The sequence below is a fragment of the Amphritea sp. genome, from assembly GCF_016744155.1.
In the GTDB taxonomy this organism is placed as follows: Bacteria; Pseudomonadota; Gammaproteobacteria; order Pseudomonadales; family Balneatricaceae; genus Amphritea.
Genome location: NZ_JADGEW010000006.1, coordinates 114,691 through 172,361 on the forward strand (window position 1 = coordinate 114,691; position 57,671 = coordinate 172,361).

Below are 57,671 nucleotides of genomic sequence, written 5' to 3' on the forward strand. Positions count from 1 at the left end.
ATTTCAAGCTGGCGCTGTTCGCCATAACTGACTTCTGCAGCTTTGGTATCTGCCCGTCCGTTTAAGCCTACTTGTTTAAGTGCAGAGTTTGCGATCTCTGTGATACTTTTGTTGGTAGAACGATTTCTGAATAGGTTAAAACTACCTCCTATTCGTTGTTGTGCAGCGATGCAGCAGTTTTCCAGGCAAGTCGCATCATGGAAAATATTGGTTTTTTGAAAACTTCTACCAATACCAGCGCGACAAAACTCGTAAGCCTTAAGATTGGTAATCGACTTACCTTGATACAGAATAACACCGCTGGTCGCTGGGTAGGCCCCACACAGAGTGTTGAGCAGGGTGCTTTTACCCGCGCCATTAGGACCAACAATACTGTGTAATTGCTTATCAGCGAATTTGATATTCAGCTCGTTTAACGCTTTGAGACCGCCCCAGAATTTACAGAGGTTCTCGGCTTCAAGAATTGTATTACTCATTGCCTTTACCTCCGCTCAGGTCGTTTAGGAATCCGGCAAAACCTTTTTTCAAGGTTAAAACCAGGATAATAATCAGTGAGCCCATAAAGAACATCCAATACTCCGTCAGGTGTTCGATGTAGTAGTGCAAACCTTCATAAACGAAACTACCAATAATGGCGCCATAAATAGACCCCAAGCCACCCATAAGAGCCATCACCAGAGCGGTAGCCGATATGTCCCAGGACATCATGCCAGGGTTAACAAAGCCGAACTGCAGGGCAAACAGATAGCCTGCATAGGCTGCTAGAGATGAGGCCAGAACATAGGCGATTAAGCGAAAATGGAATATGTTGTAACCCAGTGCAGTCGCCCGATCTGGGTTTTCTTTAAGTGCATCAACAACCCGCCCAAATGATGAGTTCATGATGACTTTAAAGAACGCGAAGCAATTAAAGAGTGACAGCAGACAGAGGTAGTAAAAATGTGTTTCATTTTCCAGATCCAGAAAGCTCAGTCCGAAAATACTGGTTTCCGGTTTGACGTAAATAAACAAACCATCCTGGCCTCCGTACTCAACTGAATCGGCAAAGAAATAAAAGGTCATTTGCGCCAGAGCCAAGGTGATCATAATCATATAGATGCCACTGGTTCGCAGGACAATCAGACCGACGATAAGCGCAATAAAGCCACTGATTAGCATGACGTAGAAAGTATAAATCCAGAAGTTAACCGCTTCATATTCAGGGGCGAGAATGGTGAATATATAACCTCCTAGTCCATAAAACATAGCATGGCCTAAGGTGATCAGTCCCGTACGTCCGACCAGGTAATCAAGCGACATTACGAAAATCGCCAAGATAATAATGGTTGATAATTTGTTTATATAAAAGGTGTTCCCCTCCAAGAATAGAGGTATAAACAATCCGATTACGAAAAACAGATATATAAAAATCTTTTCAGATTTATTTGAGAAAATTGACATAGTTAAATCCTCAGTTTTTGAACAAGCCCTGAGGCTTGACTAGAAGGATCAGTGCCATAAGCAGGTAGATCGACATACTGGAAATCTGAGGCAGAAGAACCGAAGAATAGGTATCTACGATCCCCACAATTAACGCTGCGACAAAAGCTCCCTTTATCGAACCAAGACCACCGATAACAACCACAACAAAGCATGAGATCAGTACGTGTTCACCCATGCCTGGAACCAGGCTGACGATGGGAGCGGAGACAATCCCAGCCAGTGAAGCGAGAAATACGCCTATCGCAAAAACGATGGTGAATAGTTTGCTGATATCAACACCGAGATTTTCTACCATTGCACGATCAGATTCGCCAGCACGTATCATCATGCCTAGTTTGGTCTTGTTGATGGTCAAATACATGGATACAGCAACAACAATACAGAGGGCCGATATAAACAAACGATAAATAGGATATTCAATAATATCTGTGAGTTTTATTGAGCCGGAGAGAAGGGCTGGTACTTCGACACCGAGCGGATCATTACCCCACACGAAGCTTTGAATCGAGTTGAATATAAAGATTAGTCCCACTGTCAGAAGTACTTGGTCTAGATGATCTCGTTTGTATAGGTGAATAATCAAAAATCGCTCTATGACGATACCGATCAGTAGGGCAATTGAGCCACTAATAATGAACGCCAGAAAAAAACTACCGGTGAGCGTTGTGAAGTAATAAGCCAGGTATGCTCCAATCATGTACATGGAGCCATGAGCCAGATTAAGAATACCCATTACACCAAACACCAGTGTGAGTCCTGACGCTATCAGAAATAACAGCAGCCCGTACTGTACTCCGTTGAGGAGCTGTACGAGGAAAAGAGAAGTGTCCATAGTATTACCTTAAAAGTAATCCTGAGAAGGACCTCCGCAGAGGTCCTGATAAAAAAATTACAGCTTGCAGCCGCGAGCAGGGTCTTCCAGATTTTCGAGCGCTGTTTTAATTACAGTGTTTTGACCGTTCACAACTTTACGAAGATAGATTGTTTGAATCGGGTTGTGAGCTTTTGAAAAGTGAAATGCACCACGTGGGCTATCAATTTCAAGTTGCTCCATCTGCTTGATCAGAGCTGCTTTGTCAGAGGTGTTTCCCTCAGTTGCAGTTACGGCTGCAGCGATTAGTTGGCCAGCGTCATAACCCTGTACCGCAAACAGATCAGCTGGTTTACCGTAGAGAGCTTCGTATTGCTGGCGGAAGCTTGTGTTTTTTTCGATATCAAGAGTATCAGCGTAGTGCAGAGTGGTTATGACCCCTTCGGATGCCGGGCCTTGCGCTTTGGTGGTCCCCTCTGTCAGGAAACCGGACCCCAATAGAGGGATCTTGCCTTTCAGACCCATCGCATCGTAATCTTTAACGAATTTGACGGCACCACCTCCCGCAAAAAAGACGAATACCGCATCGGGTTTAATGGAAGCAATTTCGGTCAGATATGACTGGAACTCTGTTTTGGGAAAAGGAACCAGCATCTTCTTAACCACTTCTCCGCCGGCAGCGGTAAAGGATTCGTTAAACGCAGCCAGTGACTCTTTACCAAAGCCGTAGTTCCAACTCATGGTTACAATCTTTTTATACCCCATATCATAGGCTTCTTTACCCATAGGGAAGGCGGTTTGCCACGAGGAGAAAGATGTACGGAATACATTTGGCTGACAGAATGCTCCAGTCGCAGCGTTAGCGCCTGCGTTTGGAATGATCATGATCGAGTCTTTACCTTTGATGCTTTTGATCATACCCATTGCAACACCCGAATGTACCGGGCCAACCACAAAGTCGGCATGCTGATTATCGACCAGTGATGATGTAATTTCAGGGGCTCTTGCTGGTTTAGCTTCGGTATCCATCTCAATAAATTCAACTGGCCGGCCAGCGATGGTATTGCCCTGTTCTTTGAGTGCTTGCTTTAGACCGTTGCGGGTTGATTCACCCAGTCCGGCATAAACGCCACTGAATGGGAGCATGACACCGACTTTAATTGGATCACTATTATCGGCGGCATAGGCACTGCTGCTCATTGAGATAAGGCATGCAGCAACGGTGGCAGGTAGAACTGATTGAAAGGCTTTCTTTTTATTGTTCATCACTAATTTCTCGTTATTAGAAGATTAAGACAGATTTAGCCTATGTCCGAACAGGCAATCCTAATAGCCGTTGATTGCAAGCTTTGTCCATCTAGCGCAGTCCGTTCAGTCCACTGCAGTAAACGGATAGAAAGATTCGTTAAGCGGATTTTTTTTATAGTGACAGACAGAGATAGTGAATCTGCTGTGACGCTCATGGTCTATTTTCTGATCTGTATGATCAGGTTTTTTTAGTCTGGCATCACAGCTTATTAAGGGTGAGAGCGGATGTTGAGTGTCGACTATTTGGGATAGGGTGATATGAATAAAAAACTTAAAGCGGTGATTATTGGCCCGGGTAATATCGGTACCGATCTGCTGATGAAAATGAAACGTTCAGAGTGGATTGAACCAGTCTGGATGGTGGGTATCGACTCTGCATCCGATGGCCTTACGCGGGCCCGTGAGATGGGTATTAAAACCACCGCTGAAGGCGTTGATGGTTTGCTACCCCACATCATTGAAGATGATATCCGTATCGCTTTTGATGCGACCTCGGCTTATGTTCATGCGGAGAACAGCCGCAAGCTGAATGAACTGGGCGTCATTATGATCGACCTGACGCCAGCGGCGATCGGTCCTTTCTGTGTACCGCCGGTTAATCTGGTGCAGCATGCGAAAGAGCTGGAGATGAACGTCAACATGGTGACTTGCGGTGGTCAGGCGACTATCCCGATGGTTGCTGCTGTCTCCAGTGTTCAACCGGTAGAGTATGGTGAGATTATCGCTACCGTTTCTTCTAAATCTGCGGGCCCAGGTACTCGTAAGAATATCGATGAGTTTACCCGCACCACTGCCAGCGCAGTCGAAAAAGTAGGCGGCGCTGAGAAAGGTAAAGCGATCATCATTATTAACCCTGCTGAGCCACCACTGTTGATGCGTGACACGGTTCACTGCCTGACTAAAGGTCAGCCGGATCAGGCAGCCATTACTGCCTCTGTTCTTGCGATGGTAAAAGAGGTGCAAAAATATGTGCCCGGTTACCGTCTGGTAAACGGCCCTGTGTTTGATGGCAACCGGGTTTCCATGTTTATGGAAGTGGAAGGTCTGGGTGATTACCTGCCTAAGTACTCTGGCAACCTAGACATCATGACAGCGGCTGGTCTGCGTACCGCTGAGATGTTTGCTGAAGAAGCTAACAACGGCAACATCACTCTGCCAGCGCGCGGATCAGTGGAGGAAATATAGATGAATATTAAAGGTAAAAAAGTAGTACTCCACGACATGAGCCTGCGTGATGGTATGCATGCGAAGCGTCACCAGATCTCTCTGGATCAGATGGTTGCTGTGGCAACAGGCCTTGATGAAGCGGGAATGCCACTGATCGAAGTCACCCACGGTGATGGCTTAGGTGGCACCTCGGTTAACTACGGTTTTCCTGCGCATAGCGATGAAGAATATCTCAGTGCTGTGATTCCGAAGATGAAAAATGCCAAGGTCTCTGCACTATTGCTGCCGGGGATCGGAACGGTTGATCATCTGCGTATGGCGAAAGATCTGGGTGTGAACACTATTCGTGTTGCTGCTCACTGTACCGAAGCGGATGTCACTGAACAGCATATCGGTTTGGCTGCAAAGCTAGAGATGGATACCGTTGGCTTCCTGATGATGTCGCATATGGCCACCCCGGAAAAGATTGTCGAGCAAGCTAGGCTGATGGAATCTTACGGAGCGAACTGCATCTACTGCACAGATTCCGCCGGTTACATGCTACCGGATGAAGTGACTGAAAAGATCGGTCTGTTGCGGGCAGAGCTGAACCCCAACACGGAGATCGGTTTCCATGGTCACCACAATATGGGAATGGCGGTTGCCAACTCTCTGGCCGCGATTGATGCCGGTGCAATCCGTATTGATGGTTCGGTTGCGGGCTTAGGTGCCGGTGCGGGTAATACGCCTCTTGAAGTGCTGGTTGCCACACTGGTACGACTGGAAGCGGACCACGGTATTGATCTGTACAAGATTATGGATGTTGCTGAAGATCTTGTGGTACCGATGATGGATCAGCCGATCCGTGTCGACCGTGATGCGCTGACACTGGGCTACGCCGGTGTGTACTCGTCATTCCTTCTGTTTGCGAAACGGGCGGAAGCGAAGTATGGCATTCAGGCACGTGACATTTTAGTAGAACTGGGCCACCGCGGAACCGTGGGTGGGCAAGAAGATATGATAGAAGATCTGGCGCTGACAATGGCCAAAGAAAAGGGGCTAATCTAATGGCTGAATTACAAGGTAATAAGTTAACACAGTCACAGATCGAAGAGCTGGCAATTCATCTGGAAACGGCTGAACTTGAAGCGTATGAAGTGACTAAAATTACCAATGATTTTCCGGAGATGACTTATAAAGACGCCTTCGATATCCAGTGGGAAATTCGTCGTCGTAAAGAAGAGCGTGGTCATAAAATCGTTGGCATGAAGATGGGGCTGACCTCCTGGGCAAAAATGGCACAGATGGGTGTAGAGCATCCTTGCTACGGTTTTCTGGCAGACTATTTTTCAGTGCCGGATGGCGGTGAGATTAAGCATGATGAGCTGATCCATCCGAAGATTGAAGCGGAGCTGGCATTCGTCACTAAAGCACCGCTAAAAGGTCCTGGAATCCATATTGGAGATGTTCTGCGAGCTACCGATTTTGTAATGCCAGCGGTCGAGGTAATCGATTCTCGCTATAAAGATTTCAAATTTGATCTGAAATCCGTGATTGCTGATAACTCCTCTTCTACCCGCTTTATCGCCGGCGGCACTATGGCTAAACCGGAAGACCTGGATCTTAAGACTCTGGGGGTGGTGATGGAGATCAACGGTGAAGTGGTACAGACCGGTGCTGGTGCTGCCGTTCTGGGTCATCCTGCGGCATCGGTTGCGATGCTGGCTAATATGCTGGGTGAGCGTGGTGAAGAACTGCCAGCAGGCTCCTTTATTATGATCGGCGCGATCACTGCTGCGGTACAGGTTAATAAGGGTGATTCCTTCTGTGTTCGCTATCAGGATTTGGGCACCATCAGCGGCCGCTTTGTATAAATGATACGAATGAGGAAAAAGCGATGCCAATTATTCAAGTTAACTTGATGGAAGGTCGTACGGATGAACAGAAAGAACTGCTGATTCATGAGATCACAGAAGCCGTGCATCGCGCTATTAGCGCGCCCCGGGAATCAGTGCGGGTACTGCTGAATGATATGCCATCACAGAACTGGGGGATCGGCGGGCAGTCAGCAAAGTCTCGCGGACGTTAAGGCTATGACTCAGGATTAAGTTGATGTTCACCATTACTGTAGAGAGCAGCCCGACGCGGCAGAGCTTTCAGATCTCCACCGGTGATAGCGTGCTGGTAGGCTCTGAAAAATGTCTGAGTAATCTGATACCCGTTGGCTGCCGTGGTGGTGGTTGCGGTGTATGTAAAGTAAGAGTTGTCGAAGGTGACTATAGCAGTAAGTGTATGAGTAAAGCGCATATCTGCGATGCTCAGGCAGCAGATGGTTATGTGCTGGCTTGCCGGGTTTATCCGCTCAGTGATATGTGTATCGAGCTTGTTAAGCGGTAGGTAAAGTCTAATTAAAAATAACAATAGAGGATTACCAAAATGAAAAAAGGTGTAATGCGTCCCGGTCATGTACAGATTCGGGTGTTGGATCTGGAGGAAGCTCTAGAGCACTATCGCGATTTGCTAGGTCTGATTGAGATGGACCGTGATACGCAGGGGCGGGTATATCTGAAAGGCTGGACTGAAGTTGATAAGTTTTCAGTTGTACTGCGCAAAGCCGACGAGCCGGGCATGGACTTTATGGGCTTTAAAGTGCTGAATAATGAGGTTTTGTCTCAACTAGAAAGTGATTTGACAGCTTATGGTTGTGATGTTGAACAGATCTCATCTGGAGAACTTAAGGGATGTGGGCGACGTATTCGTTTTGTCGCGCCTACCGGCCACAGCTTTGAGCTTTATGCTGAAAAGGAACAGACCGGTAAATGGGGGCTTTCTAATGTTAACCCTGAAGCTTGGCCGCGGGGGTTGAAGGGGATGAAAGCCACCCGTTTTGATCACTGTTTGCTGTATGGCCCCAATGTGGAAGCAACCTATCAGCTGTTCCGGGATGTACTTGGCTTTGATCTGGCAGAACAGGTTGTTGATCCGGAAGGCAACCGCATAGCAGCGTTTCTCACCGCCAGTATGAAAGCCCATGATGTCGCTTTCATCGACTGTCCGGAACCGGGTAAATTCCACCATGCCTCATTTTTCCTTGATAGCTGGGAGCAGGTATTGCGGGCGGGGGATCTTATCTCGATGACGGACACCTCTATCGATATCGGACCGACTCGTCATGGTCTGACCCATGGACAGACGATCTACTTCTTCGATCCATCCGGTAACCGCAATGAAGTGTTCTGTGGTGGTGATTATCACTATCCGGACCACCCACCGGTGACCTGGAAAGCAGAAGACCTGGGCAAAGCGATTTTCTACCATGATCGGGTGCTTAACGAGCGTTTTCTGAGTGTTCTGACCTGATTAGGAATGCTGCCTGATGTACGCATCGGGCGGTACTCTCATGTGGTAATTGTTATCTCCCTTGAGGCTTTAGAATGAAAGAATTTAAGAATTTTATTAACGGCAAATTTGTTGCAACCGAGAGTGGTAACCGGTTTGAGAACCGAAATCCGGTAGATAATAGTCTGCTGGGTATGGTGCATGAAGCCGGTGAGCCTGAAGTGGCGGCAGCGGTTGCCGCAGCTAAAGCCGCAATGAAAGGTCCCTGGGGCAAGATGACTCAGGTGCAGCGTATTGTGCTGCTGGATAAAGTAGCCAATCGTATAAATGAGCGATTTGATGAGTTTTTGGATGCAGAGTGTAAAGATACCGGTAAGCCACACAAAATAGCCTCTCATATCGATATTCCCCGTGGAGCTGCAAACTTTAAAGCGTTTTCAGAAACGTTAGCGAATCACCCGACCGAAGCATTTAAACTGGATACCCCCGATGGTCGTGGGGCATTTAATTATGGTCATCGTACACCGAAAGGGGTAATCGCTGTGATCAGCCCCTGGAACCTGCCATTGTTGCTAATGACCTGGAAAGTCGGTCCTGCACTGGCCTGTGGTAATACCGTAGTAGTTAAACCTTCTGAAGAGACACCTGCCACTGCGACTCTGCTGGGTGAAGTGATGAATGAATGTGGTGTGCCAGAAGGTGTGTATAACGTGGTTCACGGCTTTGGTGCAGATTCTGCCGGGGCTTTCCTGACCGCTCATCCGGATGTAAACGCCATTACTTTTACCGGTGAGACTAGTACGGGCGAAGTGATTATGCGGGCAGCCTCTGTTGGTCTGCGAAATATCTCCCTGGAATGTGGTGGTAAAAACCCGAGTATCGTTTTTGCTGATTGTGATATAGAGAAAGCGATCGAAGGTACTATGCGTTCCGCGTTTGTGAACTGTGGTCAGGTCTGTTTGGGAACCGAACGTGTTTATGTTGAACGACCAATATTTGAAGCTTTTGTTGAGCGCCTGAAAACGGAAGTTGAAAAGCTGAAGTTAGGAGAGCCTGAAGACCCCAGTGTGGATTTTGGTCCACTGGTGAGTCAGGAGCATAAAGAGAAAGTCCTCTCATACTACCGTCTGGCAGTAGAGGAGGGTGCCAGAGTAGTGACCGGTGGCGGAGTCCCGGAGATGGGTGCAGCGTTGAATGCGGGTGCCTGGGTTGAACCTACTATCTGGACCGGTTTGTCAGATGATGCTCGGGTAGTGAAGGAAGAGATCTTTGGCCCCTGTTGTCACATCCGTCCGTTTGATAGCGAGGACGAAGTAATTGAGCTGGCTAACGATACTAAGTACGGTCTGGCTGCGGCTATCTGGACTGAGAACTCTGCCCGGGCTTCCCGTGTTGCCGAAGCGATGGAGGTAGGTATCGCCTGGGTAAATAGCTGGTTCCTGCGCGATCTGCGAACCGCTTTTGGTGGTGCTAAAGAGTCGGGTATAGGCCGAGAAGGTGGAGTGCACGGACTGGAGTTTTATACGGAACTTAAAAATGTCTGCATTAAGTTATAAGGCCTGACTGAATAGAGAAAAGTGATGAAAAAAGAACAGATAAAACTATTGGGTGATGAACTCTACCAGGCGCTGTGTCAGCGGCAACAGGTACCGCCGCTGACGTCACGCTTTGACGACATTAGTATTGAAGATTCCTATCATATATCACTGCAGCTGTTGCAACGTCGAATTGATGCCGGTGAGCGAATCATCGGTAAAAAGATCGGCCTGACGTCTAAAGCGGTGCAGAATATGCTTAAAGTTAATCAGCCAGACTTTGGTTATCTGACCGACGGTATGGTGTTCAGTCAGGGTCAGGAGGTACCGATCTCCGAGAGATTGATACAGCCGAAAGCAGAAGGTGAGATCGCTTTTATTCTGAAAAAAGACCTGTTGGGCCCTGGGATCACTGCTGCAGATGTATTGGCTGCTACCGATTGTGTGATGCCTTGTTTTGAAGTGGTGGATTCCAGAATTGATAACTGGCAGATTAAAATCGAAGACACAGTGGCAGACAATGCCTCCTGCGGCCTATTTGTTCTGGGAGACCAAGCGGTAGATCCACGTAAGGTAGATCTGAGCACCTGCGGCATGGTGGTTGAAAAAAACGGTGAGATCATCTCCACCGGCGCAGGTGCTGCAGCCTTAGGTAGTCCGGTTAACTGTGTTGTCTGGTTGGCGAATAAGCTGGGTGAATTTGGTATCCCTCTTAAAGCGGGAGAAGTGATTCTGTCTGGCTCGTTAGTGCCGCTGGAACCAGTTCAGGCTGGAGATTTTATGAGAGTGTCTATTGGTGGCATCGGTTCAGCATCAGTACTCTTTACTTAGGATATATTACGTGATGTTCTGAGTACCATTTTCACTACATCTTTGCTCGATGTGTTGGCCTCCAATTGGAGGCCTTTTTTGTTTATAGGGGTTTAATAGCCAGTTTCTGAATCAACATGCATAAAAAGGATATAGGTCGGCATAAACCGGATATTGGGTAAGCTCTATGTTGGTTATCTTTTAATAAAACAATAGAGGTGTGCCCCATGAACCAGGAACTATTTAATAAAGTTGATTCGATGATGGAAGAGGATCACGAAAAGGGTATCTATCGTTGCAGACGGGATATGTTTACTGATCCAGAGCTATTCGAACATGAAATGAAACATATCTTTGAGGGTAATTGGATCTATCTTGCCCATGAGAGCCAGATTCCGAATAAGAATGATTTCTTCACCTATACCATGGGGCGTCAGCCGATCTTCATTACCCGCAACAAAGACAACGAGCTTCAAGCATTTATCAATGCCTGTAGTCACCGTGGTGCAATGTTGTGTCGAACTAAAAAAGGCAACCGCGCTGCCCATACCTGCCCATTCCATGGTTGGGTTTTCAACAATGATGGAAAGCTGCTGAAAGTTAAAGATCCTGATGATGCTGGTTATCCGGATTCATTCAACTGCGAAGGCTCGCATAATCTGAAACAGGTGCCGCGTTTTGCTAATTATAAGGGCTTTCTATTTGGCAGCCTGAGTGATGATGTATTGCCGTTGGAAGAGCATCTTGGGGAAGCGGCCAATATTATCGACATGATTGTTGATCAGTCACCGGAAGGTCTGGAAGTGCTGCGCGGAAGTTCTACTTACGTATATGACGGCAACTGGAAACTTCAGGCTGAGAACGGAGCTGATGGTTACCACGTGAGTGCAGTTCACTGGAACTATGTTGCAACAACGGGTCGTCGGGATAAAGAAACAGACAAAACCAAAGCGATGGATGCTAGCACTTGGGCGAAGCAGAAAGGTGGTTTTTACGCCTTTGATCATGGTCATATCTGTTTATGGATGGAATGGCCAAACCCTAAAGATCGTCCAATCTATCAGCGCCGAGAAGAGCTTGTCGCGAGTAGCGGAGAAGCGAGAGCTGACTGGATGATCGGCAATCTGCGTAATCTATGCCTCTATCCGAATGTGTTTTTGATGGATCAATTCAGTTCTCAGATTCGTCAGTTCCGTCCTATCGATGTTAATACAACTGAAGTTACCATCTACTGCATCGCCCCTAAGGGTGAAGGTGCCGAAGCACGTGCTCAACGTATTCGTCAGTATGAAGATTTCTTCAATGCCAGTGGTATGGCAACCCCGGATGATCTGGAAGAGTTTCGCTCATGCCAGAAAGGCTTTATGGCGTCAAATCTTGAATGGAATGATATGTGTCGTGGTTCAGAGCACTGGATTAAGGGGCCTGATGAAGAGGCGAAAAAACTCGGTATGAATCCAATTATGAGTGGTGCTAAAACCGAAGATGAGGGTTTATATACCGTTCAGCATCGCTACTGGGTTGATGTGATGAAAAAGGCTGCTGAACAGGAGGAGAAATAATCATGGCTATTTCAATTGAGCGCGTAAATCAGTTTTTGTTTGAAGAGACACGGTATCTCGATGATAAGGATTGGGATAGCTGGCTGGAGATGTATGCAGAGGATGCAAGCTACTGGGTGCCAGCCTGGGATGACACAGGTGAGCTGACTGACGATCCACAGACAGAGATTTCACTTATGTATTATGCGTCACGCAGTGGTCTGGAAGATCGAGTATTCAGGATAAATACAGATAAATCCAGTGCTTCCAGCCTGCCTCAACCGCGGACCTCTCACAACTTGAATAACATTGAAATTATCGAAGCCTCTGATGAACAGTGTAAAATTCGATTCAATTGGGTTAATTACGCATATCGTTATGAGCATGTCTACACTTACTTCGGTACCAGCTTTTATACCCTGGATACATCTAGTGATCGTCCGAAGATCAAAGCGAAAAAAGTCGTACTGAAAAATGACTATATCCATCATGTGGTCGATATCTATCATCTTTAATAATAACAATAAGGTCCCCAGAATTTCGGGGACTGGGATCGATTATGTCTTATAAAATAGCATTAAACTTTGAAGACGGTGTGACTCGTTTTATTGAGTGCAACGAGGGTGAACTGATTGCTGATGCGGCGTATCGTCAGCGTGTAAATATTCCTTTGGACTGCCGGGATGGAGCTTGTGGCACATGTAAGTGCCACGCTGAATCCGGTAAATATACTCTGGAAGATTTCATTGAAGATGCACTGTCTCCGGAAGAGGAGCAACAGGGACAGGTACTCACCTGTCGCATGGTGCCAACCTCGGATTGTGTTGTTTCAATACCGGTGTCTTCTAAGTTATGTAAGACGGGTAACGAGACCTACGCTGTAGAATTGTCATCTCTTAACCGCCACTCTGATACCGCTATCGGCTTTTCGGTTAAAGATAAAAAGCTGGCCAAACTGCATTTTTTGCCGGGTCAGTACGTAAATATAAAAGTACCGGGTAGCGATGAAACCCGTGCGTACTCTTTCAGTTCATTAGTGAGTGCAGAGAATGAAGTCTCCTTTCTGATCAGGGTTATTCCCGATGGCAAAATGAGCAGCTATATACGTGATATTGCTCAGGTCGGCGAACCTTTGGAGATTACCGGTCCATTTGGGAGCTTCTATCTGCGTGATATGAATCGCCCTGTTCTATTCTTGGCTGGAGGTACCGGTCTTGCACCATTTACGGCGATGCTAGAAAAGCTTGAGTGTGAAGGTCTCAAACATCCGGTGCATCTTATTTATGGCGTTACCAATGATATTGATCTGGTTGAGATCGATCGCCTGGACCGCTTAGCTAATGCACTGCCATTGTTCAGCTATGCAACCTGTGTTGCTAGTGAAGAAAGTACACATCCCACTAAAGGGTATGTCACACACTACATCGACGCCGTGCACCTAAACGATGGGGATGTAGATATCTATCTCTGTGGTCCTCCGCCGATGGTTGATGCGGTTAACCATTACTTCACAGATAAAGGGATCATCCCAGCTAGCTTTCACTACGAAAAATTTTCCTGAGGTCATGCATATGTCTACTCGTCGTTTTGATGAAAAGGTTGTTGTTGTCACCGGTGCTGCGCAGGGAATTGGAAAGGAAGTAGCGTTAAGAGTCGCCGATGAAGGGGGTCAACTTGTACTCGTCGATTTTTCACCACTGGTGGAAGAGGTCGCCAGTGAGATTGTTAAACAAGGCTTTTTAGAACCGCTGGTAGTTTTAGCTAATCTTGAGCTGTATGCGGATTGTTGCAAAGTAATGGATGCTGCAGCGGCTAAGTTTGGTCGTATCGATACATTGATAAATAATGTGGGCGGTACTATCTGGGCTAAGCCATATGAACATTATGAAGAGGAACAGGTGGAAACTGAGATCCGACGGTCACTGTTTCCAACGCTTTGGTGTTGTCATGCTGTGTTGCCCTTTATGCAGAAGGCAAGCGCTGGCTCGATCGTTAATGTTTCGTCAATAGCGACTAAAGGGCTCAATCGTGTCCCTTATGCTGCTGCCAAAGGTGGCGTGAATGCCCTGACGGCTTGTCTTGCTTGGGAAAATGGTGAACGCGGCATCCGTGTAAACGCTGTGGCGCCAGGAGGAACAAATGTTGGCGAGCGAAAAATCCCAAGAAATAGCCAGCCGATGACCGATGACGAAAAAGTGTGGTACCAGCAGATTGTTGATCAGACCATTGATTCAACCGTTTTAGGCCGTTACAGCGAACCCAGCGAACAGGCTAACGCGATTCTTTTTCTAGCGTCTGATCAGGCTTCTTACATCACCGGAACTATTTTGCCTGTGGGAGGCGGTGACCAGGGTTGATAGTAAAGAGTACGGTATTTATATCCGTACTTAATTTCTAAATTATCTTCTATTGATATTGTCAGACGGTCTAGAAAAAGCGGTCAAGTTGTTTAACGAGAGGCTTCCTTCCCAACCCATAGGGTTTGATCCCTTTGTGTATCACTGAACCTGACGTATCACTACGCTTTGTAAAGCTAAATTAAAAATAGCTCCCGAATCGATTGATTTATAAGTGAGTATTTCTTGAATAAACCGACGACTAACGGGGCTTTTTTTGCGGTAACTGCTTACTTTATTTGGGGCGTGTTACCGGTTTATTTTAAACAGTTACAAAGTATTCCTGCAACTGAAATATTGTCACATCGCATTATCTGGTCCTTCCTGCTGACCATCATAATTATCCTGCTATTAAATAAACGTGAAGCGCTGATGATAGCGTTAAGGTCAAAGGCGACCCGTTGGGCGTTGCTGCTTTCAACCACGCTGATTGGTTTTAATTGGGGGTTGTATATCTGGTCCGTCAACAGTAACCATATACTCGATGCGAGCTTAGGTTATTACATTAATCCACTGATCAATATCCTGCTGGGCATGTTGTTCTTTCGTGAACGTTTGGATCGGGTGAGGGCCGTTGCTACCGCTCTTTGCATCTTTGCCGTTATATTGGAGGTCGTTCAGTTTGGCCGTCTTCCCTGGATCGCATTGCTGCTTGCCAGCAGCTTTGCGATCTATGGTTTGGTTCGTAAAAAACTTGGCGTTGATAGCTTCAGCGGTATGGCGATGGAGACAGGTCTGATGTTGCCTGTGGCTATCGGATACCTACTGTGGAGCACTACCCCGTCCAGTAATCTCTTGGATAATAATCTTTGGACTAACTCTCTATTGCTGGCGGCAGGTCCAGTGACAATGATTCCTCTCATCTGTTTTGCGACTGCGGCGAATCGAATAAGTCTTTCGTCTCTGGGCTTTTTTCAGTACATATCTCCCAGTTGCATGTTTCTTCTGGCCGTTCTGGTATATGACGAACCAATACAGCCTGAAAAGATGGCCACTTTTGGCTTAATCTGGCTTGCTCTTTTAATACTCAGTATCGATTCGGTGAGAAAGTATCGGCAATCCAGAATCAGCTGATTGAGGCTATCAGAACTTAAACCATTGCTTCATATCTGGTTTCTGGTATAGAACGAAGTAGCTTATCAGGCCGATGATAACGCCCCAGAAAGCGGCCCCTATTCCGAGATAACTCATCCCTGACGCCGTTACTACGAAGGTTATCAGAGAGGCTTCGAAGTGAGAAGTTTCCTGTGCTGCACCAAGAAGATTACTGGAGATTGCACCAAGCAATGCCAGCCCAGCTAATACCGCAACAAAATGCTCTGGCAACGCAGCTAACAGCGCAATGATGGTGCCTGAAAAAGTGGCACCGATAAGATAGAACGCACCGTTAGATATACCAGCAATATATCGTTTGGATGGATCAGGGTGGGCATCTTTTCCGGTACAGAGTGCCGCAGTAATGGCTGCAATCACGGTAGTAATGCCCCCGAAGAGTGCTGTTATCAGAGATATGGCGCCGGTACAGAGGAAAATAGGTCGGGCAGGAGTATTGAATCCGGAGGCTTTCAGGATAGCAAAACCGGGCAGGAACTGGCCACTTAGGCTGACAATTACCAGTGGCACGGCAAGGCTGAGGGTGGCGCTGAAACTGAACTCTGGAGATATAAATATCGGTGTTGTAAAGCTTAACTGAACAGATTGCAGGTTGGTTTCTCCCAAGATAATAGCACCTAAAAGGCCGGATATAAGCAGTAGAAGAAGGCAGTATTTTGGCAGCAAACGTCTGAAAATTAGATAGCTGCTTATCATCAGGATACTGAGCTCAGGCATAAACTGAATTGCCAGAAACGCTTTAATCCCGAATTGAAAAAGAATTCCGGCCAGCATTGCATGTGCAATCCCCTTGGGGATGGCGCTCATGATGCGGTCGAAGTAACCAGAAAAACCGATGAATATGAGAATAGCCGCCGCAGTGATGTAGGCCCCCACGGCTTCATTCAAAGAGAGCTCAGGAAATAGTGTGATTAGCAGTGCTGTGCCGGGGGCTGACCAGGCAGTAATAATGGGGGCTTTGAACCAGATACTTAGGAATATACCAGAGAGTGCTGCGCCGATGGAGATGGCCCAGACCCAGGATGCCATCATATCATTGCTGACATTTGCGCTCTGTGCCGCCTGATAAAAAATCACCAGTGGGCCTGAGTAAGAGATAAGTACAGCCAGTAAGCCTGCAGTGATCGCTGATAATGAGAGGTCTTTGTGCATGAGACTAGCTATCCCGATTCAATTCATTATTGTTTAGGATATCTATTATATATCGTTGCTATATTGAGATAATTAACGTTTTTGAAGATAGACTGTTTATGAATACTAAATAATGGGTGGGTTGTGGACAGACTTTTTGCTATGCAGGTTTTTACCCGTATTGTCGATAGCGGCAGTTTTACCCAGGCAGCTAAGGAGATGAAGATCTCCAGAGCTTCAGCAACATCGATGCTAAAGCAGTTGGAAAAAAGCCTCGGGGTCAGACTGCTGCACCGCACCACCCGTAGCGTAAACCCTACAGCCGATGGCCGGTTCTATTATCATCGCTGTCAGAATATTCTTTCAGAGGTCAGTGAAACAGAAGATATCTTGTCACAAGTTGCAGCTATGCCCCGTGGGCAATTGAGAGTAGACCTGCCTAATACCTTTTCTCGAATGGAAGTGATACCCCGGCTAACTGGGTTTTGTGAGACTTATCCCGATGTTGAGTTGGTGCTGAGTGCTGGTGATCGGGTGATTAACCTTGTTGAGGAATCCGTCGATTGTGCAATACGTATTGGTAAACTGTTGGATACCTCTCTTGTGTCCAGATCTCTACGTTCGCTGCCGCAGGTAACCTGTGTAAGTCGACTCTATCTGGATCAATACGGTAACCCTGAGGGGGTAGATGACCTTGAAGGGCACCAATGCATCGAATACCGATCGTCATCTTCCGGTGAGGTGGAGCCGTTAGAATTCAGTATTCGCGGTGAGTTACAGAAAGTGCATCTGCCAGTAACGATTTCAGTCAGTAATGGTGACTCTTATGTTGCCGCATGTGCAGCGGGGATGGGGATTATCCAGATACCTGAGTACCATATTCACCAACAACTGGACGAAGGCTCTCTGGTTGAAATTCTTCCGAATATTCGACCATCACCGCTTAGCCTTTCAGTACTTTATAGTCACCATTCTCATATGAAACCGTCACTACGAGTTTTTATTGACTGGGTTGTTAATCGCTTCGGTTAACTGCTCGGTTTAGTGACTAAAGATCTTAGCATCGACCAGCTTTTCGTAGATGCTTTGTTGCCTGTTGCCTGTTGCCTGTTGCCTGTTGCTATCAAGATTAGTGTTCACTAAAGCGGGGTTAATCCAAATCTAGATAAAGAAGTGAAGCGCTATTTTGCTAGATTAGGAGAGCTTGATCAGAGACTCCCTAAAGGAAATCTTAACGCCGCGGGAGAATGTCAGGTAACCGCAGATGTCGTGCTTGACTCTCTTTTTCTTCTTCGGGTAAGTCAATAGGCGTCTTATTTTGTATTGAGTTACCTCTGATACAACGTACCTAGTTCATAAAAACGCCAGTTAGTTCTTGGTTTCAAACTGTCCCAATACGGGACGGTTGTAGGTTTTAATCTGTCCCGATATGGGACGAATGAACTGACTGTATTAGGAATTATTTGTTACTACGTATTGAAAGTTATGCGTTTTTTATTTTTGGCGCAGTATTTGCTATTTAATTCATACCAACCACAAAAAATAATATGGTATTACAATGTGTAAGAAACGTTTATCAGTTCTCGCTGCTACGGCACTTGTTACAGGTGTTTCACTGGTTCCGTCAATTGCCCCAGCTGCACAAGTTGCTACCGACCCTGGTGATTATAGTCCTTTGCCTGCTGGGTTTGATCTGGGGATTTTGTATATTCAACACACTACACATCAGGATTTTTACTCTTCGGGAAAGGAAATCTCAGATCTTGCTGGTATCAAAGAGTTGAAGACGGATATCGGCCTGCTTCGTTGGGTACATTATATTGAGGCGGGTGGCTATGTTCTTGATCCACAGATTATTATACCTTTTGGTAAAGTTTCTCTGGAGACTACCGGAGGAACAACCAGTAGTTCCGGTGTGGGTGACCCGATCGTCGGGGGGACTATCTGGGTGTACAACAATGCCGAGACAAAGCGGGCTTTCGGCTTAACCGCGCTCGCATCTCTGCCTCTGGGTGATTATGACGGTGCTAAAGGCCCGGTTAATCTTGGTGAAAATCGCTGGAAAATGATTACTCAGGCGGGCTATGTCACCCCGCTCAGTGAAACGATATCTCTTGACCTGATCGCAGAGTATACGTTCTTTGGTGAGAACGATGATTTTGGCGGAGCACGAAAAGAGCAGCAGGATCAGTACGGCATTCAGGCTCACCTGTCGCGGGGCTTTGGCCCGGCGACTAAAGCGACTCTGAGTTACTATCATGACTTTGGCGGTGAAACGAATCTGAATGGTGTTGATCAAGACGATGAGCTTAACAACAGTAGCTGGAACGCCACTGTCAGCCATTTTGTCGAGCCGGATCTGCAAGTGATGGTTGAATATGGTCGCAGCCTGGAAGTTGAAAATGGTTTCTTTGAGGAAGATCGTCTTAACCTCCGTTTCGTCAAAGTATTCTGAGCAGGTGTAATTCTATGAAAGATCTTATGATTAGCCGAAGACGTTTTATTAAAAATGTTGCCATGGTTGCCGCATCAATCAGCGCTTTACCCGTAGTTAATGCAATTGCTGGTGTGCTGACTGATGAATCGCGCATGGATGATCTTGAGCAGGCGGTGTTTGCTAAAATGCTGAAAATTGCGCTTCCCACTGAGAGCAGTTCTCTGGTTGATTCGGCCTCTCTGCCGGTGCTGTCAACCATTGAAGGCGCTCTTTTAGCCGGTATGGCCCCTAATATTCGCCAGGGGCTCCGAGGGGGGATTAGCTACTTTAACGAGGGATCTGTTAAGTCGTTTGGTGATCGTTTTGTGAACCTGAGTGATGCAGATGCAACCCGCTTCGTAGATCAGTGGAGTGCTTCGGCCGAGCCACCTGAAAGGGCTCTGTCCATGGGGATTAAGAAACTAACTGTGCTTGCTTACTGGGCTATTCCAAGTACTTGGGGGCCGCTTGGCTATGATGGTCCGGTTTCAGATAAGTGGAATCTTTCCTCTCTCGGCAATACACCCGAGCCTACGATATAAAGATGACAGGTAATGACTTATGTCTATACACAATAATAAATTGAATATTAAAACGGCGCAGGATATTCAGCGTCCTAAACTAACGATTGATGCTGACGTGGTTGTCATCGGGTCTGGTGCGGGTGGTGCTATCAGCGCCTATGAATTGGCTAAACAGGGTAAGAAGGTCGTTGTTCTCGAAGCAGGCCCCTATGTTCCGTCATCTGAGTTTAAAGAGATGCTGGCGATAGCCATGGGAACAATGTATCAGGATGAAGGTGGACAGTCTAATACGCATGGCGATGTGACCGTGCTGCAGGGCGCCTGTGTCGGAGGTTCAACGGTTGTTAATGCTGCTCTGTGTTTCAGAACACCGGATTACTTTCTTAACTTGTGGCGGGATGAACATGGTTTAGGCAACCTGACATCAGAACGGATGTCAGTTTACTTCGATAAGATTGAAAAGAATCTGAGTATTGAACCAAATGTGAAACATGAGACGAGTATTGGCGCTGATCTGATTCTTAAAGGTTTGACTAAACTGGATATTGAGCCCGGTATTGCGAAACGTAATATTCGTGACTGCGCGATGACAGGCTTCTGTTTTGCTGGCTGTAAAACAGACCGTAAACAGTCGATGCTGGTGACCTATCTGCCATGGGCCTGCAACCACGGTGCCGAGATCTATGCTGATACCCGGGTTACCCGGATTATGACTAGCAATGGCCAGGCGTCCGGGGTTGAAGCCGAAGTGGTCGATCCGAAAACTAAAGTGGTGAAAAGTCAGGTGACCGTGAACGCCCCGATTGTTGTGCTTGCGGCAGGGCCGGTGCAAAGCCCCATTGTTCTTCAGCGTTCAGGTATTGCTAACTCCAGCGGACAGGTAGGTAAAAACTTTGCCTGTCACCCCAGTCTGTCTGTGACCGCTATGTTTGAAGAGGAAGTTGATGATTTCCACGGGGCGACACACTCACTTTATGTTGATACCCACACGCTGCCTGAAGAGGGCGGCTATATCCTGCTAAATGCTTTGCAGGAACCTGTTGAGGCCAGCTTTCAGGCAGAGCCTGGGACTGGTGAAAACTATGTTGCGTATATGGAAAAATATCGTAATAGCATCCGTCTGATAACCCTGATTCACGATAAAAATGTGGGCGAAGTCAGATATACAGATGGCGTCAAAGAGATTATCTATGAAGTTGATGACCATGATTTTGAATCGATGAAAGAGGGGCTTAAGTTCAATGCGAAGATTCTTTTCGCTGCTGGTGCAAAATATCTCTACCTGCCGACTTCAGATCGTACCGTCATTAATAGCGTGGAGGAGATCGATAGTGTGATTGATAGCCTTAAAAATGAACCTGCCCGCTACCGTTACACATCATTCCACCCACAGGGTACTTGCAGAATGGGGGGGGATCCAAAGAATTCGGTGGTCAATCCTTACGGTGAAACTCACGATGTGAAAAAACTCTACATTTCAGATGCCAGTCTCCTGCCAACCTCCATTGGTTATAACCCATCGGAAACAGTGTATGCGCTTTCGCACTATATCGCTGATGAGATTATTAAAGCTAACTTTAGCTGAGAGTGGAGATGAACATGAATTTTTCAGAAATCTATAATGATAGCTTCGCCTTTTTACCGGATGACTTATTTTCCGGTGAGCTGATCAATGTTATAGAACCCGCTACCGGTAACAGTCTTGGCGCGATTGCATCAGCAACGATAACTGAACTTGATGCCTTGATTGAGGTAACCAAAGGCGCTCAACCAGCCTGGGCAGAGATGGACTTTGATTCTAGAGCGAAAGTGATTCGTCGGTTTGCGGCTTTATTAGAAGAAAATGCCATGCTGATTAATACCTGGAACACCCGTGAATGTGGCTCTATTGAAGGCAAAGCACAATGGGAACTGCAGGCATGTATCGATCAGGCCTATATGTCCGCGGGGCTGCCTTTGACCTCCTATGGTGATATATATCCTTCAAACATTCCTGGACGTGAAAATCATTGTATTCGTGTTCCAGTCGGGCTTGTCGGGGTGATATCCCCTTGGAATTTCCCATTGCTCCTGAGTCTGCGGGCCGTTTTACCCGCATTGGCAATGGGTAACAGTGTCATTATTAAACCGGATATCAATAGCTCTGTCGTAGGTGGGTACATCATTGTCGAACTGCTCAAGCAAGCAGGGCTTCCTGAAGGTGTTTGTACCCTGGCGCTGGGAGGTGTAGCTATCGGCCAGCGACTGGTTGAACATCCTCAAGTAGATATGATCGCCTTTACTGGATCCACCGTAGCCGGGCAACAAATAGGGCAGGTGTGCGGGGGAATGTTCAAGAAAGTGGCGCTGGAGTTAGGCGGTAACAACGCATTTATTGTACTGGACGATGCTAATTTGGAGGGGGCATCCTCTTGTGCTGCTTGGGGAAGTTTTCTGCATCAGGGGCAGATCTGCATGCAGGCTGGCCGGCATATCGTGCATGAATCTGTCGCCGCTGCCTATGTTGAAGCGCTTTGTGTCCGGGCAAACAAACTTACGGTTGGTAATCCAAATAAAGAACCGGTTCATCTGGGGCCTGTTATCAATGAACGTCAGGCCGATCGGATTATGCGTCTGATTGATGAGTCTGTTGTGATGGGGGCTAAAGTTGTATGTGGTGGCAAACGGAAGGGTTCTTTTATCTATCCTACTGTACTGACACAGGTCACAACGAATATGCCGGTTTATAAGGAAGAAATTTTTGGTCCGGTCGCCCCGGTTCTGACTTTCTCATCAGATGATGAGGCGGTAGCACTGGCCAATAATACTCAGTATGGGCTTGCCGCTTCAATACAGGGGGCTGATATCTCCCGGGCTAAACGAATCGCGAATCGTATTGATGCGGGTATGGTACATATCAACGATCAGACGGTTAATAATGAGTATCAGGTGCCGTTTGGGGGGATGAAGTCATCAGGTAATAGTGGTCGTTTCGGAGGGCCTGCCAACCTGGAGGAGTTCTCTGAAAGAAAGTGGATCAGCACACGGGATGAAGCACTTATATATCCGTTCTGATAATTATCTCAAAGAGTAATTTGCTGGCTTTTACCTCACTTCGGTGGGGTTTTTTTTGTACTATTTTTCCATCCGCATAGAGTAACTTCTTTGATTTTATTTAATCAAAGAGCTACCCCCTCCCCGCTCTTTTTTTCGTGAAGTACGTCTACAGAACGTTGTAGTTTGCAGAAACTGCATAATATTTGCAGAAACTGTATAGCGATATTAGATGTGCTCTGAGATGATACTTCTGTCTGCTCATTGTATAGGTGTTCTGTGATCTATTTGGTTAAGATAAGTTTTTAACCGGATGATTTTTTTCACCCAGCACAGCATAGTACAGATAGTTCGGTACCCATAATAAGAATCAGAGGAGGGTATATGGTTCCTAATATGTCTGTGGTTCGTAGAGACTTTGAGCGCGGAAACCATGATGTGGCGCGTTTGCTCGATATATCTATATTTGATTCCTGGCAGCGATGCTATTCGAATAGCCTGCAGATGTTGGGTCATGTAGATTATGCTTTTTTAGCTCCGGATCAGTTTAAAGATATCTACCACTTTCAGAAACCTCTGCTTGACTCATCACGTAAACACCTTGATACACTCTACGGCTCTCTGAGCAGGGCTGGCTGGTCAGTTTTGCTAACCGATAACTATTGCCAGGTGCTGGATGTCCGTCGTTTCAAAAATATTGCTGAGCCTAAAATTATAGATGCTTTCAGGCAGGGGGCAGTCCTGTCTGAAGAGCTGATCGGTACCTCTGCGATGTCTTGTGCACTCATATCTGAAACCCTCGTAAGCGTGTTTGGTCCGGAACATTATAAAGAGTTTCACAAAAGTTTTAATTGTGCAGCAGTCCCTGTGTTTGACTCTTTAGGTTCTGTTTGTGCCACAGTGAATATTACCAATGAAGCCCCCAACCGGGACGTGGCTGCTTTTTATCTTCTAGAAGCCTGCGCCAGAAATATCCAAAACGAACTGATTATGTCGATACCCAATGCTATCGTTATTGAACTTCTGTCAGGAACGGGGCAGTTTGGTGCCAATAATATTGTGCTGGCGTTTTCGTACGAGCAGACAGTGATCGGTGCAAATATCGTTGCGGAACGCTTTTTTAAGCTCGATATGAAACGTCATAGCATACATTTTGAGGGGCTGTTTGATGAAACATTCTCTGTTTTGTTCGATCAGGGTTTATTAAAAAGACAGACTTTCAATCTGAATCTGACGGGTGGCATCTCCCTGCATGGAAGAGTACTTAATGTGCCCCGCAGTGAACAGGGACGACTGTTTCAGAGTGGTGAGCTGAATTCGTCTGAGTTTAGTTTTGACCAGAAAGGTTTTGAAGAGAATAGCCTTGAAGATAAAAACCACGGGTTTAAAAAAACAGGAGTTGAAAAAAAAGATTCCTCTGCAGCTAAACCGTATTTTGGTGATCAGCGAATTCATGCAGCGATAGATAACGGACTGAAAGCGATTGGCCGCTTACCGGTATTGATTCTTGGGGAGTCTGGTGTAGGAAAAGAGGTGGTTGCCCGATACCTGCATCAGTTCAGCCCTGCTAGAAAAGGACAGCTAGTTACTCTCAATTGTGCTTCTATTCCTGAATCACTTATCGAGAGTGAGCTTTTTGGTTATGAAGCTGGCTCGTTTACCGGTGCAAGCCGGGAAGGGCGTGCTGGTAAAATACAGCAAGCGAATGGTGGAACACTGTTACTTGATGAGATTGGCGACATGCCTGTTGCGTTGCAAACACGATTGTTACGTGTACTTGAAACCCGCGAGGTCGTGCGTCTGGGATCAGCAAAATCTGAATCGGTACAGTTTCAGCTGATCTGTGCTACCCACAAAAACATTTCAGATGCCATAGAAAATAGTGAATTTCGGAGGGATCTGTTCTATCGGATCAGTGGTTTTGAAATTACTATTCCGCCCCTGAGAGAGCGAGCTGATATCAGGGGGGTGAGCAAACTGATATTAGCGGATCAATCAGATGGCCAACGTCAGTTAAGTGATGAGGCATTACACTGCATCAACCGTTATTCATGGCCAGGTAATGTTCGTGAGTTACGAAATGCGCTGATCTATGCCGATACTCTGGCGGAACCTGGTCGGCTGATCGAACCGAGTGATCTACCTGATATTGTTTGCCTTTATCGCTCTGATAGCGATGAGCAGATAGAAAATTTCAAATCCAGTACGATCAAAGTCAGCTGTGATGAGATGATTCTTGAAGCGATCGAAAGGTTCGATGGTAATCTTTCCCAGGCGGCGAAGTATCTTGGAATTGCTAGGTCAACGTTGTATAGAAAGATAGAAAAGATCGGTTTTGTTGAAGATAAGACATACCGTAAACTTCGTTAAAGTAGATTACGGCTCTTAACTAGGGAGCCTACGATTAAGTCCCATCTTTTAGATATGGGGGTACTGATAAGTTAACGTGTAATGGGTAACAACGCTCTTCTGAACAAACTAACTTGCCAATACAAACGTCACCGATGCCCAGTTGAAATTATCCAATACGCAGTATAGTTTTACTACCGGCTCAACCTCAGTCATCGAGACATTGAAAATTTTCTTGCCGAGTTTGATATTGATGTCAGCTATGAGTCCATACGCTTGCAGTGCATTAAATTCGGCCCAAATACGCTAGGGAAGATGCGAATAAGTCCCTGCTGTGAAAGAATTGAAGCATGATTATCGATGAGGCATAGATATGGAACTTCAGCTGGGATTTTCGGACTTCGAGAAGAGAAAAAGCAACCATCAAACACGTAAAGAGAAATTCCTTGCCCGAATGGAAGTCTTAGTTCCCTGGACAATCCTTGAGGTGCTTATCGAGCCTTATTATCCGAAGCGGGGCAATGGTCGCCCACCTTATCCTTTAAGCTCAATGCTCCGTATTCATTGTCTTCAACAATGGTACAGCCTCAGTGATTTAGCGGCTGAAGATGCTCTTTATGAAACGACGCCAATGCGTCGCTTTTCCCAGCTCTCCTTAGATCACGCCATTCCAGACCATACAACCATTATGAACTTTCGCCATTTATTAGAACGCTATGAGCTAGGGCGTCAGATATTTGAAGCCGTAAATGGCTGGCTGGAAGAAGCGGGTATATTGCTCAAAGAAGGTAGCGAAATTGATGCGACAATCATCGATGCGCCCTGTTCGATTAAGAATAAATTGGGCACACGAGATCCAGAAATGCATCAAACTAAGAAAGGTAATCAGTGGTACTTTGGACTGAAAGCTTATATCGGGATAGATGTAAACTCGGGGCTGACACATAGCTTTACGACCACTTCAGCCAATCAGCACGATCTTAACGAAGCGCATCAGGTTCTTCATGGAGAAGAAAAATATGTATTTGCTGATTCAGGATACCGAGGCGCTGAGAAACGTGAAGAGCTGGCGGATAAGGAGCTTGATTGGTTTATTGCTGAACAACCCAGCAAAGTTAAACAGTTGAAAGAACATCCTCGAAAGAACAAAAAGCCCATAAAATTAGAGTATCTAAAAGCCAGTGTGCGGGCCTTTGTTGAACATCCTTTTCGGATTATAAAATGTCAGTTTGGCTTTAAGAAAGCTCGTTACAAGGGGCTTGAGAAAAATGACAATAAGCTGGCGGTGCTATTTGCTTTATCGAACATTGTAAAAATGAGTCAATTGATAAAAACCTAGGGAAAAATCCGTCTTTCAGACGGGTTTAGCGGCTAAAAAGCACTAAAACATGATGATACTATGCTTAGACTGCGGCTTATGCGTTGCAGATAAAGATTTAATCGGATAGGTTTGAAATAAGGACTTATTCGCACTTTCCTTAGTCTGTCGGTGTCAGCAAAAGGAAAGCATTCAGGCATAGTAAAACGGAGTGGCTTGTTGCAGAACGCCCAGGACGCCTTGATGGGAATGTGCTCTTCAATAAATTGAATTTATGCGATTGTTTGCTTCTTGATGATGCTTGCTATTACTGCTATAGCGTTTTAAGCAGTGATACATGCTGTTAGTTTAATCGACGCCCAGTTTCTGCAATAGAATGACTGAGTTCCGTACTTTAAAAGTCACTTATATGGCCATTTTCTCCGTTTTAAAACTTCGTAGGCGACGGCTATTTTACTCCAGGATTTCTCTTCCAGTTTTTTCATTAGGTTGTGTCTGTGCACCTTTACCGTGTCTTCAGAGATGGATAAATCATAAGCGATCTGCTTGTTGAGCTTACCGTCCAGTATTAATTCTAAGAGTGATTTCTCTCTTTTAGTCAGGGTCTGGAAGCCTTTAATAAATTTTTCCAATTTTGCTTCTTTCTGCCTGCGTTTTGTATCCTGCTTGAGTGCCCGATCGATAACATCGATAAGTTCGTCAGTTTGAAATGGCTTGGTTATAAATTCGAAAGCACCCCTCTGGATGGCATTGACTGCCATACGAATATCACCATGACCTGTTATGAAGATGACCGGTATAGGGTTTGACTTTTCCAGGAGAATATCATGTAACTGGAGTCCTGTTATTTCAGGCATTCTGATATCCAGCAGCAAGCAGTGTGCGGTTACATGCTCATCTTTTTCATGCTCAAGAAACTCTTTACTACTGTTGAAGGCGATGATGTTCATCCCGTGAGAACTTAGCAGATTGGAAATACTGTTCACGATTGAAAGGTCATCATCAACCAAATAGATTCTGCAATTATTATCATTATTCATAAGCATAGGGATCTATTCTGAATTTAAATGAAATGTGAAAATTGCTCCCTTGGGGCTGTTTTCACTGTAGCTTAAGGTACTACTATGTTCTTCCAATATTCCTCGGCATATCGAAAGGCCTAAACCAAGACCGCTCTTTTTGGTTGAACTGAAGGGCTGAAACAGATTCTTTAGCTTATCAGGTGAAACCCCAGGACCATTGTCGATAATGGAAATCTCAATCTTATTGTTTATGTTGTTAATGCTTATTGATATCTGTTTTGAGTCTGATGTTTGGCTTTGTAATGCCTGAATAGCATTTAATACGATATTAATAAATACCTGCTTTATTGCTGTGGTGTCAATATAGGTTTTTAACTTCTCAGAAATATGTGGGAGGATGAAACTTATGCCATGAAGCCTCAGTTCGGGTGTAATTATCTTTATCACATCGCCCAAAATCTCGCTAAGCGAGCAATAACTATATTCGGGCTTAGATTTTTTTATATAATTCCTAATGGAAACAATGATGTCAGATGATCGGATCGCATCATATTTGATCAGATCGAGTGAGTGAATAACCTCCGGGCTATCGATATCCGATCTGATAAGCCAGTTTTCGCATGCCTTACTATTAATCACTATCGCAGATAGTGGCTGATTAAGCTCGTGGACAATTGAGCTTGCAAACTCACTGACGGTGCTGACTCTGGAAAAGTGCTCCATATCTCGCCTTGATTCTTCAAGGGATTGCTGCATCGCCACTTTATCTGAAATATCTTGTATGATGCCGATGAGCAATGATGACTCATTTTCATTTGAAGGAATTGCGAAAGCACTGGCGGTCGTCCATATTATTTTACCGTCCTTACTGACGAAGCGTTTCTCATGATTATAGTTATTGATAGTGTCGTCAGTGAGGCCTTCCAGACGGTTTTTAGTGATCTCTCTATCTTTATCGTAAGTCACATCAAAAATATTTTTTCTAATGAGCTCTCCATAACTGTATCCAAGTAAATCGCATAGAAAGGGGTTTATATCTACGAAATTATAAGATTGATCAATCACCGCAATGCCAATCGATGAGCTTTTATAAATAGCATTCATCCTGTATTGCATGTTCTTTTGCGTGTTATTTGCCACCTGTAATTCATTTCTGGCATCGATTAGTTGTTTTATCAATACGGAGAGATCGCTGTTGTGGCTGGAAAGCTCTTTTTGAATAATCTTCTTCGACTTATACAGCTCTACCGTGTTTCTGACTCGGGAGATAAGTTCAGGGATGAAAAATGGTTTTGTTATATAGTCATCGACGTATCCCGAGAGGAGGTTCATTCGCGCTTCTTCATCTTTTTTAGCTGACAATACGATGATTGGTATCTCTTTAAGATGGCTATCCGATTTAATTCTATTGATCAGGGATAAACCATCTTCAACCGGCATCATAAGGTCTGTAAGAATAAGCAGGGGTTGTTCCTGATTGATGATTTCCCAGGCTTCCTGTCCGTTGTAACAGATAGAAATGTTGTAATGTTTGTTGATTGATCGTGCAATCAGGTCCGCGACCTCGACGTTATCGTCAACGATCAGAATATATTCGCTGTCGACTCGGTATGGGGTAGCTGCTTTTACTGGTGTACCAGCGAGTATGTCACTTTTGAAGGGAGAAGGCGGCGGAGAATACTTTTCGGCTTCACCCATGTTTATACCGGAGGATAGCGTGTTAACCTCTCTGAAAGGCAGGGTTATTGTAAATACGGTGCCATATGGCTTTCTGTCATGCAGTTCTATATCTCCGCCATGGATGTCGCAATACTCTTTTACGATAGCTAAGCCTAGCCCTGTGCTTGAATGATATGTCTTGAAGCTACTGCTGCCTGTCTGGAATCTATCGAATATCTTTTCTTTATAGCTATCGGGAATGCCTGGACCGTCATCGCTAATCTTAATCGTGAACTGGCTATGTTCTGTTATCTTCGTTTCAAAATTTATGCTTCCTCCATCAGGGATCATTTTGAATGAATTACTTAACAGATTTGTAACGATGGTTATCAGTTTATTTTTATCGACGCTGGCGATAATAGTGTCTTTAAAACTAGTTGTTATGCTGATTTTTCTATGGCATGCAAGACTGTAGAATCCCGAGATAACTTTCTGAATTATCTCTGAGATATCTGTTTCATTAAAGTTTGTGGTTATCCGTCCATCATCAATTTTCGACAGCTCAAGCATCTCTTCCACAAGCGACAATACAGAAAGTGCATTCTGTCTTATAGAGGATATTTCTGATGGAATTTCATGGTTAAAGTTTGATGATATATACAGATCAATATTGCCAATAATTAATGATAAGGGTGTTTTGAATTCATGACTGATGTTTGAGAAAAAGTCTCTTTGTTGTTCTGAAAGCATTTTGTTTTTTTTAATAAGTGACTCAAGATTTTTGTTTTTTTCTTCCAGCTCTTTTTCAAGGTTCTTTTTGTCTGTTATGTCGCGGCCTTCTGCCAATAAAAATATAACTTCTTTATCTTTATTGAATATAGGCGTCAAACTATAATCGGTGATTATTTTATCTTTGCCGTTATTCTTTCCATATACTTCAATATCTGCCCGGATGAAATTTCCTTCAAGTGCCGATTTTATATAGATTTTTTGCAGATTTACATTTTCTTTGCTGGTTTGGAACCAGTTGGATTCCCAGAAGTTAATCCCCATTAGATTATCAAGTTCCATACCGACAGCTTCTAAGGCAGGCTTGTTAATGAATTTAATTCGCCCCTCTAAGTCCAATAATCCAGCAAAATGAAACATATTATCTAATACGATGCGTGCGTAGCCTTCTATTTCTTTTTTTTCTTCGTTATTCATTTTTGATAAGGCTCATTCGAGTATTTTTATAAACATTAGTTTATTTTTAGGTGTTTTGCCGCATAAATAAACTAATGTTTATTGTCTCTAAAAGTACGCGTAGCTAATGTGATTATCAATTAATAAAAACAAAAAGGTGATAAACATGTCAAAACGTATTGCTATCGTTGGTGCAGGTGCTGCGGGACTGCATCTTGGTATCTATCTGAGAAAACATAATGTTGACGTTACTTTGTTTACTGATCGGCGACCTGACGAGTATGCCGACTGTAAACTTCTGAATACGGTGGCACACCACTCTCAGACGATTGAACGCGAGGAGATGCTGGGGATTAATCACTGGCCTGAAAGTTGTTACTTTGGACACTACTATTACGTTGGCGGTCCACAACCTCTGCGTTTCTATGGTGATCTTAAGAAGCCGAGCCGGGCTGTGGATTACCGGGTGTATCTGCCAACGCTGATGAAAGACTTTGTCAGTATGGGCGGCCAGATTGAGTATGGCACTGTTAGCACCGACGACCTTGAATCACTGTCTGAAAACTATGATCTGGTCTCCGTTTGCGTAGGCAAATATGAGATGAAGAACCTGTTTGAAACTGTTGACGAGCTATCCCCCTTTGATAAACCGCAACGCGCTTTGTGCGTGGGTTTGTTTAAGGGGATTACTGAAGATGAGACCCGTGCTGTGACGATGTCTTTCTCGCCTATGAATGGCGAGTTGATTGAAATTCCCACACTCTCTTTTGACGGTATGTGCACTGCGCTGGTGTTTGAAAACCATATAGGTGGTGATCTTGAAATACTGGCCAACATCAATTACGACGAAGACCCCCGTGCATTCCTGGATCTGATGCTTGATCGACTGGAAAAACATCATACATCAGTTTATGAGCGTATCGACCGGGATGCGTTTGATCTGGTTAACGGATCAAAGGATCTTCTTCAGGGGGCTGTTACACCGGTTCTCAGAGAGGGTGTCGCGACCCTGAAAAATGGTAAACAGATTATCGGTCTGGGCGATATTCAGGCCACTGTCGATCCGGTGCTGGGGCAGGGTGCGAATATGGCCACCTATTCTTCCTGGATCATCGGTGAAGAGATTGTCAAAAATCCGGTTTTCGATCAGCGTTTCTTTGAGCATGTGGAAAATCGTCGTCATGATCGTGTTCAGTGTGCAACGCGCTGGACCAATTACAAGCTGTCGAGTCTGGCTTCGTTACCACAGGAGTTTATGCAGTTCATTGGCACGATGAGTCAGAACCGGGCGATGGCCGATGAATTTACGGACAACTTCAACTATCCCGAGCGTCAGATGGATTATTTTTCCAGCCCTGATCGCATCATGCACTGGTGTGCTACTTACGCTTAATGTGTAGGTAGAACTTCCCTAAAGATTCCATTTCTTAAATGCCTGATTGCTCTGTGAGTGATCAGGCACGAGGTACCTGTCATGACTGATTTAAATGTACATCCAGATCTCTCTCTTGAATTCAGAAGCTCCGTATCGATGTTTGCGACAGGCGTCGCGATAGTTAGCAATACACTTGATGATGCTCAGGTGTATGGCATGACGATCAATAGTTTGACATCTATATGTCTGACTCCGCCAACCTTAATGATCTCCCTTAAAGAGGGGGTGATGCTGGATCAGGTTTTAAAAACTAGGCAATTTGGTGTCAGCATTCTGTCTAAAAATCAGAAGGATGTTTCCAATAATTATTCACGTAAAGAGAAAGACTCAGCCTACGAAAAACACTTCATCGTCCGGGAAAAAATACCCACGCTACAGGACTGTTTGTCCTGGTTTGAGTGTGAAGTCGTCAAGGTTGATCAATATGAAGACCACACACTTGTCTTTGGCGAAGTAAAAGCCTGCGGTGTTGATAATAGTGCTATCTCGCCACTTCTGTTCTTTTCAAGTAACTACCATTTTGATCCACGCCCATTAAATTAAGGAGATATATTATGAATACTTTTGTTAAGCAGATGATGGGACATGGCGTATTGATGATTTTGTCTACGCTGCTGTTTGGTATTGGTTTATGGATCAGCCTTGTCGGTGGTTTCGAAATCATTCCCGGCTATATATTGGAATTCAATATTCCCGGAACGCCTGAAGGATGGGCCCGGGCGCACGTTGGTCCGGCGCTTAACGGTCTGATGGTTTTCGTCTGTGCGTTATCACTGCCTTATCTCTCATTTTCTGAAAAGAAGATAAGAATTCTGGGCTGGATTGTTATCTTGGATGGCTGGTCAAACGTCGTTTTCTATCTGTTCTCCAATTTCTCCGACAATCGTGGTCTGACCTTCGGTGACAACGGATTTGGTCCTGGTGATGTCTTTAGCTTCATAGCGCTGGCACCGGCATATCTGTTTGGTGTTCTGGCTGTGTTTGCACTGTTTATTATCGGTAAAAACCTGGTCGTCAGCGAAAAATAATAATAACTAAAGTTTAGGTGTAGTCATGAAAAAAATAATAATACACAGGCTGTTAACTGCTTTAACGACGTTAGTTCTTGCGAATAGTGCTGTTGCTACCGATGTGCTGAGGTTGTCAGGTTATGGTCCTGTCTCCCGGTCGATGGGCGGCACTGCTGTGGCTCATTATACTGGTCCGGCTGGAATGATGGTCAATCCTGCGACTTTGTCCCTGGCGCCTGAGGGGTACACTTTCTCTGGTGGACTGGACATTATTACGGCTGATATTTCTAACCAGAGTAAAGTCGATGGCAGTCGGGCGGTAACCTCAGATCATTCATCAAACAGAGGGCCCTATTATGCACCAGAGTTCGGGGTTATCTTTCAGCAAGATAAGTTAACCCTAGGCGTGGGTGCCTATGCTTTGGGGGGGTTGGGAACCGAATACGGCACCGATAGTTTTTTATCTGATGATGTTAATGGCGACCCAACCGGGCTGGATAACAGTAGTCGTTTGCTGGTTATGAACATCCCTTTTGCGGTCAGTTATCAGTTTTCCGATAACTTCAGTGTAGGTGGTTCTGTTGATGCTATGTGGGCAGGGATGAATCTGAATCTGTTGCTTACTACGGCACAAATAGGGGGGCTGGCTGCCGGAGGAAATGTCAGCGGTTCTCTGGTCGGGCCGCTGCTAGGGATGAGCCCTACCGCAGCGCATATCAGTTTCACTAAGAATAACTTTATCGATAGCGGTGCCAGTGCCTGGGGAGTTGGAGCCAGAGTTGGCGCTATCTGGCAGCCACAGGAGAGCACGACTGTTGGCTTCTCCTACAACTTTCCATCGGAACTGGGTGATCTTTCGGGAGATGCCGATCTGACCGCGGTTATTGCGGGACCGAATCCGGTTATCTCTGGGGAGATTACGGTTAAAGACTTCCAGATGCCGGGAGTATTAACAATCGGTGTTAGCCACAACATAACGCCTGACTGGTTGTTAGCCGTTGATCTGTCCCGGGTATATTGGGCGGATGTGCTAAAGGATATTAAAACCAGTTTTTCCAGTGCTGCAGGCAATCTCGATCTTAATTTTCCGCAAAATTATAAAGATCAGTCGGTGTTTGGTATTGGTACCAGTTATAAGGTTAATAAACTGACACTGCGGGCTGGGTATCGTTACGCAACGTCAGGGATTGATGGTGATTTTATGTTTTCCACTTTGCCGGTTAATCCAACCCGGCATATATCAGCCGGTTTTGGTTATCAGCTATCGGAAGATTCTAATATCGACTTTTCCTACACCTATGCAGTGACTGAAAAAACGCACAATGATCAGGTATTAAACACTCCAGAGCCTATGGTGAATAGTCACTCACAGGATAATGTTTCAATAACTTATTCCGTGAATTTTTAGTGGGGTGGTCCATGAATAGTCTGATTGTTAAATATAAAAAGCCTGATTCAGTCGACGATTTTATGACGGCATATCAGGAGAGCCATCTGCCTAAAATGCAGCAACTTAAGGAACTGGTTTCAGCAACTTATTATCTGCTTGATTCTGATGAGGATGAGTTTCTTATGTGCATCGCCAATTTTGAAACCTCTGAGGCGCTTGAGAGTGCTCTTGGCTCCGACATTGGGCATGCATTGGCTGCTGAAGCAGAACAGCTGGCAACCCGTGGCTTAAGCATATCAACAGCAACAACATACGAGGTTCTAAAATGATGAACACTTATCAACAATGTATCGATGGCAAACTCGTTAGTGGCGCTGATAAAGTCATTAATGTGGTAAACCCTGCTACAGAGTTACCCATAACTGAGATACACGAATCCTCTTTAGAGCAGGTTGACGCAGCGGTCAGGAGTGCGCTGAATGTTTTTTCGTACTGGAAAAACACCTCAGAAGACGAACGCAATAATACCCTGAAAAAAATTGCAGGGGTCATCGCTGAAAACAAAGCTGAGTTGGCTGAGCTCATTACCAAAGAACAGGGTAAACCGCTTGGCCTGGCTATGCTCGAAGTGGATGCATCGATTAGCTGGGTTAACTATACGGTCTCTCTGTCTTTACCGCCGAAAGTGATAGAGGACTCAGCAGCGCGCGTCGTTGAACAGCACCATCGACCACTGGGAGTTATCGCTTCGATAACTCCCTGGAATTGGCCGGTGATGATCGCGATCTGGCACATTATCCCTGCGATTAAAACAGGTAATACGGTGGTGATTAAACCGTCCAACTATACCCCGCTGAGTACTCTGTTTCTAGTCGAATTAATCAACCGGGTTATTCCGCCGGGCGTGATAAATTCGGTTGTCGGTGACGCTGTGGTGGGTGATGCCCTCAGCCGACACGCAGATATCAGTAAAATAGTGTTTACCGGTTCAACCGCTACCGGTCAGAAAATAATGGAAAATGCAGCGGTGAACCTAAAGCGGTTAACGCTGGAGCTGGGTGGTAACGATCCGGCCTTTGTTCTCGCTCATGAGGATGTCGAGTTGCTGGCACCGAGAATTTTTCAGGCGGCGTTTCTTAATATGGGACAAACCTGCGCGGCGATTAAACGACTTTACGTGCATGAATCCATCTACGATGCGATGTGCGAAAAACTGTGTGAGATAGCAAGCGCCTCAAAGGTAGGTGATGGTTTTGACCCTGAGGTCACCTTTGGTCCGGTTCAGAATGCCGCTCAACTGGCGATCGTCGAAGATCTGGTTACTGATGCTATTCGTCAGGGAGGGCAGGTGCTCTGTGGTGGTGATCGTCCGGCAGGGAGTGGCTTTTTCTATCCTCCCACATTGATTTCTGGTCTGTCCGATGGTGTGCGTTTGGTTGACGAGGAACAGTTTGGTCCGGTGCTGCCGATCATCAAGTTTTCTGACCCCCATGAAGCGATAGCTGAAGCCAATAAAAACAGCAATGGGTTGGGGAGTTCTGTCTGGTCTGCGGATACTGATTACGCCAGTTCGCTTGTTCATCGTATTGAAGCGGGGACAACCTGGATCAACAATCATGCAGAGGTGCTGCCTAATTGTCCGTTTGGCGGATGTAAGATGTCCGGTTTTGGGGTTGAGTTCGGTCTGGATGGATTGAAGGAGTATACTCGAACACATATTGTTAATAGGGCTAAATCATAACGCATGGTATAGGTTTACCAACTTGCTCTAGCTTGAGGGCTTTGGCCCTCTTTTTAATGAATAGAAAAAAGTTTACATGTCATACGTTAGTGGCATTACTTTGAACTGATCAGACTTCATTAGGGATTTTCCGACTATTGGACTGACCAGCTTTTCGTAGACACTTATTGGCCTAAGGATGTCCCGAATAGGTCTCTATTTCATACGGTGTTTCAGGTAGTATAGGGCCTTAAATCGCCGAGCCTTCCCTATCTATCTCCATGGTCGATCTCTCTAAAGAAATGAAGCGCTATTGTGCCAGATCTGGAGGACTTGATCAGAGAGGCCCTAATGGGGGGCTTAATCATAGCTCCCTAATTTAATGTACCAAACGGTTAAAAGTATTTACTTCCTCTTTTTAAGAGGTAGAGTATTTAAATTGTTATAAGAAAAATCAACTGTTGAATTGTATGATTGATAATAAAGAAGATATAAGATCTGAAAACGAAACATTAGGCGGTTAAGAAAAATATACTCGAGGCAGCCTTGCTTTAGTTTTCAGAGAAAGGCTTTGCTGGTGCTCGAATAAATATAATAGCTGACAAAACGAAGACATTTAAACGGATGATCTATTACTATTTTGGTGGTAATGAGGGTTTGTATCGTAAAGTAATAGAGAAAACCCACGTTGACACGCAGCAAGGCGAGCTAGCACTAGATCAGGTCCTCACTAACCCACAAGAGGCGAAGAAAAAATTAATAAGTTTCACTTTCAACTATCATAAAAATTATTTTTCTTTTATTCGGCTAGTGATAATAGTAAATATTCATCGAGGCATGTGCTTAGGTGACAAGTAACGTTTTTCGAAGATTAATGCACCGGCTATTTCGCGGGTTAAAGAGGTCTATTTCGCAGGAGTTGATAAGAATATTTTTCGGAGCGAATTGTCGGCTGAACGACTTCACTGGCAGATAAGTGCAATGTGTTTTTTAATGTGTCTAATCGGGTTACATTTTCCTCAGCGTTTGGTGAAGAGCTCTTTAGTGAAACGGGCTGGACTGAGCTGTGTAGGATAATTCAGGATACCGTGCTGAAGCTTTTATTGCCTGAGCCGGATCTTTTGTTTAAGTAAGTATTAATTACAATAAATGGTTGTTGCACCTGATATGAGTAAAACTTTATGTCTACTTTGATGATTCTTAATGGTCCAAATCTTAACCTGTTGGGCACCCGTGAACCTGAACAATATGGCTATGAAACATTGGCGGATGTTGAAATTATGTGTCGCGAGGCGGCTAAAGCCCATGGTTGTAAAGTCGACTTTAGGCAGTCCAATCATGAAGGTATGCTAGTGGATGCGATTCATGAGGCCAGGGAGCTGATGTTAGAGGGTAAGCTTTTAGGTATTGTATTTAATCCAGGTGCGTATACCCATACCTCGATAGCTCTGCATGATGCAATTAAAGGTACGGAGGTGCCTGTGATCGAGGTGCACATCAGTAACGTACATGCCCGTGAAGCATTCAGACATCATTCTTATATCTCTCCGGCAGCCACAGGTATTGTTATTGGTATGGGGGCTTATGGTTACGTATTAGGGATTAATGGGTTGATTACTAAGCTGAAGAAATAGGTGAAGTTGAGTCTATTGTTCTCGCTTAGTTGAAGTTATTCAGGCTTTATGCGTGCGATGGTGCGCGTAAGGCCTGAATTATGTGGAATAGAAAGAGGGGTAGTCTATTTCTATTGGTTAGTATTTCTCATTGCAAATCTACGCCTCCTTTATTTACGATTTTTTTGGATTCTTCAGATTTCCTGTAGCAATGTTATCTTTGATTTATGTATCTACTTCTAAAGTAGATTGATTTTAATTGATTACGTATTGCAAAATTGAATAGATAGAGCATAAAGATCAATTGGCCGTATTATATCCTTTACTGCTAGTCTGTTTATAACTTGAATTGCGCTGATCGGTTGTTTGACGGTCACTTGAAAATAGGAATAATAATACGATGCCTTTAAAAACTATAGATTCAATCTTGTATGCATCTGACTTACTGGGGCACGATGGGCGAAACGCCTTTCGTGTCGCTGTATCCCATGCAGTAGCTCATAATGCAAAGCTTATTTTTCTTAACGTGATAGAGCCGCTAAGCCCTATGGCAGAGAGGGCAGCAAGTCACTGTTTTAATGATGATGAGATAGCGGAAATTAGAGACAAAGGTTATCGACGTGTTCAGGATGATATTTTTTCGCGTATAAATAGATTTTGTGATGACGAGTTGACTGGTGATATGAAGTTACCATTTGAACCTGAGGTTTGCGTTCAAACGGGAATGACTGCGGAAACAATACTTCAGGTGTCGAAAGATAAGAGTGTGGATATGATAGTGATGGGAACTCGGACTCACAGCAAGCTGAGTCAGGTAGTATTAGGATCTACAGCACACCAGGTATTATTTCACGCAACTTGTCCCGTTTTGATTATTCCGCTTGATTAATTTAGTTTTAGAATGAAAAATCCGGCTCTGCCGGATTTTTTTTAACCAAAAAAAACGGCTTACAAAGTAAGCCGTAAAGGAGGAGCCAACTGTTATTGCTCGAGCTTGATACCGCTTATTTAAATACCATTGCTTTTGCTCGAGCCCAAATAGGGGTCTGAGAGATAAATATCAGTAAGATTGATATAAATAGAACCAGGGATAGGGGGCTGCTAAGTAGATTAATAAAGAAATCTGGCAGACTTTCTCGTTCGGATATAATTGAACGGCGCCAGTTTTCATCCATCAGTCGGCTTAGAATTACACCGAGGATTACTGGTCCGACTTGGTAATCGTATTGTTTCATAAAGTATCCGATTACGCCAAATCCAAGCATCCACCATATATCTGCGATTGAGTTGTTGATGGCATAGGCACCGACCACAGAGAGCAGCAAAATTAGTGGAATTAGAATTCCCTTCGGGCACTCAACAATTTTAGAGAATAACTTAATTCCGGTTAGTCCGAAGATAAGTACAAATATGTTTGCCAGCGCTAGGTTACCGACGGTAAACCAGAACATTTGCGGATTTTCAGTTAGTAGAAGGGGGCCTGGATTTAGTCCGTGAATAAATAGTGCGCCTAGGAACACCGCAGTTACAGCATCACCAGGAATACCTAGTGTTAGCATTGGAATATATGCCCCCCCAACAGCAGCATTGTTAGCTGCTTCAGGCGCTATTAGACCTTCTTTAGCGCCTTGGCCGAAAGGAACTTCTGGATTTTTAGTTACTCTTTTTGCATGATCGTAGGCTAATAGTGCAGCTATATCGCCACCGGTGCCAGGGAGTGCACCGACAATCACGCCTATGCTTGAAGTTTGTAAGCTTAGTGGGAGGTATTTTTTGACATCAGCCCAGCGTGGAATGATGCGGTCAATTTTCTGCTTAATAGCAGCTTTATTCATATAGTGAAGCTGAGTGAGTGCTTCAGATACACCGAAAAGACCAATCATAACAGCAATGGGGTTTATACCATTCCATAACTCGACAACGCCAAAAGTAAAGCGTTCTTCTGCTGTCAACGGATCAAGTCCTACTGTACCGATAAGCATACCAAAGGCACCGGCAAAAACCCCTTTAGTCAGATTGTTACCTGACAATGAACCTACTAGCATAATTCCTAAGATTCCCAGCATCAAATAGTCGCGGGGCTGGAATTTCAAAGCAAATTCGCTTACAACGGGAGCAGCTAGCGCGAGAACGATAATTCCGACAAATCCACCGATGACAGACATAACGGTTGATAAGCCGATCGCTTCCCCGGCTTCCCCTTTAAGCGCCATAGGATAGCCATCAAGTGCTGTGGCTATTGCTGATGGTGCTCCGGGAATATTTAACAGTATTGCAGTACGTGAACCGCCATACACTCCGCCCATAAAGATGCCAACCATAAGGCAAAGTGCGTTGTTTACATCCCAAGAGAATGTAAATGAGATAAGTATAGATACGGCCATCGTTACCGAAAGGCCCGGAATTGCACCGATATAAACGCCTAAAAAAGTACCCAATGCAGTCAGAGCAAGCAAATCCAGAGATGTCCAGGATGTGGCGAAATAGTTCAAAGCTTCCATAATGGCAACCTGTATTAATTAAGCAAAGACCCGATCCAGGCCATGATCTCACGCTCAGGAATAATTCCTTCAGGCAGAATTACGCTGAATACGAGTCGAAATACGATATAAATAACTATCAGGGATAGAAGAGAAAGTAAGACTGAGCGAACTAAACCTTTTTGATGCAGAAACTGAATGCTGATAATTAAAAAGAGAAGGGCTGAAATGATAAAACCAAGGGTATCTAATATGATACCAAAGGTAAAAATGATAGCAATCATGATGGAGACAATAGGGGGAAGGACTTTACTCCAGAAAACTTCAAAGCCTCCGACTTCAGCCGGACGTCGGATATCTTTTAGCAGGTTAATACATGAGGCAAAAACCATGATGCCGCTGGCTGCTAGAGGGAAAGCACCAGGTGAACTTAGAGCAGTGAACCCCGAAATCTCATAAGATTGCCAAAAGAGAAAGAGGCTAAAAGTCAGTACTAGGAAACCAAACAAGGTTTCTCCAGGTTTTTTGGCATGAATAGCAGTCATTGGATATCTATCCTTATTGTTGTCCATTAAGGAAAAAAGCGCTGATAATGAAAGATTATCAGCGCTTTCAGTATCTATTAAAACTTAGCGAAATTATGGACGAGGGATGCCAAACTCCTCAGGAGATTTTTTTGAAAAGCCAGCGTCATGTACTATCCATGAAGATACTGAACGGTAGGTGTTAAGAAATTTCTCAGCTTCCGGACCAGCCACGTTCATGATTGAAAATCCGCGCTTATTCATCAGATCGATAAAGTCTGGGTTTTGTGCCGCGGTGTGGTAAGCCGCTACCAGTTTATCTACTGCTGCCTTTGGAGTGTCATTTTTCACGAAAACACCAAAGAATGGGCCCCATGGAAGGAAGCTTGAAAAACCTGGAAAGTCCTCTGTGATTGGTGAGACGCCAGGCAACAGGTCGTTTGTTTTAACATCAACTAACCCAATCACTTTCATACGACCGGCTTTTACATGCTCAATCGCTGCGCCAAGTACAGCCGGCATTACATCAAGAGCGCCTGATTGCAACGCTGTTAGGGCAGGACCATCGCCGTTATATGGGATATTAGTGAGATCTAGTTTTACCTGAGAGTCGAGCATCGCAAGTACAATCGAGGTCAATCCGCCTGGGCCAGTAGAGCCAACTTTTACCATCCCAGGATTGGCTTTAGCATACTCAGTAAACTCTTTCATGTTATTGAAAGGAGCGTCATTGTTAGCAACGAAAATTGGGATGCCGCGGGCGAGGATATTGATTGGAGTAAAGTCCCCGTAATCTAAGTTAGCAAGCCCCAGTGTCTTGTACATCTGAGGGTTTTCAGCACCCATTAGTAAGGTGTAACCATCAGCCTTCTTAGCGTAAACGAATTTTGTTGCGATTGCGCCAACGCCGCCAGTGCGGTTAGTCATTACGATATCTACACCAAGTTCTTTTTCAGCATGGGGAGTAACTGATCGCATAACTGTATCAGTTGAGCCGCCAGCACCCCATTGGATAACACCTTGAATATCTTTTTTAGGGAACTCTGCGAATGCCGGAGCGGCAATAATAGAGAGTGCAGCAAGTGCACAGATGAGACGTTTATTCATAACAACACCCATTTTTAATGTTCATATTCTTTTTATGTACTACAATTTCCTTTTTGTAGTATCTGTATTATTACATATGTTTTATTTTATTACATATTAGTTTTTAGTTCAGGTCATTGAATTATCAGATATTGCTCTTCCTTTGAAATCCGGTAAGCTTGCTTCATTAACTAAGATATAAATCTGGAGCTCTTATGAAGGAAACTGATAGTAGTGTAGCTTACCTTCGGTTACGTGGAGATATATTGGATGGGAGTATTGAGCCCTCCAGCAAACTATCGATTAGTCTACTGACTGGTAAGTATGAAACCAGTGCTGCACCTGTAAGGGAAGCTCTATCTCGTCTTTCTGCAGAAGGGTTAGTGGCTCGAAAAGGGCAGCGTGGTTATTGGGCTGCCCCTGTCTCTCTTGAGGAGTTTAAAGAGGTTTCGCGGTTACGGCTTATGTTGGAAGTTGATGCTTTTCGTCAGTCTATTGAGCATGGGAGCCTTGATTGGGAAGCGGAGATTGCCGGTGCCCGTCATCGCGAGATGACTATCAGGAAGCAGGCATTCGAAAATGATATGGGTGGAGACAAGGTAGGGTCGCTTATTAAGGAAAATCGTCGTTTTCATATGGCGCTCATCAGTGCCTGCCCATCCGTATGGCAACTACGTTTTATCTCTACGCTTTTCGATCAGTCTGAGCGATTTCGCCGGTTGTCCTTGATCAATAAGGGGCATAAAAGTAAGGAGGAGAGCGTGGATGATCATCAACTGATCATGGATGCAGCATTCAGACGTGAAATAGATGAAGCTAGTAACCTTCTCTTTAACCACATTGAAAGATCAAATGCTCAGGTTATTGAGACGCTGTTTGATTGATCAGTCCCTTAACGTATCTAAGACAGTTGGTTATCTCTGTGCAAATAATCTCTTCAGAACAGTGGTGATATGAGGATGATTCTGCATAGAGTGAATATCTGCCTCGGTAGCCTTGTTGTTCCATAAGGTCAATTAGTTTGGGAATAACGGGCTCGTGACTTGCGGATGTAGCTAACATTCGTGCAGGAATGATGTGTTCTTTTTCTGGTTTCGGGCTATCGATGGCCGAGAGTTGAACGAGCCCGACCATATCCATCGGTATATCTTTAATAAGTTCTGCTAGACCCTCATCACTACAGTGGCGCAGAGCGACATTATCAATTACTAAGCACAAGTTCGCATTACAGGCTTGTGTAATCAGTTCTATCGCATCCCGGTAGTTATTAATACTCTGAGACCATGGGAGAGGTTTAAAGCCGATTCGTACTCCGCGGACAGTTCCTAGAATGGCGAGTGCTCTGAGTTCATCAACCATACGTTGTAAGTCTGGCTTGCTATAATTTTCCGTTGCAGGGCTGACGATAAGTAGGTTGGCTCCAACATCCTCCATTAACCGCAGGTTAGACTTAGCCAAGTTCATTTTATAATTCATTAAATTGGAGGGGTGACCCAGGAAATCTTTAAGCTCGTGAAATGCGGCAATTTTCAGTGCGCTTCTTTGCAGGGTTTTGGCATTAGTTTGCAGATTTTGATCTGGAGAGGTTAGGTCGATATTGCCAATTTCTATGACATCGAATTTCAGTTGTGCGGCAAGCTTTAATTTTTTTTCCAAATTGTAAGGAAGAACTCCAACATTAAGAATTATTCGGTTCTCAATCATGACGTTCTACCTCTATAGTAAAACCGATACTTTCAGGAAAGTTTTGCAATGTCCTAAAGCTCTCCCCATCTTCTGTCGCATCAGATAGAAACGGTTCTAATGCACTTTTATTGTCACTTTGTACACTGAGACGAATTGCAGAGATCCCTTCGTTGGTAATGTTGTCATCTTTCATTGATTTTAGTAACAGTCTGAAGGACTGATCAGGGCTGATCAGTTGGTCGCCCTGAATATTGAAATGCAATAATTGTGTAAATAAGTCCTGCCACTGCTTGTAATGTTGTGGAGCAATAGATAGAGATAGAGCTTCTATCTTGTTGAATACGGGTGATGGTTGATCCTGGGGGGGGATCGGCGTGAAATCAATATCATAAATACTAAAATTCTCATTATTATTAATTAGATATAGTACTGATCCACCTATAATCTCTATGCCGGGTATGTTCAGTTCCATTGCTCCAGGAGAAGAGCTACAGCTCCAGGCTCCTTTATGTAGTAATTCTTCATGTGCTAGCTTTGCATCATCTACTTTTACCGCGAATGCTTTTATCTGACTACCCGATACCTGATTATTCAGAAACAGCTTGCACTCTGATTCTGCATTTACAATCAAATTCAACTCCCCCTGTCGGTAAAGTTTGACAGCTTTACTTCGATGTACCCCTACCAATCTGAAATTAAGTTGTTGTAAAAGTTGCTCAAGAGTAGCGGGATCCGCAGTGGCAATCTCTACAAATTCAAGGCCTTTCGGTGTTGTAACGGAGTTGTTAGTCATTGTGCATCCTGGTGAGGTATCTCATCTGGTTCAGGTTAGTACAGGAGATCTGATTTTGCTTAATGATTGTAATTAATATACATCATTCATACTATATAATCAATTATGTAGGATTTAATCGGCTAAGTGCTATTGTTCATGTGTTTGTGCTGTTTTAAATGTAGCTCTATAGAGGGCATTTTGATAACTGGAAAAAATAAAACAGCATTTAAATAAGGCCTTCTTTTATTACTTCAGCAGTGTTTTCTGGTGCAGCCTTGATTGTGCTGCAAGTCTTATGTGAGCGTTAGGCTCACCATACTGCTGGTAATGACCTACGCGTTGTAAAATTTCGAAGAAAACGCCATTGCTCTCTCTCGTATAGCAGTGAAAGAATTCTCCATCTGAATTTCTATCGTACATAATGTTGCTTTGCTGCATTAGAATAAGCTGGTCTGGATCTATAGCAAAGCGGGCATCGAGGTCGAGATAATAATTATCCGGAATAGGTAACAGAAACTTGTTACCGATGGCCGCAGCCGTAGAAAATATGTCTTCACAGGAGAAAGCTATTTGTTGAACTCCGGATCCCTTGGTCTTATCAAGGAAGCGACGTGAAGATGCGCTAGAAGTTGATGTCATATTCAAGGGAATACGTACTTTCATATTGTTACTGACCGCGAGTCGGCTGACTACCAGTCCATTCACATCTGCTAGATCTTGATTGGGAGTGATATCGAATTCTAGTAATGATTTGTAGAAAAATGCAGCAGATAAAAAATCAGTATGTGCGACAGTCTGTCCTATATGGTCGATGTTGCTTAGCCCGATTCCTGTATAAGGTTGATCCATTAATGGCTTGAAATCCACGTCGAAAAAGCTGACTTTAGATTGATCGTCGAGTAGATAAATTAGACTGTCACCAATCGCCTTTATTGCAGGAATGTTGAGTTCACCCGGGCCTGCCTGATTCATAAAGCATTGGCAGTGGTAATGCTTAGCTCGTTCGAATGTGCGCTTTAGGTTATTTGTTTTCATGGCTAACGCGCAGACTGAGGTGCCATGGGTTTCAAAATGTTCATGTGCTTGACTGGAAGGCTCTCTGTTCATTACCAGGTTAATATTTCCTTGCCGCATCAGAGTGACATTCTTTGAACGGTGGATATGAGTTTCTGAAAAGCCCATAGCGTTCAGTAATTCTAGTAGATTCTTATCTGAGTTTTTAGGTAACGCGAATTCTATAAATTCGACATCAGTGATACCTTCATCGACCTCTTTTGTGGCTTGTTTTGATGTTTTCTCATCGAGCCATATTAAGGAACGGATACCGTCGATCGCTTTCTCCGCGGCAGGGGAAGAGCGGAATTCGTCATTAAATATTTCATGGGAAAGGTAATCGTTATAGCCTTTATCTCTGAGACACTGAACAAACTCTTTGACTGGCAAATCACCCTGGCCAGGGAAACATCGATAGTGGCGGCTGTAATGGAGAACTTCCATCTGTAGTGCCGGAGCATCGGCGACCTGAACCAGAGCAATTTTATCTAATGGTATTTCCTTTCTGAGGATATCCAATGTATTGCCCCTGGCAAACATGTGAAAACTATCAAGTACTATTCCCAAGTTTGGGTGATCAGCATGTTTGACAATATTCCATGCATCACCGTAATCAGCAGTATATCGACCCCAAGCAAGGGCTTCATAACCGATGTTGAAACCTTCCTGCTTGGCAATGTCGGCCAGTTCGTATAGATCAGCAGAGGCCCTGTTTGGATCGTTGATAAGGTGAGGAGAAACCGAGCTGCAGATCAGTAATTTTTTAGTTCCGAGTTGGTGCATTAGCTCGAACTTTTTACGAGCGCGATAAAAATTTTGGCTGCGAAATGGTTCAGGCATTGCTTCAAAATCCCTAAAGGGTTGAAGCGCGACGATCTCTAGATTCAGATCTTTGGCCATATCGCGAATATCTGTTGCACTTCCTTCAAATTGAATAAGGTCGTTTTCAAATATCTCAATTCCCTGAAACCCTGCTGCAGCTGCCGCGTGTAACTTTTCAGGTAACGTTCCCGAAATGGATACAGTAGCGATGGATGACTTCATAATTACTATTCCGGATTTGTTAGATGAGAGAGCTTATGATGTCATAGCGTTTAGTGTATTCAGCCATGACTTTTTCGGCGTCAGGCTTTATGCCGGTGAAAATCTCAAAAGCATTCAGAGCCTGGTAGAAAAAAAGATCGAAACCTGAGATTATTTTTATGCCAGCAGCTCTGCATTGTAGAAGGAATTCAGTATCCACGGGTGTGTATACTGCGTCGAACGCCCACTCTTGAGATCCAATGGCAGAAGCAGAGATAGGTAAGCCGGGGGTTTTGTAATGCCCGATAGGGGTGCAGTTTACAAGCCCATTACAATCTTGTGCAGCAGTCTCTAGCTCATCAAGGGTTACCGTTGAAGCGCTAAAACCTGAAGCATTCATGGAATCCGCGAGTGATGATGCACTTTCTGGATAAAGGTCATATATTACAACGTTGGTAGCGCCCAGCTCGGACAGTGCAAATGAAACTGCCCGGCCAACTCCCCCTGCGCCAATCAGCAATACTTGTCCTGCGGGTGTATTTCCCAGTCGGTTTCGATATCCACGAATAAATCCAGAATAGTCTGTGTTGAAGCCTTTAATTTCAGCATCACATATCTGCAGTGTATTTGTGGCCCCTACGAGTTTTACTGCGGTGTTAATTGAGTCACACTGATCCAAAGCTGTTTGTTTAAAAGGGTATGTGACATTAGATCCCTTATATCCTTGAGAGCGGATTTTCCTTAGCGTTGTATTGAATGCTTCAGAGGTATTCTCCACAGGTTCATTCAGATCATACGAAATAGGGAGGTCATAAAGTTCGCCCAGCATTTTGTGCATGCTAGGGGAGCTAGATTTTTGAATGGACAGGCCAATAAGTCCTAATTTCATTGCTGAGAGTCTCCGTTCTGCAAACATTTAAGTGTTGCTGGTGCATTTATTGTAGGTTAGATAATGCTTAATACTATTTCTTGTTGATAGCATCTGTTGATTTAAGTTCGTTTATATTACTTATGTAGTATCTAATGGAATAAATAATATCAATAAAATTGAGTAGGATGATATGTTTTTTTGTTGGGGGGAGCTGCTGAGGTTGCTGAGGTCGTTCAGGGCGAAATTCAATAAGTAGTGAAGTCCTTTTAAATTCAATGCTTTAGACTTAAGTTATACTCTTGTTAAGAATTTATCTGTAATCTAAAAAACTAATACATTGATCGATTAACTTATTAGCTGTATCCGGCTAAATATCATTAACATGGCCCCATAATCAACTCTTTTTCTAGTCCTATGGGTTCTTCATGATCGCAATTATCAATATTACAGCACCTATTTTTCTTATTATTTTGTTCGGATTTATTGCAGTACGCTCTACTCTGATTCCTAAGAGTGCTTTGTCTGGAATGAGTAAATTTGTTCTTTTTATGGCTTTGCCTGCATTGATTTTCTCTAAGATATCGGAAATGCCAATTTCAGAACTGGTAGATATGCAGTACATACTGTCTTATTCCGCTGGTTGTTTAGGTGTGCTTGTACTCGGAATTTTAGCGAACAGGTTTGTATTGCAAAGTACTTCGATTTTTGCAGGCATAAAGGGGTTGGGCAGTGCTTTACCCAATAGTGCCTTTATCGGTTTGCCTGTGATGCTTCAATTCTTCCAATCACCACCAGCCCAAGCGTTTGCTATGGTTATTTTGGTTGAAAATATTATTCTTTTTCCGGTGGCGCTTGCTTTTATAGAGTTTGCTTCAGCAAAAGAGGGCGAGCATAAAAAAATATCACTGGGGATGGTGTCTTCGATCGGAAAGAAGGTGATGTTGAATCCTATTATTCAATCGGTCATCTGTGGTGTGGTATTTTCATTATCAGGTTTGGCATTACCTGAGTTTGCTGAACAGGGACTTGTGCTCCTGGGTGCAGGGTCTGCGCCAGTCGCGCTGATTATTATTGGGGGATCGCTTGTCGGTGTATCTATCCGTTCAAGTCTTGCAGATATTGCGATTGTGTCAGGCTTTAAGTTACTGCTTCATCCGCTTATCGTTGGGCTTATGGTTGTGTTTGTCTTTCCGGGCATGGCCACTGAAATGAAACAAGCAGCAGTTTTGTTTGCGGCATCCCCGATGCTCAGTATCTATCCGATTATTGGCGGGCAATATGGTTATCAAACTTTTTGTTCAGGTGCTTTACTGGTAGCGACTATATTGTCTTTTTTCAGTGTGAGTGTTGTTTTGAGTCTCCTACATATGATCTAAAGTATGGGTGCTTGGCATAGTTTTATATCTGATAAGAGGACTCTAAGGAAGAGATTCCTCTTATCAGCTGTGAGCATAAAGAAGTTAGGTGTTCTTGGAGAATATGCTGGGTTTAATCTTTTTCTGCCAGATGGGTGTTTGGCTAAAGAATATAAGAATGATAGAGCAAAAGAGTATCAGAGACAGAGGGCTTGTAAAAATTCCGCTGAAGAAACTATCTAGCTCTCCACGCTCAGATATAATTGAACGGTGTAGTGGCACAATGATTGAGTTGAAAAGAGAGGGCTTACTGGAGAACTAGTCGGAGCGTTTCAGCGATATGATTCTAGGAGTTGCTTATCTCTAGTTAGTGCGTAATGGATACAAAATTTTCGTGTAATAGAAACGATAATTCAAGTGTGAGAAGTTAATGAGCTAGTCCAATCACCTTACTCTTTATATTGGATCTGAGATTTTTCTCCATAAAGGGCCCTACAGCCTCCATCGACGAGGGCAATCATTTAAGCGAGGTCACTGCTGTTGATCGTTTTCACACGAAACTGCTTGGGGGTTAAGCCAGAGAGCCGCTTAAAAAAACGATTAAAATACGCAGGATCATTAAACCCCAGTTCGTAAGCGATCTCGTTTATACTCAACACCGTATAGATTAGGTGTCTCTTTGCTTCTAGTAACAGCCGGTTGTGAACCATATGCAGGGCGCTGCGTTGTATCAGTTGTTGACATAGGTTATTGAGATAGGGGGCTGTTATACCCAGTTCTTTAGCGTAGCTTTCCACTTTTCTATGCTGAATAAAATCACGGTTTATCAGGTCGCTAAAGCGGTTAAGATATTCGCTCTTTTTGTCTTGAGAGTTACCGGCAAAGTGACGCTGAACAGCGTTACGTTCTAACCAGATGCATAGAATTTGTACTAGCGCACCAAGCGCCTCAGAGCGACTACTGATAACCGATTGGTTATATTCAAACTGGATTAGTTCAAGGATCGACTCCAGTTGCTTCTGCTCTCTGCGTACGGTCATTATCAGAGTCGATTTTATTACCGGACGCTCTTTTTGAATTACCGCTCCCACGTTATCTAGTAGAGGGTTTGCGATGGATAAAACATAGCCTGAAACATCGTCAGACCAGAGAAAGTCGTGTACACACATTTCTGAAATAACAATGAGGCATGGGCCTTTTATTGTCGTTGGATCACCGTCCAGATTGGCTTCGCCACTGCCGTTTTTTAAATAGAATATCTGACTCAACCCGTGATGCCGGTGTGGCCTTATACTAAATTGGTGTGCCCGGCTACGAGTTATTAATGGCTCGCAGTGCAATAGATCAGGGGTGACTTGTTGATCTTTTTCACCATAAATCTGAACCGTTGGTATGTTAGGACATTGAGCCATTAGAAAATTCGCTCCTGCTATTCAGTATTCGAAAAGTACAATAGATATGTTGTTTTATCTCTTAATTATGCGTCTATATTGTAGAAAAATACATAAACAATATGTGAAGAAATTATTCGTTAAGCTTAGATAAGAAATTACTTAAACGCTTATACGAGAACTTAAACAATATAAAGGGCAATCAGCATGGTTTGGAAAAAGCATGATTACGATGATATCCCGGGCACTTATGTGTTCGACGGTGAGAGAGCGCATAGCTCCTACGCCTTAAACAAGCTGTTCTATTCTTTTAATAATGTCGAGTGCCGCGATGAGTTTAATGCCGCCCCGGCTGCCTATTGCGATAAATTTGGCCTCAACGAAAAACAGAAAAAATTGGTAGTTGAACAGCAATTTCTAAATATTTTGCGCGCTGGTACCAATATTTACTATATGGCTAAGTTTTGTATTCCTCGAGGTGTATCGGTGCAAGATGCTGGTGCCGCATTCCAGGGGATTTCGGGTGATGAATTTAAAGCAAAGCTGTTAAAAAAACGCGAAAATCTAGAGCAACGCTTAGAGCGTGAAGGAGGTTATTGGAATGGCTAAAATTATCGGTGGCGTAACCACCTCACACATCCCTGCTGTGGGTAATGCTATTTCTGATGGCCTGACCCAAGAGCACTATTGGAAACGATTCTTCGATGGCTATCAGCCTGTCAAAGATTGGCTGGCGGATAAAAAGCCCGATGTCATCATCATTGTCTATAATGATCATGGTTTAAATTTCTTCTTGGATAAAGTGCCTACCTTTGCCATAGGTTGTGCCGACGAATATCAAAATGCCGATGAGGGCTGGGGTTTAAAGCCAACCTCACCCTTTGCCGGTGATGCGGAGTTTTCCTGGCATTTGGCTGAGTCTTTGATCAACCAAGAGTTCGATATGTGTACCTGCCAAGAAATGCTGGTAGATCACGGCTTTGTTAACCCCATGCGGGTACTGTTTGGCGACCATGAAATATGGCCGATTAAAACTGTTCCTTTGGTTGTTAATACAGTGCAGCACCCGTTACCTAGTGCTGAGCGTTGCTATAAATTGGGTCAAGCGCTAAAGACTGCGATTGAATCTTACCCTGAAAATTTAAATGTAGTGATTGCTGGTACCGGTGGTATGTCACATCAGTTGCAGGGTGAACGAGCCGGTATTATCGATGTTGACTACGACTTGGCCACTATGGAAAGCATAATCAATGATCCTTCTTGGTTTTATAAGCAGAGTAATGCTGAAATTATTGAGAAAGCCGGTACCGAAGGTATTGAAACTATTATGTGGTTGGTTATGCGCGGAGCCTTGGGCGGCAAAGTTAATTGCCAGCATAAACACTATCATGCGCCTATTTCTAATACAGGTGCGGGTGTCTTGTTGTTGACGGGTGAAGAAGACTGACCTGAAAAGAGCTTAATTTAGGGTGGTTTAGAAACTTGTACTAGAAATACTTCTGGTTTTGCCTCTGCTAGCAGGGGCTTGTTGAGTTTGGCTTAGTAGTTGATTGTGTTTTAATCGCGGAGTTGCTTCGTTTGCGGATTATGCGCGTTATCTTTCGGACTAGGTTCATTGAGTTAACAGATCAGGAAGGCTGTATTCAGATATGATGTTTCCGCGCATAGATAAGATTTTTAACAGGTTAGCGAAGTTCTGGTGCCGCCTTTCTGAGTCAGCAGTGGTGCCAGTAAGGCTGGTTTTTATCGATGTGGGGTTTAATAGCTACCAATTATCTTCAATGCTGATAGACAAAGGTCTGATTAATGTAGTCGCATTTATAGATGAAGAACCTTGGAGTCATCTTAATGAGATGAATGGAGGTAAATTGCATTATCCCAGTGAGCTTTTGGCTATGGTAGATAGGTATGATGTAAAGGTGGTGGTAAAGTTTAAAGAGCAAGGCTGGAAGCCTAGTCTGGAAGCTCTTTCGGCGTTATCTAAGCGTCAGGTAAGCTATCTGCTTCTTAATAAAGAAATGAGCTTAGCACAGCAGTTAGATGCTGTGAGTCAGGAGTTATAATCTTACCTACTCAAACGTGAACCAGGGGTCCTGTCTGATGTGGATCGTTTCACTGACGGGGTGGTAATGGTTTTTCTAATGATGTAATTAGAACCGTACGCTCTGACTTTGTACTCAGGAAATTGCCTGTTGCAGACCGATAGCCAGAGTGTTGATGAGATAACGATAAACAGGTTTCTTGCAAGCATCTTATGGCTAAAGTTGCTTTTGCTTTTGCTTTTGCTTTTGCTTTTCAATTTTATGTTGTTCTTCACTCATTCCGTATTGCCAGTAACTACTGATATACATATTACCTTTTTTATCCGGGGCATTGTCGTAAAGTGATGGCGGACTCTGAGAACTTCTTCAAGTTCTGCTGCCACCCAGATAGTGGGCTCCCCGTTCAGCCATGGTAGCTGAATAATGGCCTTGCTGAAGGTTTTTGTAGTGTCAGGCAGGGCATTGATCAACCAGATGATTTCCAGTCCGTCTGGAACCTCGCTGTGATTAAGCAGGCTTTGGTCTTGTTCTGAAATGATTTCAATGACCAGATAGCCTCGGGCCTTTTCAGGAAGTCCTTTCAAGTTGTTATTTATAGCTGGTATTGCGGTCATGTCGCCGGTAATTAAAAACCAGTCAGCTGCAAGGGCTATAGGTTTAGCAGGCCCACCGTTTGGATGTCTACGAAATCAATCTGCATGCTGTTGGTGGCGTAGTTAATAGCGCTGATGGTATACGTGCGTAGTTGAGGTTTGGTAAGGTTCTGATGGGGTAGTATCAGCTTTACTTAACCGCCAACAGTATTTTTGGGGTATTGCTTCATCGCTTCTCCAGTCATACATATTCGACGCATATTTGTACTGATGCTGGTGTTTTTTGTGACGGTAAACAGGGTGGGTGAGGGCTTGGCCATAGAGGTTCCGGAAGCAGTATTTAATATTTTATTGTCAGGTTATTTTAGTCATAAATTAGGGCCTGGATATGGCAATTACTGAAATGTTCAATAAATGAAAAAGCCCCGTTGTTTTGCATCGGGGCTTTTGACACTAAAACAGTCTATATCTGCTAAGTGTGGGACCTAGTTTATTTGTTCCAATACAAGCGCATTGGATTGTCGATTAATAGCTTTCGTTGCAGTTCTTCAGTCGGAGCGATCAGCGGAATCACGTCAACTAAATTGCCATCGTCCGGCACATGCGACTTCATATTGGGATGCGGCCAGTCAGTTCCCCAGAGTACGCGTTCAGGGAATGTCTCAACCAGGGTGCGGGCAAAAGGAACAACATCACTGTAGTCAGGCGCTTGAAGGGTTAATCGCTCAGGACAGCTGACTTTGGTCCATACGTTCGGGTTTTCAGCCATAAGATTGATGAAACGCTGGAAGTCTTGGTGTTCAACGCCGTTGGCAACATCCGGACGACCCATGTGATCAACAACGATCGTGGTGTCTAGCTGCTTAAGAAAAGGGATAAGCTCTTCTAGATCCGGTGCTTCGAAGTAGACCACGATATGCCAGTCCAGCTGTTTAATCTTTTCTGCTACGCTGAGGAAAGCCTCTTTTGGCGTCGAGTCCACCAGGCGTTTCACGAAGTTAAAACGTACGGCCCGTACGCCTGCATGGTGCATCTCTTTGAGTTCTTCCATGCTGATGGCAGGATCAACAACCGCTACGCCACGGGCAAGTTCTCCTGCTGTGTTAAGTGCGTCCAGCAGGGCGGCATTATCGGTTCCGTGACAAGACGCCTGAACGATGACATTGCGCTCGAACCCGAGATGGTCACGCAGGGAGAAGAGTTGATCTTTAGATGCGTCGCAAGGGGTGTATTTACGTTTTGGATGGTAAGGAAATTTATCCGCTGGGCCAAAGACGTGACAGTGAGCATCGACAGCACCTGTTGGTACTTTAAATTCTGGTTTACTTGGGTTGTCATGGAATGGAAGGTAATTAGCGTCCATTTTCGTTCCTATTCTTTAGTTGGCAAAGGCTCAGTTAGCAAAAACTTCGCCATCAAACAATTTACGTGCTGTACGCAGTATTGCAGCGCTTTCAGCATCGCCCTGTTTATTCATTTTAAGAATAACGGTCATCTCACCTATGGGGTGTTCAATCGGCATTGTCTTAGTTGCACCGGGTGGGATATCTGCCAGTGCGTGAGCGGGTGAGCCTGGCAGGATACAGGCAGTAGCAACGCTGACTGCACCCAATACACCGATAGAGGCGTGGCAGCGGTGTGGTATGAAGGTTCGGGTTGAAATTGAACCACCCTGAGTTGCGCGGCTGACCATGGTCATTTTCGGCACTGACTTATGGGTAACATCACCGAGATTCATCATCGGGCCTGCTTGCAGGCGGATCGATTCAAGGCGTAATTTCAACGCTACATTTTGTTCCAGTTGTTCCCGTGTTTCAGTCCCGGATATTCCTAAGTCTTCAGCGGTCATAACGACGACAGGCATGCCGTTGTCGATACAGGTTACTGGTATGTTATCGATGATATCGACTTGATTTCCGGTGGGTAGTAAGGCGCCGCAACTTGATCCGGCGGTATCCTGAAAGGTCACTGGAATAGCACTGGCTGTTCCAGGTACACCATCAATATGGGCCTCGCCCTGATAACGGACGTTGCCATTCGGAGTGGATACCTGTTCGATGGCGATCTGACCGGTGTTCTCCATAAAGATGACAACAGATGTTTCATCTCCGCTGGGTTCAACGAGCCCGCGTTCGATTGCAAAAGGGCCGACACCCGCGAGAATGTTGCCGCAATTCTGTGCGTCCGTGACGTTCGCCTGATCTACAAATACCTGCAGAAACAAATAGTCGACATGAACGCCCGGGCGTTCAGAACGTTTAACAATAGCAACCTTTGAGGTAAGAGGATCTGCACCACCAATACCATCGATCTGACGTGGATCTGGTGAACCCATTATGCGGAGCAGGAAACTATCGCGTTCAGCGATATCAGTCGGTAGGTCTTCGGCGAGGAAGTAAGCACCTTTTGAGGTGCCTCCCCGCATCCACATGCACCGTGCTGAATCAAACATACTTCAGGCCTTTTTCTTTCAGACGGGGGCGCATGTTGTAGATATCCAGTCCCAGCTCTCCGTTAGCCATACGCACCCGCTTATCTTCTTCGCGGGTTTCGCGGGCCAGTGCTTCAGCCAGTACTGCTTCCGCTTCTTCGCGGCGTACTACGACAACACCATCATCGTCTGCGATGATGATATCCCCTGGGTTAACAATTTCATCGGCGCAAGCCATTGGAATATTAACTGAACCCAGAGTTTCTTTGATGGTGCCCTGGGAGAACACATGCTTCGCCCATACGGGAAAGTTCATTTGTCGTAGGTCACGGGTATCCCGAACGCCGGCATCAATAATAAGCCCTATAACACCACGAGAAAGGGCTGACGTAGCCAGCAGGTCGCCGAAGAAACCGAAGTTAGATGGGGAGGTTGGCGCAAACACCATGATGTCCCCAGGCTTACACTGCTCGATGGCAACGTGCATCATCCAGTTGTCACCGGCAGCCCCGGAAATAGTAATCGCAGAACCGGCAATGGTTACGTCCTGTTGAATTGGGCGCAGGTGGTCCGCTAGCAGGCCACGACGGCCCTGAGCTTCATGTATTGTTGCAACACCGCACTTACCCAACGCAGCGATAACGTCGGCATCTGCCCGTTCAATATGCTGAACTACTATATTCTCTTGCATCGGGACTCTCCTGATTATTCGACGATTTTAAGTCGGCTAAATACTCGGCGGGCATTGCCTTCGAATATCATCTGTTTCTGTTCAGCTGACAGTAGCGTGTTGTTATCAATATAACGCTTAGTGTCATCGAAGTAGTGACCGGTTTCCGGATCAATACCACGAACGGCCCCTATCATCTCTGATGCAAACAAGATGTTTTCAGTTGGCACGATATCCAGCAGCAGATCGATACCTTTTTGATGATAAACACAGGTATCGAAATAGATGTTCTTCAGCGCAGAGGTCTCAAGTGGTTCATAGCCTTGATCCTGCATCAGACCGCGGAAGCGTCCCCAGTGATAGGGTACAGCACCACCGCCGTGGGGGATAATGATCTTCAGGTCAGGGAAGTCTTTAAAAACATCGGACATAATCAGTTGTTGGAAGCCGGTGGTATCTGCCCCAAGATAATGAGAACCGGTGGTGTGGAAACAGTCATTACACGAAGCGCTTACATGTATCATGGCCGGAACATCCAGCTCGCACATCTTTTCATATAGTGGGTAGAACAACTTGTCGCCCAGCGAAGCGTCCTGCCAATGGCCGCCTGAAGGGTCGGGATTTAGGTTGCAGCCAATGAATCCCATCTCTTCTACGGTGCGCACCAGCTCAGCAACTGATTTCGCAGGATCAACGCCGGGTGATTGGGGTAGTTGTGCGACAGGGGCAAAATTCTTTGGAAACAGATCGCATACCCGTTTAATCAGATCGTTCTGATGCTCGGTCCAGTACTGACTGGTGTATTCATTACCGATATGGTGGCCCATCCAACTGGCGCGGGGAGAGAAAATGGTCAGATCGGTACCACGTTCCTGCTGCAGGCGTAGCTGATTCTGCTCAATACTTTCAATGATCTCATCATCGCTGACTACTACGTTACCTTTGGAGCCTTTGTGGCGAGGGTCTTTAGCTATTTCAACTTTCTGCTGGTCCCTGTATTCACCAACACCTGGTGGCGTTGTGGTGTAGTGTCCATGACAGTCGATAATCATTTGATACTCTCTCTTTTGTCTGTTGCCTATCTTCTGGCCGATGAGCTGGCCGCTTTATACACCACAGTATCCTGTTGATTCGGGGGTAATAGCTATTCAGTTTTTAAAGTATTGGTATTAGTTTTTGAGATAGGTTATGTTTTTTAGTGTTTTGTTGAGGAGTGTTTTATGTCATTTGAAATCCCTAATATCAGGCACCTCAGAGTGTTTCTGGAAGTTGTTCAGTGTAAGAGTATTAGTAAGGCCTCGGAAAAGGTCTTTCTTTCGCAACCTGCGATTACCCAAGCGATAGCAAAGCTGGAAGTATCATTGGGAACAGTGTTATTTCAGCGCCGAAGTGATGGAATGTTTGTCGTCGAGTCCGGTGAGCTGTTTGCATTGAGAGTGCGTCGAGCCATGGATATGATTTTGGCAGGGCTTAAAGGGGCGGTACGTCTGGGTGGTAGCAAAGCGCAGCCGTCGCATCTGCTGCAACAGCTGACGACCACTCAATTACGTGCGCTGATCGCGGTGACAGAGGCGCATAACTTTAGCATTGCTGGCCGTAACTTGGGTATTTCACAGTCCTCTCTTCATCGGGCTGCGAGGGAGCTTGAAGGCTTGCTCGCAGTGGTTCTATTTGAGAAAACCAGTACCGGTATCAGCTCAACTAAAGCGGCGCAGGCGTTGTCGAAGTCCTGCAAACTGGCATTCTCCGAAATCGTTCAAGGTAGGGATGAAGTAGATGCTCTGCATAACCGGGAAGTAGGGCAGTTAGTGATAGGCAGTATGCCATTGGCTCGAACTTCATTATTGCCAAAGACGATTATTAGCTTCTCCGAGAAATATCCAGACTTTCGTTTGAAAGTAAATGATGGCCCGTATGATGATCTACTCTACCATCTGCGCCACGGTGATATTGATATATTGTTAGGGGCTTTGCGCTTTCCTGCTCCTGCTGATGATGTGTTGCAAGAAGAGCTGTTCTCCTCACCTGTCGCGATTGTTGCCCGACCTGATCATCCTCTTATGACGACAGCTGGTGGCAAGATTGATCTGAATACTCTGCAGCAGTACCCCTGGGTGGTACCTCATAAAGGTACGCCAACCCGAATAATATTTGAATCATTGTTTTCTGAAGCAAACATGGAAGTGCCTAGTCGGCTGGTAGAGAGTGGTTCTCAAATATTGATTAGATCGCTGCTAATGGGTAGTGACCGGTTGACAATAATATCAGAACATCAGATTCAGCATGAATTGTCTTCGGGGGTTATTAAGCCTGTTCCTTATGATGTTGTTCAGGCGTATAGACCA

At 44.8% G+C, this 57,671-nt stretch carries 56 protein-coding genes (2 of these 56 only partly in view); 35 read left to right on the forward strand and 21 right to left on the reverse strand.

All coding sequences use genetic code 11. The features are described from left to right. The 4 genes in view from QZZ54_RS07385 to QZZ54_RS07400 are tightly spaced (at most 57 nt apart) and all read right to left on the reverse strand, a layout consistent with a single transcriptional unit that may run on beyond the window. A protein-coding gene (locus QZZ54_RS07385) for an ABC transporter ATP-binding protein (protein ID WP_290700950.1) crosses the window boundary here: on the reverse strand, positions 1 to 476 show its 5' portion. Its footprint begins 283 nt before the window's first position; the window shows 476 of its 759 coding nt (coding positions 1-476); it begins with the start codon at positions 474 to 476; the stop codon falls past the left edge of the window. Then, positions 469 to 1,440, reverse strand: coding sequence for a branched-chain amino acid ABC transporter permease (locus QZZ54_RS07390; RefSeq protein ID WP_290700952.1), 972 nt, complete (start codon positions 1,438 to 1,440; stop codon positions 469 to 471). Before QZZ54_RS07390 ends, QZZ54_RS07385 begins: the two co-directional genes overlap by 8 nt. Positions 1,441 to 1,450: 10 nt before the next feature. Beyond that, on the reverse strand, positions 1,451 to 2,314 hold the full coding sequence (locus QZZ54_RS07395; protein ID WP_290700955.1) for a branched-chain amino acid ABC transporter permease: 864 nt from the start codon (positions 2,312 to 2,314) through the stop codon (positions 1,451 to 1,453). A 57-nt stretch (positions 2,315 to 2,371) separates the two neighbouring features. Next, entirely contained in the window at positions 2,372 to 3,559 is a 1,188-nt protein-coding gene (locus QZZ54_RS07400) for an ABC transporter substrate-binding protein (RefSeq protein WP_290700958.1), read from the reverse strand. A gap of 300 nt (positions 3,560 to 3,859) precedes the next feature. Between QZZ54_RS07400 and QZZ54_RS07405 the strand changes: the two genes are divergently transcribed. The 13 genes from QZZ54_RS07405 (at position 3,860) to rarD (ending at position 15,442) form a co-directional block, all read left to right on the forward strand. Then, complete coding sequence (locus QZZ54_RS07405; protein WP_290700961.1) at positions 3,860 to 4,786, forward strand: acetaldehyde dehydrogenase (acetylating); 927 nt, start codon at positions 3,860 to 3,862, stop codon at positions 4,784 to 4,786. Then, a complete protein-coding gene (gene dmpG, locus QZZ54_RS07410) occupies positions 4,787 to 5,815 on the forward strand; it encodes a 4-hydroxy-2-oxovalerate aldolase (protein WP_290700964.1) in 1,029 nt (342 codons plus the stop codon). After that, on the forward strand, positions 5,815 to 6,621 hold the full coding sequence (gene dmpH / locus QZZ54_RS07415; protein WP_290700967.1) for a 2-oxo-3-hexenedioate decarboxylase: 807 nt from the start codon (positions 5,815 to 5,817) through the stop codon (positions 6,619 to 6,621). The genes dmpG and dmpH overlap by 1 nt, the downstream gene beginning before the upstream one ends. Before the next feature lie 23 nt (positions 6,622 to 6,644). Next, positions 6,645 to 6,836 carry a 2-hydroxymuconate tautomerase gene (locus QZZ54_RS07420; protein WP_290700970.1) on the forward strand — a complete coding sequence of 64 codons (192 nt, stop codon included), beginning with the start codon at positions 6,645 to 6,647 and terminating at the stop codon, positions 6,834 to 6,836. A gap of 23 nt (positions 6,837 to 6,859) precedes the next feature. Further along, positions 6,860 to 7,144 (forward strand): 2Fe-2S iron-sulfur cluster binding domain-containing protein, encoded by a 285-nt coding sequence (locus QZZ54_RS07425; RefSeq protein ID WP_290700973.1) that lies wholly within the window; start codon positions 6,860 to 6,862, stop codon positions 7,142 to 7,144. A 39-nt stretch (positions 7,145 to 7,183) separates the two neighbouring features. Next, positions 7,184 to 8,107: a catechol 2,3-dioxygenase gene (locus tag QZZ54_RS07430; RefSeq protein WP_290700976.1), complete on the forward strand. Its 924-nt coding sequence runs from the start codon at positions 7,184 to 7,186 to the stop codon at positions 8,105 to 8,107. A 74-nt stretch (positions 8,108 to 8,181) separates the two neighbouring features. Continuing rightward, on the forward strand, positions 8,182 to 9,642 hold the full coding sequence (locus tag QZZ54_RS07435) for a 2-hydroxymuconic semialdehyde dehydrogenase (RefSeq protein WP_290700979.1): 1,461 nt from the start codon (positions 8,182 to 8,184) through the stop codon (positions 9,640 to 9,642). Positions 9,643 to 9,666: 24 nt separating this feature from the next. Then, positions 9,667 to 10,452 (forward strand): 2-oxopent-4-enoate hydratase, encoded by a 786-nt coding sequence (gene dmpE / locus QZZ54_RS07440; RefSeq protein ID WP_290700982.1) that lies wholly within the window; start codon positions 9,667 to 9,669, stop codon positions 10,450 to 10,452. Between the two features lie 206 nt (positions 10,453 to 10,658). After that, entirely contained in the window at positions 10,659 to 11,993 is a 1,335-nt protein-coding gene (gene benA, locus QZZ54_RS07445; protein ID WP_290700985.1) for a benzoate 1,2-dioxygenase large subunit, read from the forward strand. After that, positions 11,993 to 12,487, forward strand: a complete 495-nt coding sequence (gene benB, locus QZZ54_RS07450; RefSeq protein ID WP_366645271.1) for a benzoate 1,2-dioxygenase small subunit — start codon at positions 11,993 to 11,995, stop codon at positions 12,485 to 12,487. Before benA ends, benB begins: the two co-directional genes overlap by 1 nt. A gap of 44 nt (positions 12,488 to 12,531) precedes the next feature. Continuing rightward, positions 12,532 to 13,533 (forward strand): benzoate 1,2-dioxygenase electron transfer component BenC, encoded by a 1,002-nt coding sequence (benC, locus tag QZZ54_RS07455; protein ID WP_290700989.1) that lies wholly within the window; start codon positions 12,532 to 12,534, stop codon positions 13,531 to 13,533. A 10-nt stretch (positions 13,534 to 13,543) separates the two neighbouring features. Continuing rightward, positions 13,544 to 14,329 carry a 1,6-dihydroxycyclohexa-2,4-diene-1-carboxylate dehydrogenase gene (locus QZZ54_RS07460; protein WP_290700992.1) on the forward strand — a complete coding sequence of 262 codons (786 nt, stop codon included), beginning with the start codon at positions 13,544 to 13,546 and terminating at the stop codon, positions 14,327 to 14,329. Positions 14,330 to 14,554: 225 nt separating this feature from the next. Then, a complete protein-coding gene (gene rarD, locus QZZ54_RS07465; protein ID WP_290700995.1) occupies positions 14,555 to 15,442 on the forward strand; it encodes an EamA family transporter RarD in 888 nt (295 codons plus the stop codon). Positions 15,443 to 15,451: 9 nt separating this feature from the next. Here rarD and QZZ54_RS07470 read toward each other — a convergent pair whose 3' ends face one another. Further along, positions 15,452 to 16,633, reverse strand: a complete 1,182-nt coding sequence (locus tag QZZ54_RS07470) for a benzoate/H(+) symporter BenE family transporter (RefSeq protein WP_290700998.1) — start codon at positions 16,631 to 16,633, stop codon at positions 15,452 to 15,454. A gap of 123 nt (positions 16,634 to 16,756) precedes the next feature. Between QZZ54_RS07470 and QZZ54_RS07475 the strand changes: the two genes are divergently transcribed. From QZZ54_RS07475 to QZZ54_RS07505, 7 genes are all read left to right on the forward strand, one after another. After that, entirely contained in the window at positions 16,757 to 17,644 is an 888-nt protein-coding gene (locus QZZ54_RS07475; RefSeq protein WP_290701001.1) for a LysR family transcriptional regulator, read from the forward strand. A gap of 526 nt (positions 17,645 to 18,170) precedes the next feature. Then, positions 18,171 to 19,067: a transporter gene (locus tag QZZ54_RS07480; protein ID WP_290701004.1), complete on the forward strand. Its 897-nt coding sequence runs from the start codon at positions 18,171 to 18,173 to the stop codon at positions 19,065 to 19,067. A gap of 14 nt (positions 19,068 to 19,081) precedes the next feature. Further along, on the forward strand, positions 19,082 to 19,630 hold the full coding sequence (locus tag QZZ54_RS07485; protein WP_290701007.1) for a gluconate 2-dehydrogenase subunit 3 family protein: 549 nt from the start codon (positions 19,082 to 19,084) through the stop codon (positions 19,628 to 19,630). A 19-nt stretch (positions 19,631 to 19,649) separates the two neighbouring features. After that, positions 19,650 to 21,197, forward strand: coding sequence for a GMC family oxidoreductase (locus tag QZZ54_RS07490; protein WP_290701010.1), 1,548 nt, complete (start codon positions 19,650 to 19,652; stop codon positions 21,195 to 21,197). A 14-nt stretch (positions 21,198 to 21,211) separates the two neighbouring features. After that, a complete protein-coding gene (locus QZZ54_RS07495; RefSeq protein ID WP_290701012.1) occupies positions 21,212 to 22,666 on the forward strand; it encodes a benzaldehyde dehydrogenase in 1,455 nt (484 codons plus the stop codon). A 363-nt stretch (positions 22,667 to 23,029) separates the two neighbouring features. Further along, positions 23,030 to 25,015, forward strand: a complete 1,986-nt coding sequence (locus QZZ54_RS07500; protein WP_290701015.1) for a sigma-54-dependent Fis family transcriptional regulator — start codon at positions 23,030 to 23,032, stop codon at positions 25,013 to 25,015. Positions 25,016 to 25,367: 352 nt separating this feature from the next. Next, positions 25,368 to 26,333 (forward strand): IS5 family transposase, encoded by a 966-nt coding sequence (locus QZZ54_RS07505; protein ID WP_290701018.1) that lies wholly within the window; start codon positions 25,368 to 25,370, stop codon positions 26,331 to 26,333. Between the two features lie 380 nt (positions 26,334 to 26,713). Here the strand turns inward: QZZ54_RS07505 and QZZ54_RS07510 are convergent, their stop codons facing one another. Both QZZ54_RS07510 and QZZ54_RS07515 read right to left on the reverse strand, forming a co-directional pair. After that, positions 26,714 to 27,352, reverse strand: a complete 639-nt coding sequence (locus tag QZZ54_RS07510) for a response regulator (protein WP_290701022.1) — start codon at positions 27,350 to 27,352, stop codon at positions 26,714 to 26,716. Between the two features lie 12 nt (positions 27,353 to 27,364). Beyond that, positions 27,365 to 30,199, reverse strand: a complete 2,835-nt coding sequence (locus QZZ54_RS07515) for an ATP-binding protein (RefSeq protein ID WP_290701025.1) — start codon at positions 30,197 to 30,199, stop codon at positions 27,365 to 27,367. A gap of 145 nt (positions 30,200 to 30,344) precedes the next feature. Here QZZ54_RS07515 and styA point away from each other — a divergent pair, with 145 nt between their 5' ends. The 9 genes from styA to QZZ54_RS07555 all read left to right on the forward strand — a co-directional run bounded on the left by styA (position 30,345) and on the right by QZZ54_RS07555 (position 38,235). Continuing rightward, positions 30,345 to 31,571, forward strand: coding sequence for a styrene monooxygenase subunit StyA (styA, locus tag QZZ54_RS07520; protein ID WP_290701027.1), 1,227 nt, complete (start codon positions 30,345 to 30,347; stop codon positions 31,569 to 31,571). Between the two features lie 81 nt (positions 31,572 to 31,652). Continuing rightward, a complete protein-coding gene (styB, locus tag QZZ54_RS07525; protein WP_290701030.1) occupies positions 31,653 to 32,156 on the forward strand; it encodes a styrene monooxygenase NADH-dependent flavin reductase subunit StyB in 504 nt (167 codons plus the stop codon). 11 nt (positions 32,157 to 32,167) lie between these two features. Further along, positions 32,168 to 32,641 (forward strand): styrene-oxide isomerase StyC, encoded by a 474-nt coding sequence (styC, locus tag QZZ54_RS07530; protein ID WP_290701033.1) that lies wholly within the window; start codon positions 32,168 to 32,170, stop codon positions 32,639 to 32,641. 25 nt (positions 32,642 to 32,666) lie between these two features. Next, the gene (locus tag QZZ54_RS07535; RefSeq protein ID WP_290701036.1) at positions 32,667 to 34,031 is read left to right on the forward strand and encodes an outer membrane protein transport protein; all 1,365 of its coding nucleotides are present in this window, start codon (positions 32,667 to 32,669) and stop codon (positions 34,029 to 34,031) included. An 11-nt stretch (positions 34,032 to 34,042) separates the two neighbouring features. After that, the gene (locus QZZ54_RS07540; protein WP_290701038.1) at positions 34,043 to 34,342 is read left to right on the forward strand and encodes a hypothetical protein; all 300 of its coding nucleotides are present in this window, start codon (positions 34,043 to 34,045) and stop codon (positions 34,340 to 34,342) included. Further along, positions 34,339 to 35,754, forward strand: a complete 1,416-nt coding sequence (locus QZZ54_RS07545; RefSeq protein WP_290701041.1) for an aldehyde dehydrogenase family protein — start codon at positions 34,339 to 34,341, stop codon at positions 35,752 to 35,754. Before QZZ54_RS07540 ends, QZZ54_RS07545 begins: the two co-directional genes overlap by 4 nt. Before the next feature lie 849 nt (positions 35,755 to 36,603). Then, positions 36,604 to 36,810, forward strand: a complete 207-nt coding sequence (locus QZZ54_RS19180; protein WP_366645273.1) for a hypothetical protein — start codon at positions 36,604 to 36,606, stop codon at positions 36,808 to 36,810. Positions 36,811 to 36,914: 104 nt separating this feature from the next. Continuing rightward, positions 36,915 to 37,367, forward strand: coding sequence for a type II 3-dehydroquinate dehydratase (aroQ, locus tag QZZ54_RS07550; protein WP_290701044.1), 453 nt, complete (start codon positions 36,915 to 36,917; stop codon positions 37,365 to 37,367). A 379-nt stretch (positions 37,368 to 37,746) separates the two neighbouring features. Further along, on the forward strand, positions 37,747 to 38,235 hold the full coding sequence (locus QZZ54_RS07555; protein ID WP_290701047.1) for a universal stress protein: 489 nt from the start codon (positions 37,747 to 37,749) through the stop codon (positions 38,233 to 38,235). Positions 38,236 to 38,350: 115 nt separating this feature from the next. Here QZZ54_RS07555 and QZZ54_RS07560 read toward each other — a convergent pair whose 3' ends face one another. The 3 genes from QZZ54_RS07560 to QZZ54_RS07570 all read right to left on the reverse strand — a co-directional run bounded on the left by QZZ54_RS07560 (position 38,351) and on the right by QZZ54_RS07570 (position 41,457). Next, positions 38,351 to 39,847 (reverse strand): tripartite tricarboxylate transporter permease, encoded by a 1,497-nt coding sequence (locus QZZ54_RS07560; protein WP_290701050.1) that lies wholly within the window; start codon positions 39,845 to 39,847, stop codon positions 38,351 to 38,353. Positions 39,848 to 39,861: 14 nt separating this feature from the next. Then, positions 39,862 to 40,371: a tripartite tricarboxylate transporter TctB family protein gene (locus QZZ54_RS07565; protein ID WP_290701052.1), complete on the reverse strand. Its 510-nt coding sequence runs from the start codon at positions 40,369 to 40,371 to the stop codon at positions 39,862 to 39,864. A gap of 93 nt (positions 40,372 to 40,464) precedes the next feature. Then, complete coding sequence (locus QZZ54_RS07570) at positions 40,465 to 41,457, reverse strand: tripartite tricarboxylate transporter substrate binding protein (protein WP_290701055.1); 993 nt, start codon at positions 41,455 to 41,457, stop codon at positions 40,465 to 40,467. 194 nt (positions 41,458 to 41,651) lie between these two features. Here QZZ54_RS07570 and QZZ54_RS07575 point away from each other — a divergent pair, with 194 nt between their 5' ends. Continuing rightward, on the forward strand, positions 41,652 to 42,320 hold the full coding sequence (locus tag QZZ54_RS07575) for a GntR family transcriptional regulator (RefSeq protein WP_290701058.1): 669 nt from the start codon (positions 41,652 to 41,654) through the stop codon (positions 42,318 to 42,320). On the opposite strand, the gene QZZ54_RS07580 is transcribed toward QZZ54_RS07575, so the two are convergent. From QZZ54_RS07580 to QZZ54_RS07595, 4 genes are all read right to left on the reverse strand, one after another. Further along, positions 42,298 to 43,140: a TIM barrel protein gene (locus QZZ54_RS07580; protein WP_290701061.1), complete on the reverse strand. Its 843-nt coding sequence runs from the start codon at positions 43,138 to 43,140 to the stop codon at positions 42,298 to 42,300. The genes QZZ54_RS07575 and QZZ54_RS07580 overlap by 23 nt on opposite strands. After that, the gene (locus tag QZZ54_RS07585) at positions 43,133 to 43,915 is read right to left on the reverse strand and encodes a hypothetical protein (RefSeq protein ID WP_290701064.1); all 783 of its coding nucleotides are present in this window, start codon (positions 43,913 to 43,915) and stop codon (positions 43,133 to 43,135) included. Before QZZ54_RS07585 ends, QZZ54_RS07580 begins: the two co-directional genes overlap by 8 nt. A 228-nt stretch (positions 43,916 to 44,143) precedes the next feature. Then, the gene (locus QZZ54_RS07590; protein WP_290701067.1) at positions 44,144 to 45,994 is read right to left on the reverse strand and encodes a sugar phosphate isomerase/epimerase and 4-hydroxyphenylpyruvate domain-containing protein; all 1,851 of its coding nucleotides are present in this window, start codon (positions 45,992 to 45,994) and stop codon (positions 44,144 to 44,146) included. A 19-nt stretch (positions 45,995 to 46,013) separates the two neighbouring features. Continuing rightward, positions 46,014 to 46,862, reverse strand: coding sequence for a shikimate dehydrogenase (locus QZZ54_RS07595; protein WP_290701070.1), 849 nt, complete (start codon positions 46,860 to 46,862; stop codon positions 46,014 to 46,016). Between the two features lie 407 nt (positions 46,863 to 47,269). On the opposite strand from QZZ54_RS07595, the gene QZZ54_RS07600 reads away from it, so the two are divergent. Further along, on the forward strand, positions 47,270 to 48,220 hold the full coding sequence (locus QZZ54_RS07600) for an AEC family transporter (RefSeq protein ID WP_290701073.1): 951 nt from the start codon (positions 47,270 to 47,272) through the stop codon (positions 48,218 to 48,220). Between the two features lie 500 nt (positions 48,221 to 48,720). Here the strand turns inward: QZZ54_RS07600 and QZZ54_RS07605 are convergent, their stop codons facing one another. Beyond that, entirely contained in the window at positions 48,721 to 49,611 is an 891-nt protein-coding gene (locus QZZ54_RS07605) for a helix-turn-helix domain-containing protein (RefSeq protein ID WP_290701076.1), read from the reverse strand. A gap of 186 nt (positions 49,612 to 49,797) precedes the next feature. Between QZZ54_RS07605 and QZZ54_RS07610 the strand changes: the two genes are divergently transcribed. The 3 genes from QZZ54_RS07610 (at position 49,798) to QZZ54_RS07620 (ending at position 51,653) form a co-directional block, all read left to right on the forward strand. Continuing rightward, complete coding sequence (locus QZZ54_RS07610) at positions 49,798 to 50,199, forward strand: protocatechuate 3,4-dioxygenase (RefSeq protein WP_290701079.1); 402 nt, start codon at positions 49,798 to 49,800, stop codon at positions 50,197 to 50,199. Beyond that, the gene (locus tag QZZ54_RS07615) at positions 50,192 to 51,037 is read left to right on the forward strand and encodes a class III extradiol dioxygenase family protein (protein WP_290701082.1); all 846 of its coding nucleotides are present in this window, start codon (positions 50,192 to 50,194) and stop codon (positions 51,035 to 51,037) included. The genes QZZ54_RS07610 and QZZ54_RS07615 overlap by 8 nt, the downstream gene beginning before the upstream one ends. 202 nt (positions 51,038 to 51,239) lie before the next feature. Next, positions 51,240 to 51,653 carry a hypothetical protein gene (locus QZZ54_RS07620; RefSeq protein WP_290701085.1) on the forward strand — a complete coding sequence of 138 codons (414 nt, stop codon included), beginning with the start codon at positions 51,240 to 51,242 and terminating at the stop codon, positions 51,651 to 51,653. Positions 51,654 to 51,907: 254 nt separating this feature from the next. On the opposite strand, the gene QZZ54_RS07625 is transcribed toward QZZ54_RS07620, so the two are convergent. The 6 genes from QZZ54_RS07625 to QZZ54_RS07650 form a co-directional block, all read right to left on the reverse strand. Beyond that, positions 51,908 to 52,285: a siderophore-interacting protein gene (locus QZZ54_RS07625; protein ID WP_290701115.1), complete on the reverse strand. Its 378-nt coding sequence runs from the start codon at positions 52,283 to 52,285 to the stop codon at positions 51,908 to 51,910. 134 nt (positions 52,286 to 52,419) lie between these two features. Continuing rightward, positions 52,420 to 52,545 carry a hypothetical protein gene (locus QZZ54_RS07630; protein WP_290701088.1) on the reverse strand — a complete coding sequence of 42 codons (126 nt, stop codon included), beginning with the start codon at positions 52,543 to 52,545 and terminating at the stop codon, positions 52,420 to 52,422. 170 nt (positions 52,546 to 52,715) lie between these two features. Then, positions 52,716 to 53,588: an amidohydrolase family protein gene (locus QZZ54_RS07635; protein ID WP_290701091.1), complete on the reverse strand. Its 873-nt coding sequence runs from the start codon at positions 53,586 to 53,588 to the stop codon at positions 52,716 to 52,718. Between the two features lie 30 nt (positions 53,589 to 53,618). Continuing rightward, positions 53,619 to 54,677: a 4-oxalomesaconate tautomerase gene (locus QZZ54_RS07640; protein WP_290701094.1), complete on the reverse strand. Its 1,059-nt coding sequence runs from the start codon at positions 54,675 to 54,677 to the stop codon at positions 53,619 to 53,621. Next, positions 54,670 to 55,347 carry a 4-carboxy-4-hydroxy-2-oxoadipate aldolase/oxaloacetate decarboxylase gene (locus QZZ54_RS07645; RefSeq protein WP_290701097.1) on the reverse strand — a complete coding sequence of 226 codons (678 nt, stop codon included), beginning with the start codon at positions 55,345 to 55,347 and terminating at the stop codon, positions 54,670 to 54,672. Before QZZ54_RS07645 ends, QZZ54_RS07640 begins: the two co-directional genes overlap by 8 nt. 14 nt (positions 55,348 to 55,361) lie before the next feature. Then, complete coding sequence (locus QZZ54_RS07650) at positions 55,362 to 56,378, reverse strand: amidohydrolase family protein (protein WP_290701100.1); 1,017 nt, start codon at positions 56,376 to 56,378, stop codon at positions 55,362 to 55,364. A gap of 168 nt (positions 56,379 to 56,546) precedes the next feature. Between QZZ54_RS07650 and QZZ54_RS07655 the strand changes: the two genes are divergently transcribed. Continuing rightward, on the forward strand, positions 56,547 to 57,671 hold the 5' portion of the coding sequence (locus QZZ54_RS07655) for a LysR family transcriptional regulator (RefSeq protein WP_290701102.1). It continues 105 nt past the right edge of the window; 1,125 of the gene's 1,230 nt are visible here — the first part of the coding sequence; it begins with the start codon at positions 56,547 to 56,549; its stop codon lies off the right edge, out of view.

Coding starts and splice junctions, on each gene's coding strand:
- QZZ54_RS07390 (WP_290700952.1), bottom strand. CDS start 1,440: ATGTCAATTTTCTCAAATAAATCTGAAAAGATTTTTATATATCTGTTT.
- QZZ54_RS07395 (WP_290700955.1), bottom strand. CDS start 2,314: ATGGACACTTCTCTTTTCCTCGTACAGCTCCTCAACGGAGTACAGTAC.
- QZZ54_RS07400 (WP_290700958.1), bottom strand. CDS start 3,559: ATGAACAATAAAAAGAAAGCCTTTCAATCAGTTCTACCTGCCACCGTT.
- QZZ54_RS07405 (WP_290700961.1), top strand. CDS start 3,860: ATGAATAAAAAACTTAAAGCGGTGATTATTGGCCCGGGTAATATCGGT.
- dmpG (WP_290700964.1), top strand. CDS start 4,787: ATGAATATTAAAGGTAAAAAAGTAGTACTCCACGACATGAGCCTGCGT.
- dmpH (WP_290700967.1), top strand. CDS start 5,815: ATGGCTGAATTACAAGGTAATAAGTTAACACAGTCACAGATCGAAGAG.
- QZZ54_RS07420 (WP_290700970.1), top strand. CDS start 6,645: ATGCCAATTATTCAAGTTAACTTGATGGAAGGTCGTACGGATGAACAG.
- QZZ54_RS07425 (WP_290700973.1), top strand. CDS start 6,860: ATGTTCACCATTACTGTAGAGAGCAGCCCGACGCGGCAGAGCTTTCAG.
- QZZ54_RS07430 (WP_290700976.1), top strand. CDS start 7,184: ATGAAAAAAGGTGTAATGCGTCCCGGTCATGTACAGATTCGGGTGTTG.
- QZZ54_RS07435 (WP_290700979.1), top strand. CDS start 8,182: ATGAAAGAATTTAAGAATTTTATTAACGGCAAATTTGTTGCAACCGAG.
- dmpE (WP_290700982.1), top strand. CDS start 9,667: ATGAAAAAAGAACAGATAAAACTATTGGGTGATGAACTCTACCAGGCG.
- benA (WP_290700985.1), top strand. CDS start 10,659: ATGAACCAGGAACTATTTAATAAAGTTGATTCGATGATGGAAGAGGAT.
- benC (WP_290700989.1), top strand. CDS start 12,532: ATGTCTTATAAAATAGCATTAAACTTTGAAGACGGTGTGACTCGTTTT.
- QZZ54_RS07460 (WP_290700992.1), top strand. CDS start 13,544: ATGTCTACTCGTCGTTTTGATGAAAAGGTTGTTGTTGTCACCGGTGCT.
- QZZ54_RS07470 (WP_290700998.1), bottom strand. CDS start 16,633: ATGCACAAAGACCTCTCATTATCAGCGATCACTGCAGGCTTACTGGCT.
- QZZ54_RS07480 (WP_290701004.1), top strand. CDS start 18,171: ATGTGTAAGAAACGTTTATCAGTTCTCGCTGCTACGGCACTTGTTACA.
- QZZ54_RS07485 (WP_290701007.1), top strand. CDS start 19,082: ATGAAAGATCTTATGATTAGCCGAAGACGTTTTATTAAAAATGTTGCC.
- QZZ54_RS07490 (WP_290701010.1), top strand. CDS start 19,650: ATGTCTATACACAATAATAAATTGAATATTAAAACGGCGCAGGATATT.
- QZZ54_RS07495 (WP_290701012.1), top strand. CDS start 21,212: ATGAATTTTTCAGAAATCTATAATGATAGCTTCGCCTTTTTACCGGAT.
- QZZ54_RS07500 (WP_290701015.1), top strand. CDS start 23,030: ATGGTTCCTAATATGTCTGTGGTTCGTAGAGACTTTGAGCGCGGAAAC.
- QZZ54_RS07505 (WP_290701018.1), top strand. CDS start 25,368: ATGGAACTTCAGCTGGGATTTTCGGACTTCGAGAAGAGAAAAAGCAAC.
- QZZ54_RS07510 (WP_290701022.1), bottom strand. CDS start 27,352: ATGAATAATGATAATAATTGCAGAATCTATTTGGTTGATGATGACCTT.
- QZZ54_RS07515 (WP_290701025.1), bottom strand. CDS start 30,199: ATGAATAACGAAGAAAAAAAAGAAATAGAAGGCTACGCACGCATCGTA.
- styA (WP_290701027.1), top strand. CDS start 30,345: ATGTCAAAACGTATTGCTATCGTTGGTGCAGGTGCTGCGGGACTGCAT.
- styB (WP_290701030.1), top strand. CDS start 31,653: ATGACTGATTTAAATGTACATCCAGATCTCTCTCTTGAATTCAGAAGC.
- styC (WP_290701033.1), top strand. CDS start 32,168: ATGAATACTTTTGTTAAGCAGATGATGGGACATGGCGTATTGATGATT.
- QZZ54_RS07535 (WP_290701036.1), top strand. CDS start 32,667: ATGAAAAAAATAATAATACACAGGCTGTTAACTGCTTTAACGACGTTA.
- QZZ54_RS07540 (WP_290701038.1), top strand. CDS start 34,043: ATGAATAGTCTGATTGTTAAATATAAAAAGCCTGATTCAGTCGACGAT.
- QZZ54_RS07545 (WP_290701041.1), top strand. CDS start 34,339: ATGATGAACACTTATCAACAATGTATCGATGGCAAACTCGTTAGTGGC.
- aroQ (WP_290701044.1), top strand. CDS start 36,915: ATGTCTACTTTGATGATTCTTAATGGTCCAAATCTTAACCTGTTGGGC.
- QZZ54_RS07555 (WP_290701047.1), top strand. CDS start 37,747: ATGCCTTTAAAAACTATAGATTCAATCTTGTATGCATCTGACTTACTG.
- QZZ54_RS07560 (WP_290701050.1), bottom strand. CDS start 39,847: ATGGAAGCTTTGAACTATTTCGCCACATCCTGGACATCTCTGGATTTG.
- QZZ54_RS07565 (WP_290701052.1), bottom strand. CDS start 40,371: ATGACTGCTATTCATGCCAAAAAACCTGGAGAAACCTTGTTTGGTTTC.
- QZZ54_RS07570 (WP_290701055.1), bottom strand. CDS start 41,457: ATGAATAAACGTCTCATCTGTGCACTTGCTGCACTCTCTATTATTGCC.
- QZZ54_RS07575 (WP_290701058.1), top strand. CDS start 41,652: ATGAAGGAAACTGATAGTAGTGTAGCTTACCTTCGGTTACGTGGAGAT.
- QZZ54_RS07580 (WP_290701061.1), bottom strand. CDS start 43,140: ATGATTGAGAACCGAATAATTCTTAATGTTGGAGTTCTTCCTTACAAT.
- QZZ54_RS07585 (WP_290701064.1), bottom strand. CDS start 43,915: ATGACTAACAACTCCGTTACAACACCGAAAGGCCTTGAATTTGTAGAG.
- QZZ54_RS07590 (WP_290701067.1), bottom strand. CDS start 45,994: ATGAAGTCATCCATCGCTACTGTATCCATTTCGGGAACGTTACCTGAA.
- QZZ54_RS07595 (WP_290701070.1), bottom strand. CDS start 46,862: ATGAAATTAGGACTTATTGGCCTGTCCATTCAAAAATCTAGCTCCCCT.
- QZZ54_RS07600 (WP_290701073.1), top strand. CDS start 47,270: ATGATCGCAATTATCAATATTACAGCACCTATTTTTCTTATTATTTTG.
- QZZ54_RS07605 (WP_290701076.1), bottom strand. CDS start 49,611: ATGGCTCAATGTCCTAACATACCAACGGTTCAGATTTATGGTGAAAAA.
- QZZ54_RS07610 (WP_290701079.1), top strand. CDS start 49,798: ATGGTTTGGAAAAAGCATGATTACGATGATATCCCGGGCACTTATGTG.
- QZZ54_RS07615 (WP_290701082.1), top strand. CDS start 50,192: ATGGCTAAAATTATCGGTGGCGTAACCACCTCACACATCCCTGCTGTG.
- QZZ54_RS07620 (WP_290701085.1), top strand. CDS start 51,240: ATGATGTTTCCGCGCATAGATAAGATTTTTAACAGGTTAGCGAAGTTC.
- QZZ54_RS07630 (WP_290701088.1), bottom strand. CDS start 52,545: ATGGCCAAGCCCTCACCCACCCTGTTTACCGTCACAAAAAACACCAGC.
- QZZ54_RS07635 (WP_290701091.1), bottom strand. CDS start 53,588: ATGGACGCTAATTACCTTCCATTCCATGACAACCCAAGTAAACCAGAA.
- QZZ54_RS07640 (WP_290701094.1), bottom strand. CDS start 54,677: ATGTTTGATTCAGCACGGTGCATGTGGATGCGGGGAGGCACCTCAAAA.
- QZZ54_RS07645 (WP_290701097.1), bottom strand. CDS start 55,347: ATGCAAGAGAATATAGTAGTTCAGCATATTGAACGGGCAGATGCCGAC.
- QZZ54_RS07650 (WP_290701100.1), bottom strand. CDS start 56,378: ATGATTATCGACTGTCATGGACACTACACCACAACGCCACCAGGTGTT.